Source organism: Pseudomonas sp. 32_A, assembly GCF_017490905.1.
Taxonomy (GTDB): domain Bacteria; phylum Pseudomonadota; class Gammaproteobacteria; order Pseudomonadales; family Pseudomonadaceae; genus Aquipseudomonas; species Aquipseudomonas inefficax.
Genome location: NZ_JAFGYI010000004.1, coordinates 1 through 55842 on the forward strand (window position 1 = coordinate 1; position 55842 = coordinate 55842).

A 55842-nucleotide genomic window follows, 5' to 3' on the forward strand; every position below is an offset into this window, starting at 1 on the left:
ATCGGAGCCACCTTCGGCAACGCGGCCACTACGTTCGATCAGGCGATCGGAGCCACCTTCGGCAACGCGGCCACTACGTTCGATCAGGCGATCGGAGCCGCCTTCGGCAACGCGGCCACTACGTTCGATCAGGCGATCGGAGCCACCTTCTGCAACGCGGCCAGTACGTTCGATCAGGCGATCGGAGCCACCTTCGGCAACGCGGCCACTACGTTCGATCAGGCGATCAGCACCGCCTTCGGCAACAGTTTTCAGCGGCTGGGCAATTTCAGCTGCGCTGGAGCGCGATTCGGCGCTCAAATGTTGCTCGTCGGCTGGCAGGGCAAAAGCGTTGGCAGCCAGGATGGACAGGGTCAGGGTCAACAGATGGCGTTTCATGATTCGGTGCTCCTCTCGGGGGCTGGAAAGTGGGTACGGAGCCAATGCTACGCCGGGTAACGCCAGAGAGAAGTTCATACGGGTAATGGTAACAATCGACCGTATTGATAGAGGTCAGAAGCTGCTCTAGATAGTGCTTTTCAGGTCATTTGATGGCAATTTGATAGACTCCTTTCCGAGTAACACGCCTGCTCTGGCGCGACGAATTGCTGAGCAAAAGGCCAGGAAAAACTTCGCTATCATGGCGCCATTGATAAAACCCCACGGGTTTTCATCAGTCCGAGATATTGAGCGCCACCGCTGCGCCTGTTCTGTGCCATACCGCAAGGAGAATCACGCAATGACGCGTCCCGCCAGAATCCTCGTCTGGACCTTCACCAGCCTGCTGACCCTGCTGGCGATCCTGGTGGTGGTGATCGCCACCTTCGACTGGAACCGCGTCAAGCCCCTGCTCAACGAGAAAGTCTCCGAGGCCCTGCAGCGGCCTTTCGCGATCAATGGTAACCTTGCCGTGGACTGGCGCACCGAACCAGAAGAAGGGGGCTGGCGTGCCTGGGTGCCTTGGCCGCACTTCATTGCCGAAGACCTGACCCTGGGCAACCCCGATTGGCTCAAGGAACCGAAGATGGTCGGCCTGGAGCGCGTGGCGTTCCGCCTGGCGCCGCTGCCCCTGCTGTTCCAGCAGATCAGCATCCCGCGCATCGACCTGACCAAGCCCACAGCCAGCCTCACCCGCCTGGCCGACGGCCGCGCCAACTGGACTTTCGACTTCGGTCCCAAGGATGAAAATGCGGAGCCTTCCAAATGGCAGCTGGATATTGGTGCCATCGGCTTCGACCAGGGCAATGTCAGCTTCGATGACCAAACCCTGAAAACCAGCATGAAGGTGCAGATCGACCCGCTGGGCAAGCCTGTCCCATTCAGCGACATCGTCGGCAAGGCCAGCGCCGAGAAGACTGGTGCTGCGCAGGACTATGCCTTCGGGCTCAAGGCCCAGGGCCGCTACAAAGGCCAGCCGGTGTCCGGCACTGGCAAGATCGGCGGCCTGCTGGCCCTGCAGGACGCCAGCCAGCCGTTCCCGCTGCAGGCTGACGTGCGTATCGCCGACACTCATGTGGTACTCGCCGGTACCCTGACCGACCCGCGCAACCTCGGCGCCCTCGACCTGCGCCTGCGCCTGTCCGGGGCCAGCCTGGGCAACCTCTACCCGTTGACCGGCGTAACCTTGCCCGATACCCCGGCCTATTCCACCGACGGCCACCTCAGCGCCAACCTGCACGCGGCGCAAGGGGCCACCTTTAACTACCAGGGTTTCAACGGCAAGATCGGTGACAGCGATATCCATGGCGACCTGGCCTTCGTTGCCAGCCAGCCACGGCCCAAGCTGTCCGGTAACCTGGTATCCAACCAGTTGCTGTTCAAGGACCTGGCGCCGCTGATCGGCGCCGACTCCAACGCCGAGCAGAAGGCCCGTGGTGGTGCCAGCAAGCAGCCGACGGGCAAGGTGCTGCCGGTGGAAGAGTTCCGCACCGAGCGCTGGCGCGCGATGGACGCTGACGTCACCTTCGCCGGCAAGCGCATCGTGCACAGCGCACAACTGCCGTTCAACGACCTTTCGGCCCACGTGATTCTGGAAGACGGCCTGCTGCGCCTGGAGCCCCTGCGTTTTGGCGTCGCTGGCGGCAACCTGGCTTCCAGGATCCGCCTGGATGGCCGCAACGTACCGCTACAGGGTCGTGCCCGGCTGACGGCGCGGGGCTTCAAGCTCAAGCAGTTGTTCCCCTCCTTTGCGCCAATGCAGACCAGCTTCGGTGAGTTGAACGGCGATGCCGATATCACCGGCCGGGGCAACTCGGTGGCCGCCTTGCTGGGCACCGCCAATGGCGACCTGCGCATGCTCATCAACGATGGCGCCATCAGCCGCAGCCTGATGGAGATTGCCGGGTTGAACGTGGGCAACTATGTGGTCGGCAAGCTGTTTGGCGATGAGGATGTGAAGATCAATTGCGCGGCGGCTGATGTTGGTATCAAGGATGGCCTGGCGACAACGCGCCTGTTCATCTTCGATACCGAGAACGCGATCATCTACATCAACGGCACGGCCAATTTCGCCACTGAGCAGCTGGACCTGAAAATTACCCCTGAATCGAAAGGGTTGCGGCTGTTCTCGCTGCGCTCGCCGCTGTATGTGCGCGGGCCGTTCGCCAAACCCAGTGCCGGGGTGCAGGCGGTGCCGTTGGCCTTGCGCGGCGCGGGGATGGTGGCGTTGGGCGTGGTGGCCGGGCCGGCTGCGGGGTTGCTGGCGCTGATTGCGCCTAGCAGCGGGGATGATCCCAACCAGTGCACGCCGCTGTTGCAGCAGATGAAAGCCGGCAAGGCGCCAGCGGTGGTGAAAGAGCGGAAATAGCAGGGGGGCCGCTTCGCGGCCCATCGCGACACAAGGCCGCTCCTACAGGTATTTCACAGCCCTCAAGACTTGTGGAGTACCTGTGGGAGCGGCCTTGTGTCGCGAAAGGGGCGCAAAGCGCCCCCAAGAATCACAAGCCTTGCAACAGGTCGGACATATCGTCCGCGTGCTCTTCTTCCTGCGCCAGGATGTCTTCAAAAATCCGCCGCGTAGTCGGATCTTTATCCCCAATGTACCGAATGATTTCACGATAGCTATCGATGGCGATCCGCTCCGCCACCAGGTCTTCCAGCACCATCTCTTTCAATGAAGTGCCCGCCACATACTGGGCATGAGACCGTTTGCTGAGGTTGTCCGGGTTGAAATCCGGCTCTCCACCTAACTGCACGATCCGTTCGGCAAGCTTGTCGGCGTGCTCGGCTTCCTGGTTGGCATGCTCGAGGAACTCATCGGCAGCCACGCTGGCCTTGATGCCGCTGGCCATGAAGTAGTGGCGTTTGTAGCGCAATGTGCAGACCAGCTCGGTGGCCAGGGCTTCGTTGAGCAGGCTGATGATTTGCTCGCGGTCAGCCTGGTAACCCTCGGTCACGGCCCCGTTCTCGACATGCTGGCGAGCTCGTTCGCGAAGCGTTTGCACATCAGTCAGTTCAGTCGCATTCATGTTCATCTCCGAAAGCATCAGGGTGGTCATGGCAGGTCCTGTGAAAGTTATGCGCCGTGGGCAGCGTCGCTGTCTTCCTGGCGTTGCTTGCAGGTCTTGAAGCCTTTGGCATCGACATGGCCAGTGGCGTCGAAGCGCACGTAGTAGGGCTGCTGGTGGCCGTCATGGTTGAGGATGTAGTCGTTGCAGGTGCCGCCATGGGGAAGGTCGATGACGTTGGACGGGCTGCCGCCGATGGCGATGACTTTCTGCATGGTCATGCCGTTTTCCACCTGCTTGACCAGCGGCTCGTCGCGGTAGGTGACGTAGTCCACCGGGTTTTCCGGGCGGCTGCCGCAGGCGGCGAGGGTGGCGCTTGCCAAAAGGATTGCCAGGGTCTGCTTGTACATGGTCCCGCTCCTTGCAAAGGGTATGTGTGGTTTGGAACCGCAGCGCGCGCCGGGAGTTCGATTGCGATGGTCATCAAGGTCGCTGTAGTGTTGGCCGATCGTCCACGGAAAGGGGCTGGGGCAATGCAGCAGGAATTGGCCACGCGATACCCATTGGTTCTGGTGCCGGGCATGCTCGGTTTTGTCCGCGTCGTGCTCTACCCCTACTGGTTCGGCATCGTGCCGGCCCTGCGCAAGGGTGGGGCGCAGGTGTTCCCGGTGCAGGTTTCGCCGCTGCATTCCAGCGAGGTGCGCGGCGAGCAGTTGCTGGCGATCATCGAAGACATCTGCCAGCGCACCGGTGCGCAAAGGGTCAACCTCATAGGCCACAGTCAGGGCGCCTTGAGCGCGCGCTACGCGGCCGCCAGGCGGCCCGGGCGGGTGGCTTCGGTCACTTCGGTGGCGGGGCCCAACCATGGCTCGGAACTGGCCGACTACCTGGAGCGCACGGCACCGGGCGATTCCCCGCAGGGGCGTATCCTGAAGGCTGTGCTGCATGGCTTGGCCGTGCTGCTGGTGTGGCTGGAAACCGGCTGGCGCCGCGACCCGCTGCCGGTGGATGTACACGCCTCGCACCAGTCGTTGACCAGCGCCGGGGTGGCGCTGTTCAACCAGGCTTATCCACAGGGCTTGCCAGACACCTGGGGCGGGGAAGGGGCCTATGAGGTCGATGGCGTGCGCTATTACTCCTGGTCCGGCACCTTGCAGCCCGGCCTGACCGACCAGCGACGCAACCGTTTTGACGGCAGCAGCCACTTCTGCCGCCTGTTCGCGCGCAGTTTCGTCAAGGAAAAGGGCCATTGCGACGGTATGGTCGGGCGCTTCAGTTCGCACCTGGGGCAGGTGATCGGCGACGATTACCCGCTCGACCACCTGGATATCGTCAACCAGTCGCTTGGTGCGGTGGGCAAGGGTGCCGAACCGGTGCGGCTGTTCATCGAACATGCCGCCCGGCTCAAGGCGGCAGGGCTCTAGCGACGGATCGGCGTTGTCCAGCGCTCGGCCAGCACTACGCCCACCAGGGTCAGCAGGCCACCCACGAGGTGATAGCGGGCCAATTGCTCGTCGAGCACCACGGCGGCGATCAGTGCCGTGACCAGCGGCAGCAGGTTGAAGAACAGCGTGGTGCGGCTGGGCCCCAGGCGTTGCACGGCCTGCATCCACACCAGGGGCGCGATCATCGAGGCCAGCACGCAGGCGTACAGCACCAGGCCGATGTTGCGGCTGTTCAGGCCGGTCTTGTCCGACAGCAGGAACAGCGGCAGCAGCACGACGATGGCTACCAGCACCTGCAGGTACAGCAACTGCATCGGCGGCAGGCGTAGCTGCCATTTCTTCAGCAGGAAGCTGTACAGCGCGTAGGCCAGTGTGGCCACGAGCATCAGCAGGTCGCCGCTGTTCAGGCCTTGTTGCAGCAGGCTGGCGGGGTGGCCGGCGCTTACCACTTCAAGCACACCGAGAAATGACACCAGCGCGCCCAGCAGAGCGCCGTAGCTCAGGCGCTGCCCCAGCCAGGCGATGGACAGTGCCAGTGACATCAGTGGCATCAGCGAGAGGATGATGCCCATGTTGGTGGCGCTGGTGATGCCGGCGGCGAAGTAGGCCAGGCTCTGGTACAGCGCCATGCCCAGCACGCCCAGCACGAAGACCTTGCCCAGGTGCGGGCGGATGGCCGCGCGATTGCGCCACACGGCGGGCAGCAGGAACGGGGTGAACAGGAACGCGGCCAGCAGCCAGCGGTAGAAGCCGATCTCGGCGGGGTGGATGGCACCGGCGGACATCTTGGTGACCACGGTGTTGCCGGCCCAGATCAGGATGGCGGTCAGGGGGAACAGGTAGTTCATGTAGCGGTTTACTCGTTTTGGACTGATTGGGGCTGCTTTGCAGCCCATCGCGACACAAGGCCGCTCCTACAGGTATCGCACTGGCCCGGAAGGCAACGCGGGTCCCTGTAGGCGCGGCCTTGTGTCGCGATGGCCTGCGCAGCAGGCCCCGATGCCAGCCATTATCAACTGTCTGTCAACAAGCCTATACTTCTATCCAGACAACTCACCCCGCAAAGCAGACAGCATGCCGCGCAAATACCTCGACATTCCCCAGTTCAGCCAACTCCCGGCCCCGGTGTACTTCCGCCACGACGAGTTCGGTGCCGACACCCGCAGCGCCCTGCATCGCCACGCCTGGGGCCAGCTCAACTACACCGCCCACGGCGTGATGCACCTGGAGGTCGCCGGCCAGCACTTCCTGTCGCCACCGCAATACGCCGTGTGGGTGCCGCCCGACACCGAGCATGGCTGCTACAACCCACAGGCCATCGTCTACCGCTCGGTCTACCTGGAACGCAGCCTGTGCGCCGCACTGCCGCAGCAACCATGCAGCCTGATGATCAGCGACATCCTCAAGGCTATCCTCGCCGACTTCGCCCGACGCGAACTGCGGGTGGCCGAGGGCGAGCGCGACCAGCGCCTGGTGCAGGTGCTGGTCGACCAGCTGCTGCTGGCGCCCACCCAGGCCTGCTACCTGCCGTTTGCCCACAGCGAAGGCTTGCGCCAGGTGCTCGATGCCCTCGGTGCCGAGCCGGGCGACAACCGCCCGCTGGCCGGCTGGGCTGCCCAGGTGCATGTCAGCGAACGTACCTTGGCCCGCCAGTTTCTGCGCGAACTGGGTATCGGTTTTGGCGAATGGCGCCTGCGCCTGCGCTTTTTGCGCGCCATCGAAGCGCTTGAGGCCGGCCAGCCGATCCAGGCCATCGCCTTCGACCTGGGCTACAGCAGCGCCTCGGCGTTCATCGCCATGTTCCAGCGCCAGGCCCGGTGCACACCCGAGCATTACCGTCGCCAGGCACGGGCAGGGCGTTGAGAATCTTGGCTACACTCAGCTCGACCCCCGTGCATCGGGCGCGGAGCCAAGGAGACTACTCCATGAAAGTGCTGCAAATCCCCTTACTGGTATTGGCGGTGTTGTTCAGCGCCCAAGGCTTCGCCGCCAATACCGCGCAGCAGGAAAAGATGAAAACCTGCAACGCCGACGCCACCGCCAAGGCCCTCAAGGGCGATGAGCGCAAAGCCTTCATGAGCACCTGCCTGAAGAAGGATGTGCCACAAACCCAGCAAGAGAAGATGAAAACCTGCAACGCTGACGCCACCACCAAGGCACTGAAGGGTGACGAGCGCAAAGCGTTCATGAGCGACTGCCTGAAGAAGAAATGACCTGCGCCTATGCCTGCAGGCGTAAGGCTGGCAGACTGCGGGTCTTTCCCGTTGTCTGCCGTTGAGGCTGTATGACCTTCACCCCCCGCCAGGTCACCCTGGCCAGCTGGATCATCGTGTTTGCCGGCCTGTTGCTGGCGTTGCCCCTGAAGTTGCTGCCAAGCCTGCTGGCCGGCTTGCTGGTGTTCGAGCTGGTCAACATGCTGACGCCGCGGCTGCAGCCGCTGATCGCCGGGCAGCGTGCGCGGTGGCTGGCAGTGGCGCTGCTCGGCACGCTTGTGGTCAGTACCCTGACCCTGCTGTTTGCCGGTGCTTTCAGCTTCCTGCTGCACGAGGCGGAAAACCCCGGTGCCTCGCTGGACAAGTTCATGGCCCTGGTGGAACGTGCCCGCGGGCAGCTGCCGCCGTCCATCGAAAGCTACCTGCCGGCCAGTGCGGCGGAGTTCAAGGTGGCCATCGGTGACTGGATCAAGAGCCACCTGAGCGACCTGCAGCTGGTCGGCAAGGGCATGGCGCACATGTTCGTCACCCTGCTGATCGGCATGATCCTCGGCGCCATCGTCGCCTTGCAGCGCATCCCCGACATCTCCCGGCGCAAGCCGCTGGCGGCGGCGCTGTTCGAGCGCCTGAGCCTGCTGGTGCAGGCGTTTCGCAACATCGTCTTCGCGCAGATCAAGATTTCGTTGCTCAACACTACGTTCACCGGCATCTTCCTCGCCGTGGTGCTGCCGATGTTCGATGTGCACCTGCCGCTGACCAAGACGCTGATCGTGCTGACCTTCCTGCTGGGCCTGCTGCCGGTGATCGGCAACCTGATGTCCAATACCCTGATCACCATCGTCGGCCTGTCGCTGTCGATCTGGGTGGCGGCGGCGGCGCTGGGTTACCTGATCGTCATCCACAAGGTCGAGTATTTCCTCAACGCGCGGATCGTCGGCGGGCAGATCAGTGCCAAGTCGTGGGAATTGCTGCTGGCGATGCTGGTGTTCGAGGCGGCGTTCGGGCTGCCTGGGGTGGTGGCAGGGCCGATCTACTATGCCTACCTGAAGAGTGAGCTGAAGCGGGCCGAACTGGTCTGATTGTTTGTTGGCCTGTGCTGGCCCTTTCGCGGGTAAACCCGCTCCCACAGCGATCGCACAAACCTCAAGACTTGTGCAGTACCTGTGGGAGCGGGTTTACCCGCGAAAGGGCCGGCACAGGTTAGACAGTCGGCTCAGGCCAAGCCGTAACGCTTGCGCGCCTCGATGGCCAGCCCGCTACCAATGCTGCCAAAGATGTTGCCTTCCACATGCCGCGCATTCGGCAGCATCGCCGACACACTGTTGCGCAGCGCCGGAATCCCGCTGGAACCGCCGGTGAAGAACACCGTATCGACCTGGGCCTCGCTCACTCCCGCCTTGGCCAGCAGATCGCTCACGCTACCACGCACCCGCTCCAGCAACCCTTCGATCGCCTCTTCGAACAGCGCGCGGGTCAGTTCCGCAGTCAGCTCGGGCTCGACTCGCCCCAGGTCGATGCGGCGGCTGTCCTGCTCGGTCAGCTCGATCTTGCTGGCTTCCACTTCCATCGCCAGCCAGTGCCCGGCGCGCTGCTCGATCAGCTTGAACAGGCGGTCGATACCGAAGCTGTCCTCGATGTCATAGCGCATGCTGCCCAGCGCCAGCTGCGACTTCTGCGAATACAGGGCGTTGATGGTGTGCCAGGTGGCGAGGTTGAGGTGATAGCTGGTCGGCATCAGCGCGCCGCTCTTCATGCGGCTGCCGTAGCCGAACAGTGGCATCACACCCTGCAGGCTCAGTTGCTTGTCGAAGTCGGTACCGCCAATGTGTACACCGCCGGTGGCGAGGATGTCGCTTTGGCGCTCGGCGACCAGGTGGCGCTCGGGCGACAGGCGGATCAGGGTGAAGTCCGAGGTACCACCGCCGATGTCGACGATCAGCACCAGTTCTTCGCGGCTGATGCTTGACTCGTAGTCGAAGGCCGCGGCAATCGGCTCGTACTGGAACGACACATCCTTGAAGCCGATCTTGCGCGCCACTTCGGCCAGGGTGTCCTCGGCCTCCTGGTCGGCGGCCGGGTCTTCGTCGACGAAGAACACCGGGCGGCCAAGCACTACCTGCTCGAACTCACGCCCCGCAGCGGCCTCGGCGCGTTTTTTCAGCTCGCCGATGAACATGCCCAGCAGGTCCTTGAACGGCAGGGCGCTGCCCAGCACGCTGGTATCGTGCTTGATCAGCTTGGAACCCAGCAGGCTTTTCAGCGAACGCATCAGGCGGCCTTCGTAGCCTTCCAGGTACTCATGCAGTGCCAGGCGGCCATAGACCGGGCGACGCTCCTCGATGTTGAAGAACACCACCGAGGGCAAGGTGATCTTGCCGTCTTCCAGGGCAATCAGCGACTCGGCGCCGGGGCGGTGCCAGCCGACCGTCGAGTTGGAGGTGCCAAAGTCGATGCCCAGGGCGCGGGCCGGGGATACGTCAGACATGGGAAATGAGCTTCCGGAGGCAAAACGGCCGCGCAGTGTATGCCAGTTGGCTACAGAATCAAGACCGGTCGTCTGCCATGGAGCAAACCCAAGGCGGTCTTGAAAGGCTATGCTTGACCCCTATCTTCTCTTGCAACACGCACATTCACATTGGTGATCCATAGATGGACTTCAAAGACTATTACAAGATACTCGGCGTAGAGCCCACGGCGGACGACAAGGCGATCAAGGCCGCGTACCGCAAGCTGGCGCGCAAGTATCACCCCGATGTCAGCAAGGAGCGCGACGCCGAGGAGAAATTCAAGGAGGCCAACGAGGCCTACGAAGTGCTGGGCGACGCGCAGAAACGTGCCGAATTCGACGAAATCCGCAAGTATGGCGGCCAGCATGGCCGGCCGTTCCAGGCACCACCGGGCTGGGAAAGCCGCGGCGGTGGCGGTGGTTTCGAAGGCGGTGATTTTTCCGACTTCTTCAGTTCGATCTTTGGTAGCCGGGGGGGCAACCCGTTCGGTGGTGCCCGGCAGCAGCAACGCAGCGCCGGCAGGCGGGGGCAGGACGTGGAGCTAGAACTGGCGGTATTCCTTGAAGAGACCCTGAGCAAGGAGTCCAAGCAGATCAGTTTCCAGGTGCCGCAGACCAATGCCATGGGCCAGCGCACCGGCTTCACTACCAAGACCCTGAACGTGAAGATCCCGGCCGGGGTGACCGACGGCGAGCGCATCCGCCTCAAAGGCCAGGGCGCGCCGGGCATTGGCGGCGGGGCCAATGGCGACCTGTTCCTGACCATTCGCATGGCACCGCATCCGCTGTTCGATGTCGAAGGTCATGACCTGATCATCACCGTGCCGCTGGCACCGTGGGAGGCAGCACTGGGCGCCAAGGTGGCCGTGCCGACCCTGGACGGCAAGATCAACCTCACCATCCGCCCCGACAGCCAGAGTGGCCAGCGCCTGCGCGTACCGGGCAAGGGCCTGGCCAACAAGAGTGGCGAGCGCGGCAACCTTTACGCGCAACTGAAAGTGGTCATGCCGCCTGCATCCGACGAGTCTGCCCGCGAACTGTGGACCAAGCTTTCCGAGAAGGCTGCGTTCAACCCGAGGACACAATGGAGTAAGTGATCATGAGCAGCACCCTGATCGTTCAACTGGACATGCGTACCTTGTGTCAGGAGGCCGATATCACGGCTGACTGCGTGATCGAAATCGTCGAGCACGGCATTGTCGAACCTTCCGGCCGAACGCCGGAAGACTGGTTGTTCGACGATCAGGCGCCGTTGCTGGCCAAACGTGCGGCGAAGCTGCATCAGGAGCTGGAACTGGAGTGGGAAGGGGTGGCTTTGGCGCTGGAGCTGCTGCAGGAAGTGCAGCAGTTGCGCAGCGAGAACAACATGCTGAGGCAGCGGTTGGGCAGGTTTACCCAGATGTGAGGTTTGCAGGCCCGGCCTCTTCGCGGGTGAACCCGCTCCCACAGGAATCGCACGATTCCTGAGATGTGTGCAGTACCTGTGGGAGCGGGTTTACCCGCGAAGAGGCCAGTACAGGCAAAATCAAATTCAGCTTGGTTCTGCCCCCGGATTCAGCACCAGCTGCATGAAGGTCAGATCCAGCCACCGGCCAAACTTCACCCCCACCTGCGGCATCTGCCCGGTCACCACGAAGCCCAGGCGTTCGTGCAGGCGCACCGACGCTGCATTGCCGCTCTCGATAGCCGCCACCATCACATGCTTGCCACACTCGCGCGCGCGCTCGACCAGCGCCGCCATAAGCACCGGCCCCAGCCCCTTGCCACGCTGGTCGCCACGGATATACACCGAATGCTCGACGGTAAGGCGAAAGCCCTCGAATGGCCGCCAGTCGCCAAACGACGCATAGCCCAGCACCCCACTCTCATCCACCGCCACCAGGATCGGGTAGCCCTGCTGTGCCCTTGCATCGAACCAGGCCTTGCGGTTGGCCAGGTCCACCGGTGTTTCGTTCCAGATCGCCGTGGTGTTGCGCACCGCGTCGTTGTAGATGTCGAGGATGCCCGGCACATCGGAAAGCAGGGCGTCGCGGATTTCATGACTCATGACAGCGTCTCGCAGGGTCGTTGCTTGCAGATTAAATGGTTACCAGCCCGCGCACACCTTCGGCCTGCATGTTTTCACCGCGCCCCCGCTGGATGATCTCGCCACGGGCCATCACCAGGTACTGGTCGGCCAGCTCCTCGGCGAAGTCGTAGAACTGCTCCACCAGCAAGATGGCCATGTCGCCGCGCTCGGCCAGGCGACGGATGACTGCGCCGATTTCCTTGATCACCGAAGGCTGGATGCCCTCGGTGGGCTCGTCGAGGATAAGCAGGCGCGGGCGGCTGGCCAGGGCGCGGCCGATGGCCAGCTGTTGCTGCTGGCCGCCGGACAGGTCACCGCCACGGCGTTGTTTCATCTGTTCCAGCACGGGGAACAGTTCGTAGATGAAGGGCGGTACCTCCCGCGCTTCACGGGCGGGGAAGCGCGAAAGGCCCATCAGCAGGTTTTCCTCGACAGTGAGGCGCGGGAAGATCTCGCGGCCCTGGGGGACGTAGGCGATGCCTGCGTGGACCCGTTGCTGGGGCTTGAGGCTGGTGATCGGCTTGCCTTCCCATTCGATGTTGCCGTCGCGCGCCGGGACCAGGCCCATCAGGCAGCGCAGCAGGGTGGTCTTGCCCACGCCGTTGCGGCCCAGCAGGCAGGTGACTTCGCCGACCTTGGCTTCGAAGGACAGGCCCCGGAGGATGTGGCTGCCGCCGTAGTACTGGTGCAGGGTGTCGATCTTGAGCATGTGTATATTCCTGAAATTGTTGCTGTGCCTGTGCCGGCTCTTTCGCGGGTAAACCCGCTCCCACAAGGACCACGCAGCTCTTCAGGCCTGTGTGGGAGCGGGTTTACCCGCGAAGAGGCCGACACAGGTTTCAATGTCTACCGGCCCAGATACACCTCGACCACCCGCTCATCCGCCTGCACCTGCTCCAGCGACCCTTCCGCCAGCACGCTGCCCTGGTGCAGCACGGTCACATGGTCGGCAATGCTGCCGACAAACCCCATGTCATGCTCCACCACCATCAGCGAATGCTTGCCAGCCAACCCCTTGAACAGTTCGGCGGTGAACTCGGTCTCGGCATCGGTCATGCCCGCCACTGGCTCGTCCAGCAACAGCAATTGCGGCTCCTGCACCAGCAGCATGCCGATCTCCAGAAACTGCTTCTGCCCATGTGACAGCAAGCCTGCCTGGCGCTGGGCCAGCGGCAGCAGGCGCAAGGTACCCAGCACCTCCTCGATGCGCTGGCGCTGCTCACCGCCCAGGCGCGCTGCCAGGCTGGCCCACACCGACTTGTCGGTCTTCAGTGCCAGTTCCAGGTTTTCGAACACCGTCAGCGCCTCGAACACCGTGGGCTTCTGGAACTTGCGGCCTATGCCGGCCTGGGCGATCTGGTATTCGCTCATGCGGGTCAGGTCGAGGGTGTCACCGAAATACGCCGTGCCACTGTCGGGCCTGGTCTTGCCGGTGATCACATCCATCATCGTGGTCTTGCCGGCACCGTTGGGGCCGATGATGCAACGCAGCTCGCCCACGCCGATGTACAGGTTCAGCGCGTTCAGCGCCTTGAAGCCATCAAAGCTGACGCTGATGTCTTCCAGGCTCAGCACCGTACCGTGGCGGGTGTCGAGGCCGGCCTTGCGGCTTTGGCCCAGGCCGATGGCGTCGCGGCCGGCACCGAGGTTGTCGAACACCGGTTCGAGCATGAATTCCGGATGTACCGGGGGCACGCCTCTCATGGCTGGCTCCTTTTCTTCAACAGGCCGACCACGCCCTGAGGCAGGTACAGGGTGACGAGAATGAACAATGCGCCGAGGAAGAACAGCCAGAACTCCGGGAAGGCCACGGTGAACCAGCTTTTCATGCCATTGACCAGGCCGGCGCCGAGCAGGGGGCCGATCAAGGTGCCGCGCCCACCCAGGGCCACCCACACGGCGGCTTCGATGGAGTTGGTCGGTGACATCTCGCCGGGGTTGATGATGCCCACTTGCGGCACATACAGCGCACCGGCCAGGCCGCACAGCACGGCACTGAGCACCCACACCAGCAACTTGAAGCCGCGCGGGTCGTAGCCGCAGAACATCAGGCGGTTCTCGGCGTCGCGCACGGCGGTGAGCAAACGGCCGAACTTGCTGCGGGTCAGGCACCAGCACAGGTACAGGCTGGCCAGGAGCAGGCCGACGGTGAGCAGGAACAGCACCGCGCGGGTGCCTTGGGCGGCAATGTCGAAGCCGAGGATGGTGCGGAAGCTGGTGAAGCCGTTGTTGCCGCCAAAACCGGTTTCGTTGCGGAAGAACAGCAGCATGCCGGCGAAGGTCAGGGCCTGGGTCATGATCGAGAAGTACACGCCCTTGATCCGCGAGCGGAAGGCGAACCAGCCGAACACCAGCGCCAGCAGCCCGGGCGCCAGTACTACCAGGCACAGGGCCCAGGCGAAATGCTGGGTACCAGCCCAATACCAGGGCAGCTCGCTCCACGACAGGAAGGTCATGAACCCTGGCAGGCCGTCACCGGCGGCCTGGCGCATCAGGTACATGCCCATGGCGTAGCCACCGAGGGCGAAGAACAGCCCGTGGCCCAGTGACAACAGCCCGGCGTAGCCCCAGACCAGGTCCAGGGCCAGGGCGACGATGGCGTAGCAAAGGATTTTGCCGACCAGGGTCAGGGTGTAGGCCGACACTTGCAGGGCATGGCCCGCCGGCAGCAGCGACAGCAGTGGCAGGGCCACCAGCAGCAGGACGACGACGGCGCCGATGGCCAGGGTCAGGCGTGGCCCGGCCTTTTGCGTAGCGGTGACAAGCAGTGGCTGGTTCATCAGTCGATTACCCGTCCCTTGAGGGCGAACAGGCCTTGCGGGCGTTTCTGGATGAACAGAATGATCAACGCAAGGATGAGGATCTTGCCGAGCACGGCGCCGATCTGCGGCTCCAGCAGCTTGTTGGCGATGCCAAGGCCGAAGGCTGCCCAGAGGCTGCCGGCCAACTGGCCGACGCCGCCGAGCACCACCACCAGGAACGAGTCGATGATGTAGCTCTGGCCCAGGTCCGGGCCAACGTTGCCGACCTGGCTCAGGGCCACGCCGCCGAGCCCGGCGATGCCCGAGCCGAGGCCGAAGGCGAGCATGTCGACACGCCCGGTAGACACGCCGCAGCAGGCGGCCATGTTGCGGTTCTGGGTGACCGCGCGCACGTTCAGGCCCAGCCGTGTGCGGTTGAGCAGCAGCCAGGTGAGCAGAACCACGGCCAGGGCGAAGCCGATGATCACCAGGCGGTTGTACGGCAGCACCAGGTTGGGCAGCAGCTGTATGCCCCCCGAAAGCCAGGCCGGGTTGCTGACTTCGACGTTCTGCGCGCCGAACAGCAGGCGGATGGCCTGGATCAGGATCAGGCTGATGCCCCAGGTCGCCAGCAGGGTTTCCAGTGGGCGGCCATATAGGTGGCGGATTACCGTGCGCTCCAGCGCCATGCCGACCCCGGCACTGACGGTGAAAGCCACCGGCAGGGCGATCAGCGGGTAGAACTCGATGGCGCCGGGGGCGTAGCGCTGCAGCAGTATCTGGACCATGTAGGTGCTGTAGGCGCCGAGCATCAGCATTTCGCCGTGGGCCATGTTGATCACCCCGAGCAGGCCGAAGGTGATGGCCAGGCCAAGGGCTGCCAGCAGCAGGATCGAACCTAGCGACAGGCCGCTGAAGGCCTGGCCGAGCAGTTCGCCCACCAGCAGCTTGCGCTGCACCTGGGCCAGGCTGGTTTCGGCAGCGGTGCGCACGCCCGGGTCGGTTTCCGCGTTGGGTTGCAGCAATGCCTCGAGGCGGGTGCGGGCCAGCGGGTCACCGGTTTCGCCGAGCAGGCGAACGGCTGCCAAACGTACTGCCGGTTCGCTGGCATCCAGTTGCAGGTTGGCCAGGGCCAGGCCGATGGCGGCGTGCACGGCGGGGTCCACTTCGAGGGCAAAGCGCCGGTCGAGGAAGGCCATCTGCGCCGGTTGCGCGCTCTTTTGCAGTTGCTGGGCGGCGGCCAGGCGGGTGGCGCTGTTGTCGCTGAGCAACTGGTGGCTGGCCAGGGCGTTGTCGATCAGGCCGCGCAGGCGGTTGTTCAGGCGCACCTTGCGGGTGTCATTGGCGGTGATGCGGCCTTGGCGCAGGTTGTCCAGCAGCGGCAGGCGTGCGGTATCGGGTTGCGCCGCCCAGCTTTCGAGCAGGCGGGCTTGCTCGGCGGGCTTGGCGGTGAGGAAGAGTTCGCCCTCGCTGGCCTGGGTTGCCAGGGGGATCAGCAGGAGCAGGGTGAGCAGCAGTCTGAGCATGCGAGTAATCCTGAAAATCGGCGGTGGATTCTTCGCGGGTGAACCCGCTCCCACAGGGACCGCGCCGGTTTCAGACCTTGCACCGTACCTGTGGGAGCGGTTTTACCCGCGAATGGGCCGCATAGCGGCCCCATGCACTCAGTTACCTTTCACTGCGTAATCGGGGCGCTTGTCGTTGCCCGGAATGAACGGGCTCCACGGCTGCGCCCGTAGCGGTTGCTCGGTTTCCCACACTACGCTGAACTGCCCGTCATCCTGGATCTCGCCGATCATCACTGGCTTGTGCAGGTGGTGGTTGGTCTTGTCCATGGTCAGGGTGAACCCGGACGGCGCCTCGAAGCTTTGCCCGGCCAGTGCTTCACGCACCTTGTCGACATCGGTGGACTTGGCTTTCTCCACCGCCTGCGCCCACATGTGGATGCCTACGTAGGTAGCCTCCATCGGGTCGTTGGTCACCGCCTTGTCGGCGCCTGGCAGGCCCTTGGCCTTGGCATAGGCCTTCCAGTCGGCAACGAACTTCTGGTTGACCGGGTTATCCACCGACTCGAAGTAGTTCCACGCCGCCAGGTGGCCCACCAGCGGCTTCGTGTCGATGCCGCGCAGTTCTTCTTCGCCCACCGAGAACGCCACCACCGGCACGTCGGTGGCCTTCAGGCCCTGGTTGGCCAGCTCCTTGTAGAACGGCACGTTGGAGTCGCCGTTGACCGTGGAGATCACTGCAGTCTTGCCGCCGGCGGAGAACTTCTTGATGTTGGCGACGATGGTCTGGTAATCGCTGTGGCCGAACGGCGTATACACCTCTTCGATGTCCTTGTCGGCCACGCCCTTGCTGTGCAGGAAGGCACGCAGGATCTTGTTGGTGGTGCGCGGGTAGACGTAGTCGGTGCCCAGCAGGAAGAAGCGCCTGGCGCTGCCGCCGTCCTCGCTCATCAGGTACTCCACGGCCGGGATCGCCTGCTGGTTGGGCGCGGCGCCGGTGTAGAACACGTTCGGCGACATCTCCTCACCCTCGTACTGCACCGGGTAGAACAGCAGGCCGTTGAGCTCTTCGAACACCGGCAGTACCGACTTGCGCGACACCGAGGTCCAGCAGCCGAACACTACTGCCACCTTGTCCTGGGTCAGCAGCTGGCGGCTCTTTTCAGCGAACAGCGGCCAGTTGGAGGCCGGGTCGACCACCACCGGTTCGAGCAGCTTGCCGTTCACGCCGCCCTTGGCGTTGATCTGCTCGATGGTCATCAGCGCCATGTCCTTGAGCGAAGTCTCGGAAATGGCCATGGTCCCCGACAGCGAATGCAGGATGCCGACCTTGATGGTTTCGGCGGCCTGGATGCTCCAGCTCAGGCCCATTGCGGCAATCGATGCGCTAAGGGTGAAGGCCTTGATCAGACTGCGTCGCTTCATGTGCTCTCTCCGCTGAGTTGTTATGTGTTGGGCAAGCGGGGAGGGGTGTTGCAAGGGGTGTGCCTAACGGTGGAAGGTGCGCAATAGAGGGGTTGTGCGAGGTGTTGGGGCGTTGGTCGGATCCAGGTTGGTGCCTGATGGATTTGTGTGCACAGGATTGGGGCCGCTGTGCGGCCCATCGCGACAGATAGGACGGCGTACACCGTGCCTTTTGGGAGCGGCCTTGTGTCGCGAAAGGGCTGCAGAGCAGCCCCCTGGGCCATCAGCCGTTACGCACAGCCGTGCGCGGATGACGCTTGCTGCGCACCCCCTGATAAGTCACCGCCAGCAGCACGAACCAGATCGGCGTCACCAGCAACGCCGCGCGGGTATCGTCCTCCAGGCTCAGCAACACCAGGATGAAGGCAAAGAACACCAGGCACACGTAGCACATGAAGCGCCCGCCCGGCATCTTGTACTTTGAAGCCTGGTGCAGCGCCGAGCGGTGCTTGCGGTACTTCAGGTACGACAGCAGGATCAGCGTCCAGACGAACATGAACAACACCGCCGACACTGTGGTGACCAGGGTGAACGCCTCGACCACGTTCGGCACCAGGTAGATCAGCACTGCGCCCAGCAGCAGGCAGATGCAGGAGAAGTACAGGCCGTTGGCAGGCACCGAGCGGCTCGACAGTTTCTCGAATGCCTTGGGTGCGTCACCTTCCTGCGACAGGCCGTACAGCATGCGGCTGGTGGAGAACACGCCGCTGTTGGCCGACGAGGCCGCCGAGGTCAGCACCACGAAGTTGATGATGCTCGCCGCCGCCGGCAGGCCGGCCAGCACGAACAGCTCCACGAACGGGCTCTTGCCCGGTACCACGTCGCGCCATGGGGTCACGGCCATGATCGCGATCAGTGCCAGCACGTAGAACACGATGATCCGCACCGGGATCGAATTGATCGCCCGTGGCAGGGTGCGTTCCGGGTTCTTCGCTTCGGCGGCGGTGGTGCCTACCAACTCGATGCCGACGAAGGCGAACACGGCGATCTGGAAGCCGGCGAAGAAGCCCATCAGGCCGTTGGGGAACATGCCGCCGTCATTCCACAGGTTGGCCAGTTGCGCGGTACGCCCGCTGGGCGAGGTGAAGCCGCTGATGACCATGTACAGACCGGTCGCGACCAGGCCCAGGATGGCGACGATCTTGATCAGGGCGAACCAGAACTCCATTTCACCGAACATCTTCACCGTCACCAGGTTCAGCGACAGCAGCAGCCCTACGCAGGTTAGCGCGGGTATCCACTGCGGCAGTTCGGGGAACCAGAACTGCGTATATGCCGCGATGGCGACCACGTCGGCGATGCCGGTGACCACCCAGCAGAACCAGTAGGTCCAACCGGTGAAGTAGCCCGCCCAGGGGCCGAGCAGGTCGGCGGAAAAATCGATGAACGACTTGTAGTTGAGGTTCGACAGCAACAGTTCGCCCATGGCGCGCATGACGAAAAACAGCATGAAGCCGATGATCATGTAGACGAAGATGATCGACGGCCCGGCCAGGCTGATGGTTTTGCCCGAGCCCATGAACAGGCCGGTACCTATCGCGCCGCCAATGGCGATCAGCTGGATGTGGCGGTTGGTCAGGTTGCGCTGCAGATGCTGTTCATCTGGCGCTGCGGGTGAGGTTTGCGTCATAGGCTGCATTCCCTTGGAAGGTCGGTCGTCTTGTCAGAGGTAGCCGGCTAGGCTAACACGCGCGTTCCAGGTTGGGGCGCGACAGATCGACTCGACTTTTGGGGAGCAGTGTTGTGCCTGTGCCGGCCTCTTCGCGGGTGAGCCCGCTCCCACAGGATTCACAGATTTCGAAAACTGTGATGTACCTGTGGAAGCGGGTTTACCCGCGAAAGGGCCGGCACAGACGAAGCAATGCTCAAGCGCTGGCCAGCACCCGGCCGCGCCTGACCACCAGGCTATCCACCAGCCACATCACCACCATCGACACCCCCACCAGTGGGAACATCAACCCCAGCATCAGCATCACCCCCACCGCCGCCTTCCAGCGTGGCAGGTCATGGCGCAGCGGCGGCACACCCAGCCCGCCGGCCGGCCTGCGCTTCCACCACATCACCAGCCCGCTCACCGAGCCCAGCAAGATCATCAGGCAAACCAGCAGGATGATGATCTGGTTGAACACCCCGAACATCTTGCCTTCATGCAGCATCACGCCCAACTCGGTGGCACGGGCGACCGGGTTGTAGTCCTGCCAACGCACATCGGCCAGGACCTTGCCGGTGTACTGGTCGACATGCAGGGTGGCGTCGTTGCGCGGGTCGTCGGCGAATACGGCAATGGTGAACACACCATCGGCCGTGGTCGGCGCGGTGATGCTGTAACCCGGTTCGACCTGGCGCGCGTTAGCGATGTCTTCGACCTGCTGCAGGCTTATCCGTGGCGCTGCCGGCGCGCTCGACATCGTGTGATGCCCTGCATGTTCGGCGTGTGCGCCGGACTGCGGCATTGGCGTGTTTTCCAGCGCCCAGGGCACGGTCTGGCGGTGCGCGCTGTTGAGTTCACCCGCCTGCTGGTCCGACTTGGGCACGTCGTTCCACATGGCCGCCGGAAAGCGGTTCCACAAGTCGGCGTACTGCTTGCCCCACAGGCCGGTCCAGGTCATGCCGCTGACCAGCATCAGCAACAACAAGGCCGAGCCCCAGAAGCCGGTCACCGCATGCAGGTCGCGCCAGAGCAGTCGGCCGCGGGCAGACAGCCGTGGCCACAGCACGCCAGCGCCATTGCGCCCGCGTGGCCACCACAAGTACAGGCCCGACACCACCAGTACGATGCCCCAGCCCGCAGCCAGTTCCACCAGGCGGTCGCCGACCGTGCCAACCATCAGTTCGCCATGCAGGGCGCGGGCGATGGCCTGCAGGTTCTGCTTGCCATCCTGTTCGCCAAGAACCTTGCCGCTGTAGGGGTCGACGAACACGTTCAGTTCGCGCCCGGCGTCATGCACCACGAACTGCGCGCTGCGTTCGGCATCCAGCGGTGGCAGGTACTGGCCAACGTGGCCCTCGGGATAGGCCTTGCGCACCTCGGCCAGCATCGTGTCCGCGCCCTGTCGGTGGTGGCCGGCTTCGACCACCATCAGCTCGCGGTACAGCAGCGGGTCGAGCTGCGGCTTGAACAGGTAGATGATCCCGGTGATCGCCAGCAGGATCATGAACGGGGCCACGAACAGCCCCGCATAGAAGTGCCAACGCCAGGCCAGGTTGTAGAAGTTGATGCGTGTTCCTCTCATGGGAACCTCCTGTTTGACCAGCAGATGGGCGCGACCTGCGCCGCGCCCGTTGTTGTTGTCAGAAGCTGAAGTCGACCTTGGTCCAGAAGGTCCTGCCTGGCTCGTTGACCGGCTGTGGATCGGTAGCCGGGTAGCCGAACCCGGCGTTCCCGGCCAGGTTCAAGTGCTCGGCGTAGGTCTTGTCGAACAGGTTGTCGACCCCCGCGCTGAGCTTGAGGTGGTTGCTCACCTTGTAGGCGCCATTGAGCGAGAACACGCCGAAGCCGGCACTCTTGTCGTAGTCCTTGCCGACCACGTTGCCCTGGTTCTCGGCGATGCGGTTCTGCGCCGCCACCAGCCGCCACAGTGCGCCGACGCTCCACACATCGCGGCTGTAGGTCAGGCCCAGGCGGCTTTCCAGCGGCGGCATTTGCGGTAGTGCTGTGCCGTCACTGCTGTTCTTGCCCCAGGCGTAGGCCAGCGTTGCGTCGGCCTTCCAGTTTTCCGTCAGCTGGTAGGCCGCGCCCAGTTCGCCGCCCATGATGCGGGCATCGATGTTCTGCGCCTGCGAGGTGCTCATGCCCATCATGCCGGTGCGGTAGTCGAACAGGATGTAATCCCGGATCTGCCCGACATAGCCCGAGGCCCAGGCTTCCAGGCGCTCGGTGCGGTACTGGATGCCGAAGTCCAGCTGGGTGGTCTTCTCTGGCTTGATGCCGTCGAAGGCGTTGGCCGCACCGGGTGGCGCCAGCTTGGGCGAGAACAGCTCCCAGTAGTCGGGGAAACGTTGGGCATGGCCGAGGCCGATATAGGTGGTGGCCGGAATGGCCGCCAGGTCGTGCTCGTAGCGGATGAAGCCGCTGGGCAGAGTGTCGGCGCGGGTGTCGCCTTCGGTGGCGCTGCCCTGGCGGAAGTCACGGGCCGAAGCACGGTCCAGCCGGGCACCGCTGATCAACCGGTCCTCGCCGCTGACGTACCAGGTCAGCTCGCCAAAGGCACCATAGTTGTGGAAGTCGGCATCCTTGGTCCAGGCCTTGCCCTTGTGCGCGTCCACGCCCATGCCGCCGCGCTTGCGATGTTCGTTGGTCTGCGCGTCGATGCCACTGATCAGTTGCACATCGGCCCAGCGCCAGGTGGCCTTGATGCGGGCGCCCATGGTGCGGCGGTCGACGTTGCTGACCATCGGCATGCCCATCATGCCGCTGCCCGAAGGCGTGCGCAGGCTGTAGTTGTCCATCACGTGGTCGGCGTAGTTGTAGTAGACCTGCGCCTCGACCTTGTCGAGCACCTCGCCAAGGTTGGACTTTTCGAAGCGCAGGCCCAGGCTTTCGCGCTTGAACTGCGAGCCATCCATGCCGCGCCCGGCATAGCGGGCCTCGCCATCGCCCTTGCCGGCGGTGAGCTCGAGCAAGGTGTCCTGGTCCGGGGTCCAACCGAGGGCGACATCGCCGTTCCATTTGTCCCAGCGTGACGGCACGGTGTTGTCATCGCCGTCGTGGTAGTCGTCCGAGCGCGACTGGTTGCCGACGAAGCGGGCGTAGGCCTGGTCGTTGCCGGCGGCGGTGTCCAGCACCTTGTCGAAGCGGCCGTTGGAGCCGGCCAGCAGGCTGGCATTGACCCGGCTGCCGAGGGTGCCGAACTTCTCCGGCTCGCGCTCGAAGAGGATGGTGCCTGCCGAGCCGCCCGGGCCCCAGATCACGCTTTGCGGGCCTTTGATGACGGTCAGGCGGTCATAGGTTTCTGGCGAAATGTACGAGGTGGGGGCGTCCATGCGGTTGGGGCAGGCGCCCAGCATCAGGCCGCCATTGGTGAGAATGTTCAGGCGCGAGCCGAACATGCCGCGCAGTACCGGGTCGCCGTTGGTGCCGCCGGCGCGGATGGCCGAGAAGCCGGGGATGGTCTTCAGGTAGTCGGCGCCGTCGCTGGCCGGCACCGGCTGGCGCGGGTCCTTCGGGTTGGTGACCACGGTCAGCGGCGAGCTCGGGGCCACGGCGGTGATCACCGTCGGGCTCAGCTCGGGGGCGTCGTGTGCATGGCCTTCATGGCCAGGGCCGGCGGCCAGGGCCACGGGCGCAAGCAGCGAGCCGCACACGGCGGCGATGGTCCCACGCAGGGACAAGGCAAAAACAGGGGTGCAGCCGTACATAATGATTCCAGTCGATCAGTCATGAGTCAGCGCGAAGCCTCCTGGCTTCGTGCGCAAAAAATGTAGGTTCAGACGTTGATCGAGGAAGGTGGGGCGCGGCTGCGCGCACCAGGGAATACAGCCTGCCGGGCATGGCCCTGGTGCGTGGGTGCGAACAGGTGAGTGGTGGGTACGACGCTGCCTGCGCTGAGCGGGCTGAGGGCCTGAGGCAGGGCCGGGCAGTTGAACAACAGGCTGCAGTAACCGCACTTTTCCCACATCACATGCAGCTGGCCATCGCCAGCCTGGCCGTGATGGGTGTCGCCGCCATGCTGATGTGCGGTCGCCATCGGCATGTCCATCGGCATGCTCATGCCGGCGTGGTGGTCCATCGGCATCGACTGGGAAATCAGCGGGCCGATGAAGATCATCCACATGGCGAACAGGCTCAGCCATCCGCCACCGGCGCGCCTGCGGTCAGGGCGGGTGGTACGGCTGATGCTGTTGCGTGGCAGGCTCATGACGAGTGCCTTTCAGCGGGTGATCAGTGCGCGTGTTCGTGGGCTTGCGGCTGGTCCGTTGGCGCCTGCTTCTGCACGGCCACATCGACGGTGATATCGCCGGCCTTTTCGAAGTGCAGGGTCAACGGGAAGCGCTTGCCGTCGCTGAGCAGGCTGCGGTCCTTGGGCTGCATCAGCATCACATGGTAGGCGCTGGGGGCGAAGGTCAGGTCCTTGCCTGCGGGCACCAGCACGCTGGGCACCTGCTGCATCTTCATGGCACCGCTGGCGCCCATGGCATGCTCGTGCAGTTGTGCGTCATCGCTGATGGGGCTGTCGACACCGAGCAGGCGGTCGTCGGCCTGGCCATTGTTGTGCACCACGAAATACGCCGCGACGTTGGGGGCATTGGGGGGCAGCTGCAGTGACCAGGGGTGGGCGATGTGCAGGTCACCCACGCTGTATTCGTGGGCATTGGCAAAGGCGCCGGGCAGCAGCAGGGCGGCCATGACGAGGGCGTGCTTGAGCATGGTGAATCTCCGTTTCTGTTCAGGTTCAGGCAGACAGCGTGATGAACTCAGGCCAGCGGAGAGGCACGGGGGTTGAGCGCCGGCCAGAGTTGGCGAGGCGTGGCGTGGTAGTCGGCGGGTGGCGGCAGCAGCCCGGCGAGCAGTATCGGCGGGTTGTGCAGCTGCGGCGGGTAGCCGGGCAGGGCCAGCAGTGGCGCGGCACCGGTGCAGCACCAGCAATTCATCATGCTGGCGCTGTCGTCGCTTTGCGGGCCGAGGTCGATCTTGGCCAGGGCCTGGACGTCGACCTTGGCCTTGTTGGCCATGCTGGAACAGAAGGCCCCCCACAGCAGCTGCTCGGCCGGGCCCTTGGGCGCGGCAGAAGACAGCGGCATGGCCAGCAGGTTGAACAGCACTGCAAGGCAGGCTATCCAGGCGATGTGCCGACGTGGGGGCATGGAGAGATCCGGTCAGGAATCGTGGTGGGTATTGTAAGGCGGAGTATAGGTAAAAATGGCGGGGTGCGGTGAAGTGACGCAGGCCAGGTGGCTTCGGGGTCTGCTGTGCAGCCCATCGCGACACAAGGCCGCTCCTACAAGGGATCGCATCATGGCCAGACATGCACGGTTCTTGTAGGAGCGGCCTTGTGTCGCGATGGGGCGCAAAGCGCCCCCAGCATTATCAAGCCTTGCCACGCCCCATCAGCCCGCGGACGGTCTCCTGCAGGTCCGCCGGCAGCACCACCACCTTGGCATTGCTGCTGCCCGCCAGGTTCTCCATCGCCCCCACATAGCGCTCGCCCAGCAGGTACATCGCCGGCACGGTCTCGTTGCCTACCGCGTCCTTTACCAGCGAAATCGCCCGTGCCGAGGCCTCGGCCAGGCTGATCTGCGCTTCGGCATCCAGCCTGGCAGCCTGCAAGCGTGCTTCTGCTTCCAGGATTGCCGCCTGCTTGGCCCCTTCGGCACGGGTCACGTCGGCCTTGCGCTCGCGCTCGGCAGCCGCCTGGCGCTCCATGGCCAGTTGCATGTTCTCCGAGGGCTTGATGTCCTGGATCTCCACCGAGCGCACGGTCACGCCCCAGTCTTCGGTCTGCTCGGACATCGCCTCGCGCAGGCGCGCCTTGATCTGCTCGCGGCTGGACAGCGCTTCGTCCAGGTCCATGGCCCCGACAATGGCGCGCAGCGAGGTCATGGTCAGGCTGGTGACGGCGAACGAGAAGTCCTGTACGCCATAGGCGGCCTTCTGCGGGTCGACCACCTTGGCGAAGCACAAGGCATTGGCGACGATTACCGCGTTGTCCCTGGTGATGATTTCCTGCTGCTGCACATCGAGGATGATGTCCTTGGTCGGCAGGCGGTAGGCGACCACATCCATGTAGGGGATGACGATGTTCAGGCCGGGCTTGAGCGTGCTCTGGTAGCGGCCCAGGCGCTCGACGACCCATTCCTCGCCCTGGGGCACGATGCGCACCCCCTTGAACACGGTGATCAGGACGAACAGGGCGATGGCGATGACGACGATGAGGCTGGTCATGATGCGAAATTCCTTTTAGTGCGGATTCAGGCCCGAATGACCCGGGCAGTGTTCCCTTCGATGGCGGTCAGGCGTACCCGCTCGCCGGCAGCGATCTCGCTGTTGGCGATGCAGACCCATTCCTCGTTGCCGAGGATCGGCTTCTGGAAGCGCACGCGGCCTTTCTGGAACTCCGATACACCAGCAGTCAGCAGCCCCACTTCGCCGATCACGCTTTCGGCGGTCCAGCGCACGTCTGGTTGCTTGCGCCGGAACAGCTTGAACCACAGTGCAGTGGTGACTGACGACATCAGCACCCACAGCAGTACCTGCATATCCAGTTGCAGGCTGGGGGCGGCCAGCGAAATGAGTGATACCAGCACGGCGCCGATGCCGAACCAGAGGATGAAGAACGTCGGCAGGACCAGTTCGAGCAGCATCAGCGCGATGCCGAACACCAGCCAGATCCACCATTGCATTTCCATATGTATAGCGCCTTCCGGGGGGAGTGCCGAGTTTAAGGTAGCAGGGCGGCACAGGGCCACTTCATGGTTTGAAAGAAAAGTCCGAAATGGCTGTAGGAGCAGCTCCCTTGCGCAAATGTATGAAAATTGCCGCGTTCCCTGTGGGAGCGGGTTCACCCGCGAACACCGGCGAAGCCGGTGCCATGCACCGCGTTGATTCTTCGCGGGTGAACCCGCTCCCACCTTACTCGCGCAGGTCGAGCGCTGCAGTCAGATCAGGCAGTGAGTCGAAAGCCCGGTCCACCTCCGGCAACGGCGGGCGCTTGAGGATCAGCACCGGCACGCCCAGCTCCCGCGCCACCTCCAGCTTCGGTTCGGTCGCCACGCTGCCACTGTTCTTGCTTATCAGCACATCGATCTTGCGGCGCAGGAACAATGCCCGCTCATCCTCTATATGGAATGGCCCCCGCGCACCAATCACTTCGCAGCGATCGTTGCCAGGGCACGCCTCCAGCGCCCGCAAGGTCCAGAATTGCTCTGGCGGTATCTCGTCCAGATGTTGCAGCGGTTCACGCCCCAGCGTGAACAATGGCCTGCGAAACGGCTTGAGTGCCCCGATCAAACCTGCCCAGTCCTCGACCTCGCGCCAGTCGTCCCCGGCTTGTGCCTGCCAGGCCGGGCGGCGCAAGGCCCAGCACGGGATACCGGCCATGCGCGCGGCGTTGGCAGCATTGCTGCTGATTTGCGCGGCATAGGGATGGGTGGCATCGATAAGCAACGTGATGCCAGCCTCGCGCAGGTAGTTGGCCAACCCTTCGGCGCCACCAAAGCCGCCGACCCGAACCTGGCATTGCAGGTCCTGCGGCACCCGGCCGATGCCCGCCAGGCTGTAGACGTGCTGCGGGCCCAGACGGCGAGCGATGGCCAGGGCTTCAGTGACGCCGCCCAGCAGCAGGATGCGCCCGTTCATTGCACACCCGCCCGGCCGACGATGCCGCCCTGGCGGTCGATGGCGAACACCTCCACCTGTACCTGCGCCGGCACCACGCTGCGAGCGAAGGCCAGGGCGTGGGCGCACACCGCGTCACCCAAGTGGATACCGGCGGCATGGGCCAGTGCCAGGGCCTGCTGGCTGGTGTTGGCGGCAATGATCGATGCCTGCAGCGCCTCGTCGGCGCCGATGTCCGCCGCCCAGTCGGCCAGTTGTGGCAGGTCGATGCTGGAGTGGCGGCTGTGCAGGTCCATGTGTCCGGCAGCCAGTTTGCTGATCTTGCCGAAGCCGCCGCAAAGGGTCAGGCGTGGCACCGGCACCTTGCGCAGGTGCTTGAGCACTGCACCGACGAAGTCGCCCATTTCGATCAGGGCTATCTCCGGCAGGCCATAGACGCGGCGCATGGTGTCTTCGCTGGCGTTGCCGGTACAGGCGGCGATATGTGTGTAGCCGTTGGTGTGGGCGACGTCGATGCCTTGGTGGATCGAGGCGATGTAGGCCGCGCAGGAAAACGGCCGCACGATGCCGCTGGTGCCGAGGATCGACAGCCCGCCGAGGATGCCCAGGCGCGGGTTCATGGTCTTCAGGGCCAGTTGCTCGCCGCCCTGCACATTGACCGTGACCTCGAAGCCGCCGGGGTAGCTGCATTCGTCCGCCAGGCGTTGCAGGTGTTCACTGATCATGCGCCGCGGCACCGGGTTGATGGCTGGCTCACCCACCGCCAGCACCAGCCCCGGGCGGGTCACGGTGCCGACGCCAGTACCGGCGACAAAACGGATGCCCGGTTCGGCCAACAGGCGCACCTGGCTGTAGAGCAGGGCGCCGTGGGTCACGTCCGGGTCGTCGCCGGCGTCCTTGAGCGTGCCCGCTTCGGCACCTTGGTTGGTGAGACGGCAGAACTCCAGGCGCATCTGCACCACCTTGCCCTTGGGCAGGGTGATGCTGACGGCATCGCTGCTCTCGCCGAGCAGCAGCAAGCGTGCTGCCGCCAGGCTGGTGGCAGTGGCGCAACTGCCGGTGGTCAGGCCGCTGCGCAATGGGGCGGGCTGTTCGCGGGTTTCTTCACGCATGGGCGGGTTTCACCACATCCAGCAAGGTAATCGGCAGCGCCTGGCGCCAAGTGTCGAACGCGCCCAGTGGCTGGGCATGGGCGACATGGATGCGAGTCAGCTCGCCGCCGTGGCGCTCACGGAAATGGGCCAGGGCCAGCTCGCTTTGCAGGGTCACGGCGTTGGCTACCAGCCGGCCACCCGGGCGCAGGTTTGCCCAGCACAGGTCGAGCACACCTTCGCGGGTGACGCCGCCACCGATGAAGACAGCATCCGGTTGCTCCAGGCCTTCCAGCGCTGCCGGGGCCTTGCCGCGGACCAGTTGCAGGCCGGGTACACCCAGCGCATCGCGGTTGTGTTCGATGAAACCCTGGCGGCCTTCGTCGGCCTCGATGGCCAGGGCGCGGCAGGCCGGATGGGCGCGCATCCATTCGATGCCGATCGAGCCGCAGCCGGCGCCCACATCCCACAGCAGCTCGCCGGGCTGCGGTGCCAGGCGGGCCAGGGTGATGGCACGGACATCGCGTTTGGTCAGCTGGCCGTCATGCCGGAAGGCGCTGTCCGGCAGCCCGGCCAGCCGGTGCAGGCGCGGGGCCTCGGGCGTGGCCAGGCACTCGATGGCTACCAGGTTGAGCGCGGCGACGTCGCTGTGCGGCCAGTCCTGGGCGGTGCCGGCCAACTCACGTTCGTCCACGCCACCCAAGTGTTCGAAGACCCGCAGGCGGCTTGGCCCGAAGCCCCGCTCGCGCAGTTGCGTGGCAATTGCTGCCGGGCTGTCGCCGTCGTTGCTCAGCACCAGCAGGCGCAAGCCGCTGTGCAGGTGGGCATTGAGCGCTGCCAGGGGCCGAGCGACCAGCGATACCACCTGCACATCCTGCAGCGACCAGCCCAGGCGGGCGGCAGCCAGGGCACAGGAGGAGGGCATCGACAGCACGCGCATTTCAGCGGCGGGCAGTTGGCGCGCCAGGCTGGCGCCCACGCCGTAGAACATCGGGTCGCCGCTGGCCAGTACGCACACCGGCTCGCCGCGCAGGGCCAGTACCGGGGCCAGCGAGAACGGGCTTGGCCAGCCCAGCCGTTCGCCGGCCACGCAGCGTGGCAGCAAGGCCAGCTGGCGCGGGCTGCCGAAGATCCGCGCAGCGCCCAGCAGCGCGCGCCGGGCCTGCTTGCCCAGGCCGCTGAAGCCGTCTTCGCCGATACCTACTACTGTCAGCCAGGGTGCCATGTATTTCATTCCGCCATTTTTGGGGCCGCTGCGCGCCCCTTCGCGGGCTCGCCCGCTCCCACCGGTGCAGCGCAGCCGTTGAGGGCAGCGGCGGTCCTGTGGGAGCGGGCATGCCCGCGAAGAAGGCGCCGCGGTCCTGGATTTCCACTCGATCGTCGATGATGCTCGACCACCGGCTTTTCATGCCGCCGGACAAAGCAGGCATAATACCGCGCCTTCTACACTCAAGCGCATTTTCACAGATTGCCGGACGCCCCATTGACCCAGGCCAATGCCCCCCATGTATCGCCCCGCCCCTCGGCCTGCCCGGGGTTGTGGCGTATCGTCAGTGCCCGTGATGGCGGCATCTGCCGCATCAAGCTGCCGGGCGGCCTGCTGCTGGCCGACCAGGCCGATGCGGTGGCGGCGGCTGCCGAGCGTTTCGCCGGTGGCGTGATCGAAGCCACCAACCGCGGCAACCTGCAGATTCGCGGCATCGGCAGCGAGCATCGCGGCCTGGTCGAGACACTGCTCGCTGCTGGCCTGGGGCCACGTGATGCCGCCGGGGACGATGTGCGCAACCTGATGCTCAGCCCGCTGGCCGGGCATGACCCGGCGATGCTGCTGGACGCTCGGCCGCTGGCAGGGCAGATCCTCGACCTGCTGGAAGGCACCCCGCGTTTTCACCAGTTGTCGGCCAAGTTCGCCGTGCAGCTGGATGCCGGCGAAAACCTGGCCATGCTCGAACACCCCCATGACCTGTGGCTGTCGGCCCTGCGCCTGGAGCAGCAGACCTGGCTGGCGTTTGGCCTGGCGGGTTGCCCGGCAGACGGCAAGGTGCTCGGCGCGGTGCCGGCGGAACAAGGCCTTGCACTGGTGTGTGCGGTGCTGGAGCGTTTCCTCGACCTGGCGACCCCGGTACAGTCGCGCATGCGCCAGTTGCTCGAGGTGTGTTCGGCAACCGATTTCATCGACGGGCTTGGCCTGGCCGTCCGCCGCGATGCCGCCGTGCTCGCATGGCGGCGTGAACCGCGCAGCGTCTCGTGGCTGGGCGTTCTGCCGCAGGCGCAGGGCCTCGCCTTTGGCGTTGCCCCGCCGCAGGGGCGCCTGACCCCGGCCATGCTGCGTGGTGCTGCGCGCGTTGCCGGTGAACATGGCGATGGCAGCCTTCGCCTGAGCCCCTGGCAAAGCCTGGTGCTGACCAACCTGCAAGCGCAACACATCGACCACGCCCAGGCCGAGTTGTCCGCCTTGGGCCTGCTGTGCCACGACCATGAGCCGCTGGCACGCATAAGCGCCTGTACCGGCGCCAGTGGCTGTGCCAAGGCCCTGGGCGAGACCAAGGCCGACGCCGTCACCCTGGCGGCACTGCTCGGCCCTGGCTTGCCCGGCAGCGTGCACTTGTCCGGTTGCCCCCGATCCTGCGCCGTGGCCCATGTTGCCCCGGCCACCCTGCTGGCCCGCGCGCCGGGCCGTTACGACCTGTACCTGCGTGATGCACGCCAGCCGGGCTTCGGCGCCCTGCGCGCCACCGACCTTACCTTGAATGAAGCAGGCGCCATGCTCGACCTGCCGACGGAGCACCTTGATGATTGACTACATCCGCGATGGTCAGGAGATCTATCGCAACTCCTTCCGGATCATCCGCGAAGAAGCCCGACTCGAGCGGATCCCCGCAGACCTCGAAAAGCTCGCCGTGCGCGTGATCCACGCCTGTGGCATGGTTGACGCCATCGACGGCCTGCAGTTCTCCGAAGGTGCCGGCCGGGCCGGGCGCGAGGCGTTGCTGAACGGCGCGCCGATCCTGTGCGACGCGCACATGGTCGCCGAAGGCATCACCCGCGCCCGCCTGCCCGCCGACAACAAGGTCATCTGCACCCTGCGCGACCCGAGCGTACCGGGCCTGGCGAAAGACGCCGGCAACACCCGTTCCGCCGTGGCCCTGGAGCTGTGGCGACCGCATCTGGAAGGCAGTGTGGTGGTGATCGGCAACGCGCCTACCGCACTGTTCTACCTGCTGGAAATGCTCGACGCCGGCGCCCCCAAGCCGGCGTTGATCCTCGGCTTCCCGGTCGGTTTCGTCGGTGCCGCCGAGTCCAAGGCGATGCTCGCCGCCGACAGCCGTGGCGTGCCGTTCGTGATCATGCAGGGCCGCCTGGGCGGCAGCGCGATGGCCGCCGCCGCGGTCAACGCCCTGGCCACGGAGGTGGAATGATGGCGCCGCGTGGACGTCTGCTCGGCCTGGGCGTAGGCCCTGGCGACCCTGAACTGATTACCCTCAAGGCCCTGCGCCTGCTGCGTGAAGCGCCCGTGGTTGGCTACTTCGTGGCCAAGGGCAAGCGCGGTAACGCCTTCGGCATCATCGAGGCGCACCTGCAGCCCGAGCAGACCTTGCTGCCGCTGGTCTACCCGGTAACCACCGAAGCGCTGCCGGCGCCGCTGTCCTATGAGCAGGTAATCAGCGACTTCTACGACGAGGCCAGCGTGCAGGTAGCCGAGCACCTGGATGCCGGCCGCGACGTGGCGGTTATCTGCGAAGGCGACCCGTTCTTTTACGGTTCCTACATGTACCTGCACGACCGACTGGCGCAGCGCTACGAGGCCGAAGTGATCCCGGGCGTCTGCTCGATGCTCGGTGGCGCCTCGGTACTGGGCGCGCCGTTGGTATACCGCAACCAGAGCCTGTCGGTGCTGTCTGGCGTGTTGCCGGCCGAAGAGCTCAAGCGTCGCCTGGCCGACGCCGACGCGGCGGTGATCATGAAACTTGGCCGCAACTTCCCCAAGGTGCGCGAAGTGCTGGCCGAACTGAGCCTGGACGGGCGCGCGCTGTATGTGGAGCGGGCGACCATGGCCAACCAGAAGATCGTGCCGCTGGGCCAGGTCGACCCACAGTCCTCACCGTACTTCTCGCTGATCATCGTACCGGGTGAAAAATGGCAGGGCTGAACATGCACCAGGCACCGGCGATCGTCATTCTTGGCCAGGGCAGCCTGGCCACGGCGCAGCGTATCCAGCAGTGTTATCCACAAGCGTCGATCCATGGGCTGGAAGGCCGGGTCGAGGGTGCCGACCTTTGCTACACCGCATTCGGCGATACCCTGCGCGAGCTGTACCAGCAGAACACACCGATCATCGCCCTGTGCGCGGCGGGTATCGTCATCCGCAGCCTGGCCAGCCTGCTCAGCGAGAAAGGTGTCGAGCCACCGGTACTGGCCGTGGCCGAAGACGGCAGTGCCGTGGTGCCGTTGCTCGGTGGCCTTGGCGGTGTGAACGTGATCGCGCGCCAGATCGCTGAAGCATTGGGTGTTGCTGCGGCGATCACCACCAGCGGCGAGCTGCGTTTCGGCACCTGTCTGCTGAACCCGCCGCAAGGCTATGCGTTGGGGGATATCGAACAAGGCAAGCGCTTCGTCTCCGACCTGCTGGCTGGCGAGGCGGTGCGCATCGAAGGTGACGCGCCGTGGCTGCAGCAGGCGCAGTTGCCTGCCAGCGAGGCTGCCCGGCGTACCATCCATGTGGGGCACCAGGCCCGCCCGGCCAGTCGCGACGAGCTGCTGATCCACCCGCGTTCGGTGGTAGTGGGTGTTGCCGGCGGCAGCCTGGCCAGTATCCGTGCGGCATTGCAGCAGGCCGGCATCGCCGAGCCCGCAGTGGCCTGCCTGCTGGCCGACGAGCAAGCCATGGCCGATGGCGCCCTGCACGAAGCGGCACAGGCCCTGGGTGTCCCCTTGCGCTTTGCCGGCAAGATGCATGATGTGGCGGGCATGGTTGCTGCGGCATTGCCCGCTGCGCAACTGATCGAGGTGGCAGATATAGTCATCGCGGTGGCGCCTGCCCCGGTCGAGGTGATGCAGGTTGGCCGTCGTCGGGGTCGCCTGGCGGTCATTGGCCTGGGGCCGGGTGCAGCCGAGCTGATGGTGCCGGCGGTCAAGGCCGAACTGGCGCGGGCCGAGGATGTGCTCGGTTACGAAACCTACGTGCGCATGGCCGGTCCGTTCCGTGACGACCAGGTGCTGCACTGCACCGATAACCGTGAAGAGATGCAGCGTGCCCGGCACGCTTTCGAACTGGCGGCCCAAGGGCGTTCGGTGGTGGTGGTTTCGTCTGGCGACCCAGGCGTGTTCGCCATGGCTGCTGCGGTGCTCGAAGCGTTGCACGAGTCGAGCGACCCCGCTTGGCATCGCGTCGATCTCGAGATACTGCCGGGGGTGTCGGCTTCGCTCGCGACGGCCGCGCAGGCAGGCGCGCCGCTGGGGCATGACTTCTGCGTGATGTCGCTGTCGGACAACCTCAAGCCTTGGTCGATCATTGAAAAGCGCCTGGACCTGGCGGCCCAGGCCGACCTGGTGCTGGCGTTCTACAACCCGATTTCCAAGGCCAGGCCACACCAGCTTGGGGTGGCGCTGGAGGTCGTGCGTCGGCACCGCGAGGGGAACACGCCTGTAGTCCTTGGCCGAGATATCGGTAGGCCGGGGCAGACGCTGAATGTCGTCACATTGGCCGAGCTGCTGCCGGAAATGGTCGACATGCGCACCATGGTGCTGGTGGGCTCCTCGACAACCTGCGTGTTTCCTCGCCTGTCGGGTGGAGTGTGGGCCTACACGCCACGTTGGTATCCCTCGGCCTCCTGAATACGTCGGAAACCCTTCAGCGCGTTGCGTATCGCCCGCGCTGGCTAAGGTGGCTGCCCCTGACTCATGGGGCAACCACCAAGGAGTTTCCAGATGTCCGAAGCAACCCAAGGCACCACCACCAACGACTCCGCCATCCTGGTCGAAGGCAACCTGCTCGCCTGCGGCGCTGGCATGTCTGCGCAAAACCGTCACGATGTGAAAAATGCCTTCCACTTTGCCACGCTGGTGGCCGACAAAGCCTTTGACGCCGAAAAACAGAGCAGGCAGTGGTACGACAAATTCGTCGATGTCATGCGTGATCTCGGCTTTACCATCCCGCGTCGCAGCTTCGAGCTGGAAACTTCGGCCGAGCTGTCTGTCACCGTAGGCGCCGTCGCTATCCGTGCGATAGGGGCTGCCGGCAATGCCATGCTGGGTGGCACGGTGCTGGCTGACCTGGCGAAGAGCGCTTTCGACAAACTGAGCACCGTCAAGAACGACGCCAAGGTGCTCGACCACAAGCGCAAGAACAAGGCCAGGGGCATGGTCGGGCTGGCCGCGTGCATCGAAACCGCAAACAACGATGTGGTGATGGTGGTGAGCTGCATTCAGGCCGGCGCTCCGAAACTGGATGACGATTTGCTGGGCATCCAATGGAAGCTGGACAAGACGCAGTATTACGCCGGTACGGCGGTGCTCACGCTCAATACCTTCGTCTACGACAAAATCCGCGAAACCGTGGAAAACAAACTCGGCGTGCGCAGCGTCGAGAACGTTCTCCAGTACGACATCTGAGTGCAAGGCGGCGTTGGCGCAACGCCGCCTTTTCGACTCCTTGTGACGAGGCAACGCAATGGATAAAAAAGTTGAACAACTGATGTTGATTGGCGGAACGGCGTTGCTGTATCCCGCGGGAACCGGCCCGATTCAACGTCAGGCCGCCTTCGACTCGATACTTTACGCGCAGTTGTTGGCCAACAAGAACGCTGGGTCACGCTTTGAAAACTACGAAGGCTGGTACGCCGCCTACCGAGATGCATACCGCCAACTGGGCTGGATCAAGCTGGCCAGCACGCATGATCTCAAACAGTTGGGGCAACCCGCGCGTAGCGCGCAGGCTCAGCCACTTGAGGCGTGGCTGAAAATACGCTCGATCCGCCACGAGGCCGTGCTGGCCGCGGTAAAGGCGGGCCTGGAACGATCAGCAGCAGGTTGTTGCCATTTGCTGAAATTCAGCGCGCAGGACCAGGCGCAGCGTTCGCAGTTGGTGATCGAGCTTGGCCTGCTCAAGCCAGGACCGGCCCTCGAGCTTTGCAGCATTACCTTGCAAATCGACAAGCCGATGTCGGGCGTCTCGCTGGATGGATTGCTAAGCGAACAATTGCTTCAGGGGGAAGCCGAGTTCAATGCAGTTTCTATGTTGCTGGATAACGGGCGCTTCCAACACCAGCGTGACGAACTGCAGGCATTGATGAAACTGAAGGATGCCCAGGGTGACTACCGATTCGATCCTCATGCGCCAGCAACAGGAGCACATCATGAGTGACGCCACGTCTGCCGTGATCGGTGCAGGAATTGTCTCGTTCCTGCCGGGTATTTCCGCAGCGCAGAAAACCAAGGTGAAACTGGCCCTGGCGATGGCCGAGCGCGCGACCGAGACGGCGTGCAGGGAAGGGCTGGTCAAGGACTGGTTTGCCTATTACCGCAACCAGCTCAAGTACATGGGCTGGGACGCCGTGTCTGCCGAGCAGCTTCATTGGCCCGACCAGCGCCGCGCCCGGCAGGCCGATCAGGTACTGGAAACCATTGCGGTAACCGCCGGCGAACATTTTGCCTCGGCCATTGGCATCTCCATGCAGAAGCTGCTGGCCAACCCGTCGGTTCTGCAGGAGCTTGAGCGGCGCGCCTATGAACGCCAGCACTTCCAGTTGTTGCCGTGTGCGCCGGCCGGTGCCAATCGTGTGGATATGGTGCTTTACCATGAGACCGACACGCGCTCGGCCTTCGGCGCGGGCTTCATCAGCCACAAGCGCAGCTACCGGAACGTGCGTGCGGAGTTGATACGTTTCAACCTGCTGGCTTTCGAGCACAGCTTCTTGCCCAAGGTGCAGGACCGGGTGGTGCAGGTGTCCATGCAGCGTGTTCTGGATTACGCCCTCTAGGAGGTCAGGTAGCCCTTGATTCCGGTGAAGATGATCTGCGCCGCCAGGGCGCAGACGAACAGCCCCATCAGGCGGCTGACGATCTGCAGGCCCTGGTCGCCTAGGATGCGCTCGATACGGTGTGACAGGTACAGCACCAGGCCGACGGTGAAGCTGGCCAGGGCTATGCTGATGATGGCCAACAGCTTGTCGTCCCAATGCGGGTGGCCGACGCCCATTACCAGCAGTGCACCGATGGTGCCGGGGCCAACGGTGAGCGGGATGGTCAGCGGTACGATGGTGACGTCCTGCTGCACGTTGTCGGCCTGTACTGCGGACTTGCCTTGAGCCATGCCCAGTGCCGAAATGAACAGCACGCTGCCCGCGCCGATGCGGAAAGCGTCGGCGGTGATGCCGAAGATGCCGAAGATCGCCCGCCCGAACAGGTACAGCAGGACACTGGCGACGAGCGCGGCAATAGCCACCTTCCATGCCAGCTGCTTGCGCTCTTTGCTGGAGTGGCCGCGGGTCAGGCTGATGAAGCACGACAGCACGAAGAACGGGCTGTAGAGCACGAGCATTTTCAGGTAGACGCTGAACAACTCATGGAGCATGGGGGCTGGTCCAGGCAGTTATGGCTGGGCAGAGTTTATCAGCAGATTCTGTTAATAGCCTGTGCCGGCCTCTTCGCGGGTGAACCCGCTCCCACAGGTACTGCACAAGGCCTGAAGGCAATGCTATCCCTGTGGGAGCGGGTTTACCCGCGAAGAGGACGGCACAGGCGCCTGAGATCAGGAACTATGCACCGGATCCACCTTGGCTTCCCGCTGATTGGCCCAGTACTGGATCAGCTCTCGCAACTGTGACAATTCCACCGGCTTGGCCATGTGCCCGTCCATGCCCGCCAGGCGGGCGCGTTCCTTGTGTTCAGCAAGTATGTGCGCGGTCAGCGCCACCACCGGGGTGCGCTGGCGCTGGTTGGCGGCTTCCCAGGCGCGCAGTTGCTGGGTGGCCGAGAAACCGTCCAGTATCGGCATCTCGCAGTCCATCAGCACCAGGTCATAGTGCTGCGCCTTCATCGCCTGCAAGGCCTCTTCGCCATTGCTGGCGGTGTCGGGCTCAAGGTTGAGCTTGCCGAGCATGCCGCGGATCACCTTGGTCGAAATGCTGTTGTCCTCGGCGACCAGCACGCGGAAGTCGCCGGGCAGGTCCAGTGCCTGGGGGCTGCCGGGCAAACTGGGCGGTACGGCTTGCTCGCGGCCGCGTTGGGCCAGCTCTTCGGCCAGGGTGGTTTTCAGCGTGTAGCCGGCCACCGGCTTGGCGAGGATCCGCTTGACCCCGGCGTTGCGCGCAATGACCTTGCTCGGCGCATTGCTGATGCCGGTAAGCATCACCACCAGGATGTCGTGGTTCAGGCTCGGGTCTTCCTTGATCTTGGCGGCCAGCTGCATGCCGGTCATGCCTGGCATGTTCTGGTCCAGCAGCACGGCATCGAAGTAGTCGCGCAGATGAGCCTTGGTGCGCAGCAGGGCCAAGGCTTCCTTGCCCGACGGGACTGCGCTGACGTTCATGCCCCAGGCGCTGCACTGCTGTACCAGCACCTTGCGGCAGGTGTCGTTGTCGTCCACCACCAGCACGCGGGCATCGCGCAGCGGGCTGTCGAGGTCTGCCGGTGGCTGTTCCAGGCGCGAAGGGTCCAGTGGCAGGGTCAGCCACAGGGTGTTGCCCATGCCGGTGCTGCTCTTGATACCGAACTCACCCTGCATCAGGCCGATCAACTGCTTGGCGATGACCAGCCCCAGGTGGCCGCCCAGCTTGTTGCTGGAGAGGAAGTGATGGCTGTGCAACTCGGCCTGCAGCAGGGCTTCGCGGTCAGCGGCAGGCAACGGTTCGCCGCTGTCCTGCACGGCGATGCGCAGGCGCGGTACCTCGCCGCGCTGGTCCAACGCCACTACCAGCAGGATCTCGCCCTGGCTGGTGTTTTTCAGGGCATTCTCCAGCAGGCTCGACAAGGCCTGGCGCAGGCGCGTCGGGTCGCCGCTGATCACCCGTGGTACCTGCGGCTGGGTGAAGCTGATCAGTTCGATGTTCTGTTGTTCGGCCTTGGCGCGGAAGATGTTCAGGCAATCCTCGATCAGGGCGTTGAGGTCGAACTGCACATCATCGAGTTCGATCTGCCGGGATTCCAGCTTGGAAATGTCGAGAATCTCGTTGATCAGCGTGAGCAGTTCGTTGCCGGCGCTGTGAATGGTCTGCACGTAGTCGCGCTGCTTGACCGACAGCGGCGTGCCAAGCAGCAGTTCGGTCATGCCCAGCACACCGTTCATGGGGGTGCGGATTTCGTGGCTGATCTTGGCCAGGAACTCGGCCTTGGCGTTGATCTCGGCATCGCTGGCGGCCAGGGCGCGGCTGGCGCTGAAGCGCTCCTCGCTCATGCGTCGCAGGCGTTCGCTGACTGCCAGGTTGAGCAGCAGGCCGCTGGCCACGGTCAGGCCCAGCAGGATGCACAGCAGCCAGGGTGTCGAGGTACGAGTCAGGCCCAGCAGCGCCGGCAGCAGCACCAGGCCACCGAGGTTGAACACCACCATGGCCAGGCTGAACAGGCGTGCTGGCGCATAGCCCTTGTACCAGTGGTAGCTGCTGACCAGCAGCATGCTCACGCTGCCCAGGGCCATCAGGGCGTAGGTCATCAGGTTGAGCGGCAGGGTGTCGACGAACAGCAGCACCAATCCGCTCACCCCGGCCACCAGCATCTCGCCCTGCAGCAGGCGGTTGAGCCGTGGCGAGTTGCATGGCGAGAAGAAATGCTGGGTGAAACACAGCCCGGCCAGGCCGGCCAGGACCAGCGTCAGGTATGCGGCGGGTGTTTGCGCGCTATGCCACACGTGCCACCAGGGGCCGCTGAGGTTCAGCAGGATCAGGCCGCTGAGCAGCATCAGGCCATGGTACAGCGCCAGTATCAGGGTGGTGTTGGAGCGGCTGTAGAGGAAGCGGATCAGGTTGTGCAGGATCAGCATCACCAGCCCGCCGAACAGCATGCCGAACAGCAGTGGCTGGCGCTGGTCGGAGGCTGCCACGGCCGCAGGCTCCAGGCTGATGGCCGGGCGTAGCTGGTGTTCGGAAACCAGGCGCAGGTAGATATCCAGGGGTTGCTTGCTGTTGGGCAGGGGCAATACATGGTCGCTGCCGCGCAGGGTCGGGCTGGCATTGCCGGCCTGGCGCCCATGGTGCAGCTGACGCAGAAGCTGGTCGCCCTCGAGGGCGTAGAGGTCCAGGCCGGAAAGGTCTGGGGCGAAAACCCGCAGCAGTTGTTCCTGCTCGCCGGGCTCCAGGCGGTAGTGCAGCCACAGGGCCTGTTCCGCAGGTGCGGCATCCAGTTCGGCAAGTACCAGCGGGCTGAACTGGTTGCGGTAACGCTCGGAACGCACATCGCTCAGTTGCAGGTTGGCCTGTTCGTCGAGCAGAACGGCCCAGCCTCCGTCATGTTCGGCCGCAGCCGGGAACATGCAGAGCAAGGTCAGCAAGCTGACGATCAGAGCTGAGGCAATCCGAAGCCGACGCACTACGAAATCCCTTCTTAGCCAAGGTGCCGGGTATTAACTATGCGCGGCGCGCCAAGTCGAAGGCAAGGCCCCTCGGGGCCCTGTCGACGAGCCGGATGCCGCAGGCGCAAGGTGCTGGGCGCGCTGCGGCAGTCCGGTACCACTTACTGCTGGTGCTCACCGCGTTCGCGGGCGATGGCCCGGTAGCCGATGTCGGTGCGGTAGAAGCTGCCGTTCCAGCTTACTTCCTTGGCCAGGCGGTAAGCCTGCTGCTGCGCGTCGGCAACAGTGCTGCCCATGGCGGTGGCACACAGCACACGCCCACCGTTGGTGGTCACCTTGCCATCCTTGAGTGCGGTACCGGCATGGAACACCTTGCCTTCAATCTTCGCGGCAGCGTCCAGGCCGTTGATCACGTCACCCTTGGCGTAGTCGCCTGGGTAACCGCCGGCAGCCAGCACAACGCCCAGGCTCGGGCGCGGGTCCCACTGTGCTTCGACCTTGTCCAGTGCCTTGGCGAAGGCTGCTTCGACCAGCAGCACCAGGCTCGATTCCAGGCGCAGCATGACCGGCTGGGTCTCCGGGTCGCCGAAGCGGCAGTTGAACTCGATGACCTTGGGGTTGCCCGCCTTGTCGATCATCAGGCCGGCGTAGAGGAAGCCGGTATAGACGTTGCCTTCCTCGGCCATGCCGCGCACGGTCGGCCAGATCACCTGGTCCATCACGCGCTGGTGCACTTCGGCGGTGACTACCGGGGCAGGGGAGTAGGCACCCATGCCGCCGGTGTTCGGGCCGGTATCCTGGTCGCCGACGCGCTTGTGGTCCTGGCTGGTGGCCATGGGCAGCACGTTCTGGCCGTCGACCATGACGATGAAGCTGGCTTCCTCGCCGTCGAGGAACTCCTCGATGACCACGCGGGAGCCCGCATCGCCGAAGGCGTTGCCGGCCAGCATGTCACGCACGGCGGCTTCGGCTTCTTCCAGGGTCATGGCGACGATCACGCCCTTGCCCGCGGCCAGGCCGTCGGCCTTGATCACGATCGGCGCGCCTTTTTCCTGCAGGTAGGCCAGCGCCGGCTCGATTTCGGTGAAGTTCTGGTAGTCGGCGGTCGGGATCTTGTGACGCGCCAGGAAGTCCTTGGTGAAGGCCTTGGAGCCTTCCAGCTGGGCCGCGCCCTTGGTCGGACCGAAGCAGTCCAGGCCGCGGCTGCGGAACAGGTCGACCACGCCGATGACCAGGGGGGCTTCCGGGCCGACGATGGTCAGGTCGACGTTCTTCTCGGCGAAGTCAGCCAGTTGCTCCAGGGCGCAAACGTCGATGGCAACGTTTTCGCACTTGGCTTCAATGGCGGTGCCGGCGTTGCCCGGTGCAACGAAGACTTTCTCGACGCGTGGGTCCTGGGCGACTTTCCAGGCCAGGGCGTGCTCACGGCCGCCGCTGCCGATGATCAAAACTTTCATGTCAAAACCTCTGTTTGGCGGCAGACCTCGTACCCTGTGGGAGCGGGTTCACCCGCGAATACGGCGGTGAACCCAGCATCGCATTCGCGGGTGAACCCGCTCCCACAGGGGCCGAGGGTCGGCCGGCCATCTTGATTAGTGGCGGAAGTGGCGCATGCCGGTGAAGACCATCGCGATACCTGCCTCGTCGGCAGCGGCGATGACTTCAGCATCACGCATCGAACCACCCGGCTGGATCACGGCGCTGATACCTACTTTAGCCGCATTGTCGATGCCATCACGGAACGGGAAGAACGCATCCGACGCCATGACTGCGCCCTGCACTTGCAGGCCGGCATGCTCGGCCTTGATTGCAGCAATGCGCGCGGAGTTGACGCGGCTCATCTGGCCGGCGCCGACGCCGATGGTCTGGCGCTGCTTGGCGTAGACAATGGCGTTGGACTTGACGAACTTGGCCACTTTCCAGGCAAACACCAGGTCGTGGATCTCTTGCTCGGTCGGCGCACGCTTGGTGACGATCTTCAGGTCACCGGCAGTGATCATGCCGATATCGCGGCTTTGGACCAGCAGGCCACCGTTGACACGCTTGAAGTCCCAACCGGCTGCGCGCTCGGCTGGCCACTCGCCGCACTCCAGCAGGCGTACGTTCTGCTTGGCGGCAACCACGTCGCGCGCGGCCTGGGAGATTTTCGGGGCGATGATCACTTCGACGAACTGGCGGTCGACGATGGCCTTGGCGGTTTCGCCGTCCAGTTCGCGGTTGAAGGCGATGATGCCGCCGAACGCCGACTCGGTGTCGGTGGCGTAGGCCAGGTCGTAGGCCTTGCGAATGCCGCCTTCGTCCTCAGGTACCACGGCCACGCCGCATGGGTTGGCGTGCTTGACGATGACGCAGGCCGGCTTGACGAAGCTCTTCACGCACTCCAGTGCGGCGTCGGTGTCGGCAACGTTGTTGAACGACAGTTCCTTGCCCTGCAACTGGATGGCGGTGGAAACGCTGGCCTCGCCTTTCTTCGCTTCTACGTAGAACGCCGCGCTCTGGTGCGGGTTCTCGCCGTAGCGCATTTCCTGGGCCTTGACGAACTGGCTGTTGAAGGTGCGCGGGAACTCGCTGCGGCCTTCGGTGCTCAGGGTTTCTTTGGCCTGGTCGATGGTGCCCATGTAGTTGGCGATCATGCCGTCGTAGGCAGCGGTGTGTTCGAACGCCTTGAGCATCAGGTCGAAGCGCTGGGCGTAGGTCAGGCCACCGGCCTTGAGGCCTTCGACGATGCCGGCGTAGTCGCTGGCGTTGACCACGATGGCCACGTCCTTGTGGTTCTTGGCAGCCGAACGGACCATGGTCGGGCCGCCGATGTCGATGTTCTCGATGGCGGTCGGCAGGTCACAGCCAGGCTTGGAAATGGTCGCTTCGAACGGGTACAGGTTGACCGCTACCAGGTCGATCGGCTTGATGCCGTGCTCGTTCATGATGGCATCGTCGGTGCCGCGACGGCCGAGGATGCCACCGTGGATTTTCGGGTGCAGGGTCTTGACCCGGCCATCCATCATTTCGGCGAAGCCGGTGTAGTCGGCCACTTCCACCGCGTTGACGCCGTTGTCCTTGAGCAGCTTGTAGGTGCCGCCGGTGGACAGGATCTCGACACCGAGCTGCTGCAGCTCACGGGCGAATTCGAGGATACCGGTCTTGTCGGAGACGCTGATCAGGGCGCGGCGGACTGGCAGGCGGGTAGTCTGGTCGGTCATTTCGGGTTCCAATAACGCGGTGGAGTCAGCAAAAAAGGCGCCTCTGTTCAGGGAGCCGCCTTTTCTGGTTGGGATTCTGGCTTACAACAAGTCGTACTGCTTGAGCTTCTTGCGCAGGGTACCTCGGTTCAGCCCGAGCATCTCGCTGGCCTTGGTCTGGTTGCCCTTCACGTAGTTCATCACGCATTCGAGCAGGGGCGCCTCGACTTCGGAGAGCACCAGGTTGTACACGTCCGTCACGGTCGCGCCTTCCAGGTGGGCGAAGTAGTTGTGCAGCGCCTTCTCGACGCTGTCGCGAAGGGTCTGGCCCTCTTCGCTCGGCGTGTTGAGGTGCTGTTTCAGGTTGGCGTTGTCGCTCACGGGCGTTGTTCCACTCACAAATGTCTCGGTCATCATCGTCATGCGGCCACCCCTTGTCCGTCCTCTGTCTCAAGGCTCTGTCGACGTTCGCTGAAAAACGCGCGAACGTTGGCGCACTGCGCTTGTGTGTCTTCCAAAGCGTTGAACCGGGAGCGAAACTCCTTGCCGCCGGGTCGTGTTGCCAGGTACCAGCCAACGTGCTTGCGGGCGATACGTACGCCCATCACATCGCCATAGAAGGCATGCAGCGCGGCCAGGTGCTCCAGCAGGATGCGTTCCACTTCGTCCAGCTGCGGCGCTGGCAGGTGTTCGCCAGTGCGCAGGTAATGCTCGATCTCGCGAAAGATCCATGGCCGCCCCTGGGCGGCACGGCCGATCAACAGGCCATCGACCCCGGTGGCGTCCAGCACCGCCCGGGCCTTTTCTGGCGAGGTGATATCGCCGTTGGCGAAAACCGGGATCGACACCGCCTGCTTGATCGCAGCGATGGTGTCGTATTCGGCTTCGCCGGTGTACAGGTCGGCGCGTGTGCGGCCATGCACCGCCAGCGCCTGGATGCCGGCCTGCTCGGCGATCCTCGCCACGTTCAGGCCGTTCTTGTTCGCCCGGTCCCAACCGGTGCGGATCTTCAGGGTCACCGGAACGTCCACGGCGCCGACCACGGCGTGGAGAATCTCGCTGACCAAGGCTTCATCTCTCAATAAAGCAGAGCCTGCGGCTTTGTTGCAGACTTTTTTTGCCGGGCAGCCCATGTTGATATCAATGATCTGGGCACCCGCTTCGACGTTGGCCTTTGCCGCCGCTGCCATCATCTGCGCATCACCGCCGGCGATCTGCACCGAGCGGGGCTCGGGATCACCTTCATGGATGCGGCGCAGGCTCGACTTGCGGCTGTTCCACAGGCTCATGTCGCTGGAGACCATTTCCGACACCACCATGCCGGCGCCCAGGCGCTGACAAAGCGTACGGAAAGGCTGGTCCGTGACCCCGGCCATGGGCGCGAGGATCAGGTTGTTACGTAGTGTGTATGGGCCGATGCGTACCGCCGACATAGGTGATCCCTGTTGTGGGGCCGAATCTTGGAGTTCGAAAAAGGGTTGGCATGATACCCGCTCTCGATGACCGGATAAAGATGGATTTGGATAAAATCTGAACAGTTGTCGGCTTATGACTTTTGGTACGGACGAGGCCCCAGGACCTTGCGCGGCCCCTGTGGGAGCGGGCGTGCCCGCGAAGCAGGCGGCGCAATGGGTGGCACGGGCTTCGCCCGTGTTCGCGGGCACGCCCGCTCCCACAGGGTCGGTGGCTATTCCGGCGAGCGGAAGCTCAGGCTGTAGTTCACTGCCTTCGGCCCTGGGTCGAGGATGTCCAGGGCGATATGGATTGGGGTCTGGCTGGGCATTTCGCCACGCCCGGCCAGTTCGCCCGACAGGTACTCGCTGGGCTTGAAGCGCCGGCTGGCGATCAGCTGGCCATTGAGATCGGCGAAGCGCAGCTCCAGCAGCGGGAAAGGCTGGGCGAACGGTGCGCGGTTGTAGATGATCGCATCGACGATCAGCGCGCCCTTGAAGTCCGGGTGGCTGCGGACCACCAGGTTGCTGCTCTTGATTCGGGCGATATCGACGCGGGTCGGCACCTCGCAGCCGACCAATGGGCAGACTTGCTGGAAAAGCGGCCGATATTGGTCCTGGCGGGCCATTTCGTCGAAATGGAACCACACGTACTGGAACGCCAGCAAGCCAGCGGCCAGCAGGGTCAGGAAGCCCCACAACAGGCGCTTGCCCCAGTTGGGTGCGGGCTTTTCCCAGCCCAGCTGCAGCGGGTCGTCGACCACATCGACCAGCGGCTCCTTGCGCGCCGGGCGCTCGGCTTTGCCGGCAAGGCCTGGCTCCAGGCGTTCGCCGGGTAGCGGCTCGACAGGCTCGTCATCGCGCGCTGACAGGCGCAGCTCCAGCGGCTCGTCATCGCGGGCGCTCAGGCCCAGTATGGGGGCTTCATCATCGCTGGCTCTCAGCGGGTCGTCGAATTCGGGGTGATCATCGATTTCGGCGGCAGGGTGGACCGGTGGCTCGTCGTCGATGTCCAGGTCCAGATTGCCGCTTAATGTCGGCTCGGTCCGCTCGCCAGGGGCGGGTTGCAGATTCAGCTCCAGGGGCTCCGGCTCCCGCAGCACGGGCGCGGGTTCAATTTCCGGTTGCGGTTCGAACGGCTCATCGGTAGCCGTACCGAACAGGTCGTCGGCATGTTCGTCCGGGTGCAGTTCGTCACGCCGCGCCTGCAGGCCGTCATCCTGGCTTGCCGGGCGAGCCGTGGCCGGTTGGCCGCGGCGTTCCAGGCGCTCCAGCTCCATGTCGAGGTCGAGCGCTTCCAGCGCCTGGGAGGTAAGTGCCCAGTCCTCGTCCGCGGTGATGCCCGGCGCGCTGGCGACAGGCTCGGGTTCGATCGCCGGTTCGATCGCCTCGACCGGCGGCTCGGCAGGGGCAGCTGGCATCGGCGCCGGCACCGCAGGGGCGCTGGCTCCGCTGGCGCGGTTCTGCTCCAGCAGCTGCCTGGCGGCGTTGAACACCTGCAGGCAGTGGCCGCAGCGCACCACGCCGCGGGCCACACTCAACTGATGATGGGTGACGCGAAAGCTGGTCTGGCAATGCGGGCACTGGGTGACGAAACTGTCGGTCATGCGGCGATCCGGGAGCTATGCAGAAAAGTATTCTAGGCCCGCTTAGCGGCGGCGACCACTGATGCGCACCCAGCCGTCGCGCACGACGATCGGGTCCAGCTCGAAGTCGGCGGCATACGCGGTGGCAACTTCCTCACCTTGCTCGGCGAGGATACCCGACAGTGCCAGCAGGCCACCTGGGCGGACCAGGCCGGACAGTTGCGGTGCCAGCGACACCAGCGGGCCGGCGAGGATGTTGGCGACCAGTACATCGGCCTGCATGGCCGGCATGTTCTCGGGCAGGTACAGCGCCAGCTTCTCGTCGGCGATGCCGTTGCGCTGGGCGTTGTCGCGCGAAGCCTCGATCGCCTGCACGTCGATGTCGGTACCGACTGCCTCACGGGCGCCGAGCAGCAGCGCGGCGATGGCCAGGATGCCCGAGCCGCAGCCGAAGTCCAGCACCTGGGTGCCTTCGAGCTGCTGGCCGTCGAGCCATTCCAGGCACAGGGCAGTGGTGGGGTGCGTGCCGGTACCGAACGCCAGGCCTGGGTCGAGCAGCAGGTTCACCGCGTCCTGTTCCGGGGCCTCGTGCCAGCTGGGCACGATCCACAGGCGGCGGCCGAAGCGCATCGGCTGGAAGTTGTCCATCCAGCTGCGTTCCCAGTCCTGGTCCTCGATCACCTCGGCCTGGTGCTCGGGCAGCTCGGCGCCAGTCAGCAGGCGCAGGTGGGAGAACACCTGCTCGGGCTCGGCATCGGCCTCGAACAGGGCCAGCAGGTGGGTATGCGACCACAGCGGAGTGGTGTTGAGGTCTGGTTCGAAGATCGGTTGATCCTCGGCATCCATGAACGTGACCGAGACGGCGCCCACTTCGAGCAGGGCATCTTCGTAGGTTTCGGCTTGTTCCGGGCTGATGGCCAGGCGTACTTGCAGCCAGGGCATGGCGGGCACCTTTGGTAAATCGACAGGGGCAGCCCAAGGCTGCGCGAAGGCTGGCAGTTTACGCGAGTGCGGTGGGTTTGTAGAGGAGGCCTGGCGCAGACCCTGTGAGGGCTACTGCCTTGCGCAATATTGAAATCCTGGCATGAGCCCTGTGGGAGCGGGCGCGCCCGCGAACACGGGCAAAGCCCGTGCCATCCACCGCGGTGCCTGCTTCGCGGGCATGCCCGCTCCCACAGAATGGGGTGCTTCAGATAAAGCAGAGGGAAAGCGACTCAGCTATATAAGCAGGCTTCTCTTCCCCATCGATCTCCAGCGTGGCAATCGCCTTGAGCAACCACTGCCCCGGCCTTTTTTCCGTCACCTCGGCCAGGTCCACCTTCAGCCGCACCTGGCTGTCGACCTTGACCGGCTGGATGAACCGTACGCTGTCCAGGCCATAGTTCACCACCATCTTCAGCCCTTCGGGAAGGACCAGGATGTCCTCGATCAGCTTGGGAATCAGCGACAACGTCAGGAAACCGTGGGCGATCGTGCTGCCGAACGGGGTTTTCGCCGCCTTTTCCGGGTCGACATGGATGAACTGGAAGTCGCCCGTGGCCTCGGCGAACAGGTTGATGCGCTGCTGGTCGATCTTCAGCCAGGCCGAGTGGCCCAGTTCCTTACCAACGTACTGCGAAAGCTCTGTAACCGGTACATGGGGCATCGCGGACTCTCCGAGTTGTAAGTTGGCACGAAAGTGCAAGATCAGCACGACGAACCGTATCAGTCAAGTTGCGCGCTTTTCGACGAATATCGGTATGTGGCGGCACGTGCTTATAATGACGGCCATGCTCGAGGGAGATGCTTATGCTGTTGCGTGGTTTGACCTGGCTGGTGCTGTTCCAGCTGCTGGGGACGGCGATCAACCACCTGTTGGTGTCGTTTCTGCCGGGGCCGATCATCGGCCTGTTGCTGCTGTTGTTCTTCCTCATGGCCCGTGGAGAGGTGGGCAAGCCGCTGAACGAGGCCGCCAGCAGCCTGCTGCGTTACCTGCCGCTGTTGCTGGTGCCGCCGGCGGTGGGGGTAATGGTGTATGCCAAGGATATTGCCGCCGACTTCTGGGCCATTGCCGGTGCCTTGCTGATCTCCTGCCTTGTCACCCTAGTGTTCGTCGGCGTATTGATGCAAAAGCTCATCCACCGCCAGGGCCGACGCGAGGAGCAGCCATGATGCTCGACTGGCAAGGCGCACTGGATGCGGTCGTTCATCATCCGTTGTTCGGTATTGGCATCACGCTTGGGGCCTACCAGGTGGTACTGGCGGCCTACGAGAAGACCCGCTGGATCTTCCTGCAGCCGGTACTGGTGTCGATGCTGCTGGTGATCGGCGTGTTGCTGGTGTGTGGCATCGACTACAGCGAATACCGCAAGAGCACCGAAATCATGAACATCTTGCTGGGGCCTGCCACCGTGGCCCTGGCCGTGCCGCTCTACCTCAACCTGCGGCGTATCCGGCAGCTGTTCTGGCCCACATTTACTACGCTGGTAGTCGGAGGCCTGTTCGCCACGCTGTGCTGCCTGTTGCTGGGCTGGTGGTTCGGTGCCGAGCACATGATCCTCATGACCATGGCGCCGAAGTCGGTGACCTCGCCGATCGCCATGCTGGTGGCCGAGCAGATTGGCGGCGTGGCGGCCCTGGCTGCGGTGTTCGTGTTGATTACCGGGGTGATCGGAGCAATCTTCGGCCCGGCGCTGCTGAGCCGTTTTGGCGTGCATAGCCCCGAGGCGCGCGGCATGTCGCTGGGCGTAACGGCACACGCGGTGGGCACTTCGGTGGCCCTGCAGGAAAGTGACGAATGCGGCGCCTTTGCCGCGCTGGCGATGAGCCTGATGGGGGTGGCCACGGCGGTGTTCCTGCCGCTGGCGGTCAGCCTGGTGGCTTGAGGACTTGTGATGACGCTACCGCTGTTTCCCCTCAATACCGTGCTGTTTCCTGGTTGTTTCCTCGATTTGCAGATTTTCGAGGCGCGCTACCTGGACATGATCGGGCGCTGCATGAAGCGGGGCGAAGGTTTTGGCGTGGTATGCATCCTGGAAGGCGAGCAGGTTGGCAAGGCGCCGCCAGTGGTCGCCTCGATCGGCTGCGAGGCAGTGATCCGTGACTTCGTGCAGCAGGATAACGGCTTGCTGGGTATCCGCGTGGAAGGTGTGCGACGCTTCAATCTGGACAGCACCGAGGTGCAGAAGGATCAGTTGCTGGTAGGGCAGGTGCAATGGTTGCCGGAGCAGGTGGACAGCCCGTTGCTCGAGGTGGACGAAGACCTGCTGGCGTTGCTGGTGGCCCTGGGCGAGCACCCGATGGTCGAAGCCCTGGACATGCCGCGCCCGGTGGGCGGGCGCCAGGCGTTGGCCAACCAGCTGGCGTATCTGCTGCCGTTCATGGAAGAGGACAAGCTGGATCTGCTCAGCCTCGACTCGCCACAGGAGCGGTTGGGCGAGATCCAGAAGCTGCTGGAGAGGATTCAGGGAGAGCTGTTTGCCTGATAGTGATGTGTTGCCAGTACCGGCCTCTTCGCGGGTAAACCCGCTCCCACAGGTACTGCATCAAGCCTGAGAACGGCGCTATCTCTGGGAGCGGGTTTACCCGCGAAGAGGCCATATCAATACTGATACCGCAGCAAAGCCTGCGGCAGCGCATGCATGGCAAAGAAAGCCAGCAATGCGACACATGCCGGCAACACCAGCCACCACACCCGCAGTGGCAATGCCGGCAGGGTCTGGTGACGCTGCGCCAGTGCCAGGCTGAGCGCGCACACACAGCATGCCAGCAAGGCCCCGGCGAGGATATCAGTCGGCCAGTGCGCGCCCAGATACACCCGTGACAGGGCAATCGCCAGCGCCGGAATGCAGCCCAGCATTACCCAGGTCAGGCGCATCCGCGGCGGCTGCCCGCGCCCGGCCAGCACCGCCATTACCAGGAAGAACGCAAACGACGCCGAGCTGTGTCCGCTGGGCATGCTGTAGCTGGTCAGCGGGTCACTCAGCACTTCCGGGCGGGCCCGCGCGAACAGCCATTTCAGCGTGCCATTGGCAAATGCCGTACCCATCAGCGTGCCCGCGGCGAACATCGCATGCCGCCACTGCCGGGCAAGCAGCAGCAGGCCCGTCAGCAGGCCGCCTAGGAATAACTGGGTGCGGAAGTCGCCCAGCCGGGTCACCAGCACCACGGCGCCGTCGATGGCCTGGCTGCGGTGCTCCTGCACCAGTGTCATCACGCCCTGGTCGAACTCGTGCAGGTAGGGCCAGCCGAGGAATACCCCGGCCAAGGCAAGGAAACTCATGCCGGCGATCAGCCGGGTGCCGTGGCGTTGATCGCGAATGCTGGTGTTCAGGCTCAGCCCGATGATGACTGCCAGGGTGCCGGCGATGATCCCGGCGTCCAGCCAGAAGCCTTCCGGCAAGGGTAGGCGCATGGCTGCGCCGGTAGCCCAGCCGGGCAGCAAATAAGCCACCGCCCAGCCGGCACCGGCCACCAGGCTGACGGCGATGAAGCGCGGCAGCGGCATGTCAAACATGCCGGCGACCATCGGCAGCATCGGCCGCAACGGCCCGATGAAACGCCCTACCAGCAGGCTGGCGATGCCGTAGCGCTGGAAGTAGGCCTCGGCGCTGCCTATCCATTCCGGATGGTGGCGCAGCAGGGGCAGGCGGCGAATGTTCTGATGGAAGTACTTGCCCACCGTGTACGACAAGGCATCGCCAACCAGGCCGCCGAGAAAGCCCAGCAGGAGGGTTTCGCCCAGGCTGAAGGTGCCGCTGCCGGCCAGTACCGCTACCGCGAACAGTAGTACGGTGCCTGGCACGATGATGCCGGCAATGGCCAGGCATTCGATGCAGGCCACCAGGAATATTGCCAGGCCAAGCCACTGCGGGTTGGCGCTGAGCCAGCCAGTCAGGCTGTCGAGCCATTGGCCCATGGTTCAGCTTCCTTGTTCGAGAATGAAGAAGTCGCGGCCTTCGACTTGGCCACGACGTAACGGGTTCCGCGTGCAGAAACGGGCGTACTCGGCATCGACGAAACGGTAGGGCAGGTGCTCGTCGCGGCCATGCGGGATGCCCAGGCGGGCAGCCTGGATCACCCGTGGCACGGCGTTGCCGCAATCCTCCACGTACAGGCGCTCGGCATCGAAACGCTGGGCATCCCAATGCGGCACCTTCAGGCCCAGCGCCCGGCACAGCAAGGTCTGGCCGGCGCACAGGCGCTCGACGGGGCGCAGATTGCCGCTGGCATCGGGGTTGTTCAGTTGCATCTGCGCCAGGCTGTTCGGCCCTGAACGGGCGTCCTGCCAAGGATAGGCCGACTTGATCAGCACGGCGTTGCCTGGCCCGTGGGCGCTGAAGTTCAGCGAGTCGCCGCCGCGTGCGTAGTACATATAGATATGCCCGCCATCGAGGAACAATGCCTTGCGTTTCTCGGTGTAGCCGAGCGAGGCGTGGCTGCCCTTGTCGGTGAGGTAGTAGGCCTCGGTCTCGATGATGCGCGCGGCCAACCACAGGTCGCCGTGGCGATGGCGGATGACCTTGCCCAGCAAGGCCTTGGCCAGGGTTTGGGCATCGCGGTCGAAAAAGCTGTCGGGCAAGGCTGGCATGCGGGCGGTTCGCGGCTGGGAAGGCGGGGATGATAGCAATGAATGGCTTAATCGAGGCTGAATCAAGAGTGATGTTGGCAGGGTCGGCCTCTTCGCGGGTAAACCCGCTCCCACAGGAAACTTACAAGAATCGAGTCATGCAACCCCCTGTGGGAGCGGGTTTACCCGCGAATAGGCCGCAGTAGGAGAAAGAAATTTCGTTAAGCCCAGTTACATCTTTCCTACACAATGCCCCCAGCCATTTTCTACCATCCGCCACCCGCCGCTGGGCGTACACCTGCGCGCCAGTTATAATCAGCCGATTTCCCCTTCGCCAAGACACCGAACCCATGACTGAGTCCGTTCTTGACTATATGACCCGCCTGGGTCGCGCTGCCCGAGAGGCTTCCCGGGTGATCGGTCGTGCCAGCACCGCGCAGAAGAACCGCGCCCTGCAAGCTGCCGCCGACGCACTGGACGCCGCTCGTGCCGAGCTGACTGCTGCCAACGAGCTGGACCTGGCCGCCGGCCGCGCCAACGGCCTGGAGCCTGCGCTGCTCGATCGCCTGGCGCTGACCCCGGCGCGTATCGACGGCATGATCACCGGCCTGCGCCAGGTGGCCAGCCTGCCGGACCCGGTCGGTGCCATCCGCGACATGAGCTACCGCCCATCGGGTATTCAGGTCGGCAAGATGCGCACGCCGCTGGGGGTGATCGGGATCATCTACGAATCGCGCCCGAACGTGACCATCGATGCCGCCAGCCTGTGCCTGAAGTCTGGTAACGCGACCATCCTGCGTGGCGGCTCCGAAGCCATCCACTCCAACCGCGCCATCGCCACCTGCATCCAGCGTGGCCTGGCAGCTGCCGGCCTGCCGGCAGCCGTGGTGCAGGTGGTCGAGACTACCGACCGCGAAGCCGTGGGCGCGCTGATCAGCATGCCGGAATTCGTCGACGTCATCGTGCCGCGCGGTGGCCGTGGCCTGATCGAACGCATCAGCCGCGATGCCCGAGTGCCAGTGATCAAGCACCTGGACGGTATCTGCCATGTCTACGTCAGCCAGCACGCCGACCTGGACAAGGCCTGGCGCGTGGCGTTCAACGCCAAGACGTACCGCTACGGCATCTGTGGCGCCATGGAAACGCTGCTGGTCGACCAGCAGGTGGCCGAGCGCTTCCTGCCGGAAATGGCCCGCCGCTTCCTGGAGAAGGGCGTCGAACTGCGTGGCTGCGAGCGCACCCGGGCGATCATCGACGCCAAGCCGGCTACCGAGGCCGACTGGCACACCGAATACCTGGACGCGATCCTGTCGATCCGCGTGGTCGACGGCCTGGATCAGGCGATCGAGCACATCAACCACTATGGTTCGCACCACACCGATTCGATCATCAGCGAACACCAGGGCGAAGCCCGCCAGTTCATGGCCGAGGTCGACTCGGCGTCGGTCATGCTCAACACCCCGACCTGCTTTGCCGACGGCTTCGAGTACGGCCTGGGTGCGGAAATCGGCATTTCCACCGACAAGCTGCATGCCCGTGGCCCGGTCGGCCTGGAAGGCCTGACTTGCGAGAAGTACGTAGTGATCGGCGATGGCCAGCTGCGCGGCCAGGAGTCCTGCTGAGTTGAGCAAGGCCCAGGCAGTCCGGCGCATCGGCATTCTTGGCGGCACCTTCGACCCCGTGCATATCGGCCACCTGCGCAGCGCGCTGGAAGTGGCGGAGTTCATGGGGCTGGACGAGCTGCGTCTGCTGCCCAACGCCCGGCCGCCGCACCGTGACACCCCGCAGGTGGCCGCGCAGGACCGCCTGGCCATGGTGCAAGGCGCCGTGCAGGGCGTGCCCTGCCTGAGCGTGGATGCTCGCGAGCTGGCGCGCGACAAGCCGTCGTACACCATCGACACGCTGGAGTCGATCCGCGCCGAACTGGCCGCCGACGACCAGCTGTTCCTGGTGCTGGGCTGGGATGCCTTCTGTGGCCTGCCCGGCTGGCACCGCTGGGAAGAATTGCTGCAACACTGTCACATCCTGGTGCTGCAGCGCCCGGATGCCGACGTAGAACCCCCTGACGAGCTGCGCAACCTGCTGGCTGCGCGCTCGGAGAGCGATCCCACCGCCATGTCCGGCCCGGCGGGAAACATTTCGTTCGTCTGGCAGACGCCGCTTGCGGTGTCGGCTACACAGATCCGACAGCTGCTGGCCAGCGGCAAATCGGTGAGGTTCCTGGTGCCGGACGCCGTACTGGCCTATATCGAGGCGCACGAACTGTATCGTGCGCCCAACTGACGGTGCCTCCTGGCGCCTCATCCAACGAGTTGAACGAGTTTTATATGACCAAGCAGAAAATTTACGGCGAAGAACTGGTCGCAGTGACCAAGGCCGCGCTGGAAGACGTCAAGGCCCAGGACATCCAGGTCATCGACGTGCGTGAAAAGCACAGCCTGACCGACTACATGATCATTGCCACCGGTACCTCCAACCGCCAGATCAACGCGATGGCCGAAAAGGTCCGCGAAGCGGTCAAGGCCAAGGGTGCCCAGCCACTGGGTGAAGAAGGCAAGGGCGACAGCGACTGGGTGCTGCTGGACCTGAACGACGTCATCGTGCACATGATGACCGCCGCTGCCCGCCAGTTCTACGACCTGGAGCGCCTGTGGCAGGGTGCCGAGCAAAGCCGTGCCGCCGATGGCAAGCACCACAGCCCGGACCATGCCCACGAGTACTCCGACAAGCTCAAAGACCGCGAATGAGGAAAGCGCTGTGCGTCTGCGCCTGATCGCGGTCGGCTCGCGCATGCCGAAGTGGGTCGAGGAAGGCTGGCATGAATATGCCAAGCGCCTGCCCGCCGAGCTGTCGCTGGAGCTGGTGGAAATCCCGCTGAACACCCGAGGCAAGAATGCCGACGTCGCCCGCTTGATCCGTCAGGAGGGCGAAGCCATGCTGAGCAAGGTTCAGCCTGGGGAGCGCATCGTTACCCTCGAGGTACATGGCAAGCCCTGGAGTACCGAACAGCTGGCGACCGAGCTGGACCGCTGGCGCCTGGATGCGCGCACGGTGAATTTGATGGTGGGTGGCCCGGAAGGCCTGGCACCCGAGGTCTGCGCGCGCGCCGAGCAACGCTGGTCGCTGTCGCCGCTGACCTTGCCGCACCCGTTGGTAAGGATACTCATCGGCGAGCAGATCTACCGCGCCTGGACCGTGCTGTCCGGGCATCCTTACCATAAATGAGCCTGTAAGCAGTCCGATGTCGCAGCCGATCCGTCTCAAGGACCACGAGAAAGACGCCCGCCTGGTGCGCAACCGCGTCGTGGTCGGCGCAGTGGCGATCATGCTGCTCATTTGCGTGTTGATTGCGCGGCTGTATTACCTGCAGGTCATCCAGCACGACTATCACTCGACGCTGTCGGAGAACAACCGGGTGCATGTGCAGCCGATCCCGCCGACCCGCGGGTTGATCTTCGACCGCAACGGGGTGATCGTCGCCGATAACCGGCCCAGCTTCAGCCTGTCGATGACCCGCGAACGTGCGGGTAACTGGCAGGAAGTGCTGGATACCATCGTCGAAGTGCTGGAACTGACGCCCGACGACCGCGCCCTGTTCGAGAAGCGCATGCGCCAGGGTCGCCGGCCGTTCGAGCCGGTGCCGATCCTGTTCGAACTCAACGAAGAGCAGATCGCCCGCGTGGCGGTGAACCAGTTCCGCCTGCCGGGCGTGGAAGTGGTGGCCCAGTTGGTACGCCATTACCCGCAGGGCGCGCACTTTGCCCATTCGGTGGGGTATGTGGGGCGGATCAACGAAAAAGAGCTGAAAACGCTGGACCCGGTGAACTACAGCGGCACCCACCACATCGGCAAGACTGGCATCGAACGCTTCTACGAGGCCGAATTGCATGGCCAGGTGGGCTACGAGGAAGTCGAGACCAACGCCCGCGGCCGTGTGCTGCGGGTGCTCAAGCGCACCGACCCGAAACCGGGCAAGGACATCGTGCTGAGTCTGGACATCAAGCTGCAGGAGGCTGCCGAGGCCGCCCTGGGTGGCCGGCGTGGTGCGGTGGTGGCGCTTGACCCGCGTACCGGCGAGGTGCTGGCGATGGTCAGCCAGCCCAGCTTCGACCCCAACCTGTTCGTCACCGGCATCGGCTTCAAGGCCTATGCCGAACTGCGCGACTCGATCGACCGACCGTTGTTCAACCGCGTGCTGCGCGGCCTGTACCCACCGGGCTCGACCATCAAGCCGGCAGTGGCCATCGCCGGCCTGGACAGCGGTGTGGTCAATGCCGGCAGCCGGGTGTTCGACCCGGGCTACTACCAGCTGCCCAACTACGATCACAAATACCGTAACTGGAACCGCTCGGGCGATGGCTGGGTCGATCTGGACGCCGCGATCATGCGTTCCAACGACACCTACTTCTACGACCTTGCCCACAAGATGGGCATCGATCGGCTGTCCAGCTACATGAACAAGTTCGGCATCGGCCAGCGGGTTTCCCTCGACATGTTCGAGGAATCCGCCGGGCTGATGCCGTCGCGCGAGTGGAAGCGCGCCACCCGTCGCCAGGCCTGGTTCCCCGGCGAAACCCTGATCCTCGGCATCGGCCAGGGCTACATGCAGGCCACGCCGCTGCAACTTGCCCAGGCCACTGCGCTGATCGCCAACAAGGGCGTGTGGAACCGCCCGCACCTGGCCAAGACCATCGAAGGCCAGCCGCCGGTGGACGACAACCCCATGGAAAACATCGTGCTGCGTGACAAGTCCGACTGGGCCAAGGTCACTCATGGCATGGAGCAGGTGATGCACAACGCTCGTGGTACCGCACGCAAGGCGGCCATCGGCTCGCAGTACCGC

At 64.4% G+C, this 55842-nt stretch carries 55 protein-coding genes (1 of these 55 only partly in view); 22 read left to right on the top strand and 33 right to left on the bottom strand.

Going from position 1 to position 55842, the window contains the following annotated elements; all coding sequences use genetic code 11:
* The coding region (locus J5M58_RS03605) for a phage infection protein (protein WP_207877172.1) at nt 1–378 on the bottom strand (378 nt) is incomplete at its 3' end.
* 340 nt (nt 379–718) lie between these two features.
* Here J5M58_RS03605 and J5M58_RS03610 point away from each other — a divergent pair.
* Entirely contained in the window at nt 719–2785 is a 2067-nt protein-coding gene (locus J5M58_RS03610) for an AsmA family protein (protein ID WP_112253664.1), read from the top strand.
* 130 nt (nt 2786–2915) lie between these two features.
* On the opposite strand, the gene J5M58_RS03615 is transcribed toward J5M58_RS03610, so the two are convergent.
* Complete coding sequence (locus tag J5M58_RS03615; protein ID WP_112253794.1) at nt 2916–3446, bottom strand: bacterioferritin; 531 nt, start codon at nt 3444–3446, stop codon at nt 2916–2918.
* 47 nt (nt 3447–3493) lie between these two features.
* Nucleotides 3494–3835 (bottom strand): osmotically-inducible lipoprotein OsmE, encoded by a 342-nt coding sequence (gene osmE, locus J5M58_RS03620; protein WP_112253663.1) that lies wholly within the window; start codon nt 3833–3835, stop codon nt 3494–3496.
* 123 nt (nt 3836–3958) lie between these two features.
* Here osmE and J5M58_RS03625 point away from each other — a divergent pair, with 123 nt between their 5' ends.
* Nucleotides 3959–4849 (top strand): triacylglycerol lipase, encoded by an 891-nt coding sequence (locus J5M58_RS03625; protein ID WP_112253662.1) that lies wholly within the window; start codon nt 3959–3961, stop codon nt 4847–4849.
* On the opposite strand, the gene J5M58_RS03630 is transcribed toward J5M58_RS03625, so the two are convergent.
* Nucleotides 4846–5718 (bottom strand): DMT family transporter, encoded by an 873-nt coding sequence (locus tag J5M58_RS03630; RefSeq protein WP_112253661.1) that lies wholly within the window; start codon nt 5716–5718, stop codon nt 4846–4848. The genes J5M58_RS03625 and J5M58_RS03630 overlap by 4 nt on opposite strands.
* A 226-nt stretch (nt 5719–5944) precedes the next feature.
* Between J5M58_RS03630 and J5M58_RS03635 the strand changes: the two genes are divergently transcribed.
* The 3 genes from J5M58_RS03635 (at nt 5945) to J5M58_RS03645 (ending at nt 8162) form a co-directional block, all read left to right on the top strand.
* Nucleotides 5945–6733, top strand: a complete 789-nt coding sequence (locus J5M58_RS03635) for a helix-turn-helix transcriptional regulator (protein ID WP_207877174.1) — start codon at nt 5945–5947, stop codon at nt 6731–6733.
* Nucleotides 6734–6795: 62 nt separating this feature from the next.
* On the top strand, nt 6796–7083 hold the full coding sequence (locus J5M58_RS03640; protein WP_003258250.1) for a PsiF family protein: 288 nt from the start codon (nt 6796–6798) through the stop codon (nt 7081–7083).
* Between the two features lie 71 nt (nt 7084–7154).
* Nucleotides 7155–8162, top strand: coding sequence for an AI-2E family transporter (locus J5M58_RS03645; RefSeq protein ID WP_112253659.1), 1008 nt, complete (start codon nt 7155–7157; stop codon nt 8160–8162).
* Between the two features lie 134 nt (nt 8163–8296).
* Here the strand turns inward: J5M58_RS03645 and J5M58_RS03650 are convergent, their stop codons facing one another.
* The gene (locus J5M58_RS03650; protein ID WP_207877177.1) at nt 8297–9568 is read right to left on the bottom strand and encodes an Hsp70 family protein; all 1272 of its coding nucleotides are present in this window, start codon (nt 9566–9568) and stop codon (nt 8297–8299) included.
* 164 nt (nt 9569–9732) lie between these two features.
* Here J5M58_RS03650 and cbpA point away from each other — a divergent pair, with 164 nt between their 5' ends.
* Together cbpA and J5M58_RS03660 are read left to right on the top strand one after the other, a co-directional pair.
* A complete protein-coding gene (cbpA, locus tag J5M58_RS03655) occupies nt 9733–10686 on the top strand; it encodes a curved DNA-binding protein (RefSeq protein ID WP_207877179.1) in 954 nt (317 codons plus the stop codon).
* Between the two features lie 2 nt (nt 10687–10688).
* The gene (locus J5M58_RS03660) at nt 10689–10994 is read left to right on the top strand and encodes a chaperone modulator CbpM (RefSeq protein WP_025340803.1); all 306 of its coding nucleotides are present in this window, start codon (nt 10689–10691) and stop codon (nt 10992–10994) included.
* A gap of 126 nt (nt 10995–11120) precedes the next feature.
* Here J5M58_RS03660 and J5M58_RS03665 read toward each other — a convergent pair whose 3' ends face one another.
* The 17 genes from J5M58_RS03665 to cbiE all read right to left on the bottom strand — a co-directional run bounded on the left by J5M58_RS03665 (nt 11121) and on the right by cbiE (nt 28957).
* Nucleotides 11121–11636: a GNAT family N-acetyltransferase gene (locus J5M58_RS03665; protein ID WP_112253656.1), complete on the bottom strand. Its 516-nt coding sequence runs from the start codon at nt 11634–11636 to the stop codon at nt 11121–11123.
* Nucleotides 11637–11667: 31 nt separating this feature from the next.
* Complete coding sequence (urtE, locus tag J5M58_RS03670) at nt 11668–12366, bottom strand: urea ABC transporter ATP-binding subunit UrtE (RefSeq protein WP_085587952.1); 699 nt, start codon at nt 12364–12366, stop codon at nt 11668–11670.
* Between the two features lie 137 nt (nt 12367–12503).
* Nucleotides 12504–13361: an urea ABC transporter ATP-binding protein UrtD gene (urtD, locus tag J5M58_RS03675; RefSeq protein ID WP_177421382.1), complete on the bottom strand. Its 858-nt coding sequence runs from the start codon at nt 13359–13361 to the stop codon at nt 12504–12506.
* Nucleotides 13358–14437: an urea ABC transporter permease subunit UrtC gene (urtC, locus tag J5M58_RS03680; protein ID WP_112253654.1), complete on the bottom strand. Its 1080-nt coding sequence runs from the start codon at nt 14435–14437 to the stop codon at nt 13358–13360. Before urtC ends, urtD begins: the two co-directional genes overlap by 4 nt.
* Nucleotides 14437–15924: an urea ABC transporter permease subunit UrtB gene (urtB, locus tag J5M58_RS03685; protein WP_207877181.1), complete on the bottom strand. Its 1488-nt coding sequence runs from the start codon at nt 15922–15924 to the stop codon at nt 14437–14439. The genes urtC and urtB overlap by 1 nt, the downstream gene beginning before the upstream one ends.
* A gap of 138 nt (nt 15925–16062) precedes the next feature.
* Nucleotides 16063–17328: an urea ABC transporter substrate-binding protein gene (urtA, locus tag J5M58_RS03690; RefSeq protein ID WP_207877183.1), complete on the bottom strand. Its 1266-nt coding sequence runs from the start codon at nt 17326–17328 to the stop codon at nt 16063–16065.
* A 262-nt stretch (nt 17329–17590) separates the two neighbouring features.
* Nucleotides 17591–18997 (bottom strand): D-serine/D-alanine/glycine transporter, encoded by a 1407-nt coding sequence (gene cycA, locus J5M58_RS03695; RefSeq protein ID WP_207877185.1) that lies wholly within the window; start codon nt 18995–18997, stop codon nt 17591–17593.
* A 235-nt stretch (nt 18998–19232) separates the two neighbouring features.
* A complete protein-coding gene (locus J5M58_RS03700; RefSeq protein WP_112253650.1) occupies nt 19233–20600 on the bottom strand; it encodes a PepSY domain-containing protein in 1368 nt (455 codons plus the stop codon).
* Between the two features lie 58 nt (nt 20601–20658).
* A complete protein-coding gene (locus J5M58_RS03705; protein ID WP_207877187.1) occupies nt 20659–22725 on the bottom strand; it encodes a TonB-dependent copper receptor in 2067 nt (688 codons plus the stop codon).
* 68 nt (nt 22726–22793) lie between these two features.
* Complete coding sequence (locus tag J5M58_RS03710; protein ID WP_112253648.1) at nt 22794–23225, bottom strand: DUF2946 domain-containing protein; 432 nt, start codon at nt 23223–23225, stop codon at nt 22794–22796.
* Nucleotides 23226–23248: 23 nt separating this feature from the next.
* Entirely contained in the window at nt 23249–23734 is a 486-nt protein-coding gene (locus J5M58_RS03715) for a copper chaperone PCu(A)C (protein WP_112253647.1), read from the bottom strand.
* A gap of 47 nt (nt 23735–23781) precedes the next feature.
* Nucleotides 23782–24171: a DUF2946 domain-containing protein gene (locus J5M58_RS03720; protein ID WP_207877189.1), complete on the bottom strand. Its 390-nt coding sequence runs from the start codon at nt 24169–24171 to the stop codon at nt 23782–23784.
* A 223-nt stretch (nt 24172–24394) separates the two neighbouring features.
* Complete coding sequence (locus J5M58_RS03725; RefSeq protein WP_112253646.1) at nt 24395–25249, bottom strand: SPFH domain-containing protein; 855 nt, start codon at nt 25247–25249, stop codon at nt 24395–24397.
* A 26-nt stretch (nt 25250–25275) separates the two neighbouring features.
* Nucleotides 25276–25713, bottom strand: coding sequence for an NfeD family protein (locus J5M58_RS03730; protein WP_112253645.1), 438 nt, complete (start codon nt 25711–25713; stop codon nt 25276–25278).
* 223 nt (nt 25714–25936) lie between these two features.
* The gene (locus J5M58_RS03735) at nt 25937–26662 is read right to left on the bottom strand and encodes a cobalt-precorrin-6A reductase (protein ID WP_207877191.1); all 726 of its coding nucleotides are present in this window, start codon (nt 26660–26662) and stop codon (nt 25937–25939) included.
* Nucleotides 26659–27753 carry a cobalt-precorrin-5B (C(1))-methyltransferase gene (locus J5M58_RS03740; protein ID WP_207877193.1) on the bottom strand — a complete coding sequence of 365 codons (1095 nt, stop codon included), beginning with the start codon at nt 27751–27753 and terminating at the stop codon, nt 26659–26661. The genes J5M58_RS03735 and J5M58_RS03740 overlap by 4 nt, the downstream gene beginning before the upstream one ends.
* Nucleotides 27746–28957: a precorrin-6y C5,15-methyltransferase (decarboxylating) subunit CbiE gene (cbiE, locus tag J5M58_RS03745; RefSeq protein ID WP_207877195.1), complete on the bottom strand. Its 1212-nt coding sequence runs from the start codon at nt 28955–28957 to the stop codon at nt 27746–27748. The genes J5M58_RS03740 and cbiE overlap by 8 nt, the downstream gene beginning before the upstream one ends.
* Nucleotides 28958–29200: 243 nt before the next feature.
* Here cbiE and cobG point away from each other — a divergent pair, with 243 nt between their 5' ends.
* The 7 genes from cobG (at nt 29201) to J5M58_RS03780 (ending at nt 35711) form a co-directional block, all read left to right on the top strand.
* The gene (gene cobG, locus J5M58_RS03750) at nt 29201–30532 is read left to right on the top strand and encodes a precorrin-3B synthase (protein ID WP_207877197.1); all 1332 of its coding nucleotides are present in this window, start codon (nt 29201–29203) and stop codon (nt 30530–30532) included.
* Nucleotides 30525–31151, top strand: a complete 627-nt coding sequence (locus J5M58_RS03755) for a precorrin-8X methylmutase (RefSeq protein WP_003257545.1) — start codon at nt 30525–30527, stop codon at nt 31149–31151. The genes cobG and J5M58_RS03755 overlap by 8 nt, the downstream gene beginning before the upstream one ends.
* A complete protein-coding gene (locus tag J5M58_RS03760) occupies nt 31148–31882 on the top strand; it encodes a precorrin-2 C(20)-methyltransferase (protein WP_207877199.1) in 735 nt (244 codons plus the stop codon). The genes J5M58_RS03755 and J5M58_RS03760 overlap by 4 nt, the downstream gene beginning before the upstream one ends.
* Nucleotides 31870–33567 carry a precorrin-3B C(17)-methyltransferase gene (cobJ, locus tag J5M58_RS03765; protein ID WP_207877201.1) on the top strand — a complete coding sequence of 566 codons (1698 nt, stop codon included), beginning with the start codon at nt 31870–31872 and terminating at the stop codon, nt 33565–33567. Before J5M58_RS03760 ends, cobJ begins: the two co-directional genes overlap by 13 nt.
* A gap of 93 nt (nt 33568–33660) precedes the next feature.
* Nucleotides 33661–34344 carry a hypothetical protein gene (locus tag J5M58_RS03770; RefSeq protein ID WP_112253638.1) on the top strand — a complete coding sequence of 228 codons (684 nt, stop codon included), beginning with the start codon at nt 33661–33663 and terminating at the stop codon, nt 34342–34344.
* 58 nt (nt 34345–34402) lie between these two features.
* The gene (locus tag J5M58_RS03775; protein WP_243432187.1) at nt 34403–35095 is read left to right on the top strand and encodes a hypothetical protein; all 693 of its coding nucleotides are present in this window, start codon (nt 34403–34405) and stop codon (nt 35093–35095) included.
* A complete protein-coding gene (locus J5M58_RS03780; RefSeq protein WP_112253637.1) occupies nt 35088–35711 on the top strand; it encodes a hypothetical protein in 624 nt (207 codons plus the stop codon). The genes J5M58_RS03775 and J5M58_RS03780 overlap by 8 nt, the downstream gene beginning before the upstream one ends.
* On the opposite strand, the gene J5M58_RS03785 is transcribed toward J5M58_RS03780, so the two are convergent.
* The 9 genes from J5M58_RS03785 to J5M58_RS03825 all read right to left on the bottom strand — a co-directional run bounded on the left by J5M58_RS03785 (nt 35708) and on the right by J5M58_RS03825 (nt 47096).
* Nucleotides 35708–36304 carry a MarC family protein gene (locus J5M58_RS03785; protein WP_112253636.1) on the bottom strand — a complete coding sequence of 199 codons (597 nt, stop codon included), beginning with the start codon at nt 36302–36304 and terminating at the stop codon, nt 35708–35710. The two genes, J5M58_RS03780 and J5M58_RS03785, sit on opposite strands and share 4 nt — an antisense overlap.
* A 177-nt stretch (nt 36305–36481) precedes the next feature.
* A complete protein-coding gene (locus J5M58_RS03790) occupies nt 36482–39253 on the bottom strand; it encodes a hybrid sensor histidine kinase/response regulator (protein WP_112253635.1) in 2772 nt (923 codons plus the stop codon).
* Between the two features lie 143 nt (nt 39254–39396).
* Nucleotides 39397–40692, bottom strand: a complete 1296-nt coding sequence (gene purD / locus J5M58_RS03795) for a phosphoribosylamine--glycine ligase (protein WP_075046492.1) — start codon at nt 40690–40692, stop codon at nt 39397–39399.
* 135 nt (nt 40693–40827) lie between these two features.
* Nucleotides 40828–42435 carry a bifunctional phosphoribosylaminoimidazolecarboxamide formyltransferase/IMP cyclohydrolase gene (purH, locus tag J5M58_RS03800; protein WP_207877203.1) on the bottom strand — a complete coding sequence of 536 codons (1608 nt, stop codon included), beginning with the start codon at nt 42433–42435 and terminating at the stop codon, nt 40828–40830.
* An 81-nt stretch (nt 42436–42516) separates the two neighbouring features.
* Complete coding sequence (gene fis, locus J5M58_RS03805) at nt 42517–42837, bottom strand: DNA-binding transcriptional regulator Fis (protein WP_019099786.1); 321 nt, start codon at nt 42835–42837, stop codon at nt 42517–42519.
* The gene (gene dusB / locus J5M58_RS03810) at nt 42834–43847 is read right to left on the bottom strand and encodes a tRNA dihydrouridine synthase DusB (RefSeq protein ID WP_046613238.1); all 1014 of its coding nucleotides are present in this window, start codon (nt 43845–43847) and stop codon (nt 42834–42836) included. The genes fis and dusB overlap by 4 nt, the downstream gene beginning before the upstream one ends.
* Nucleotides 43848–44101: 254 nt before the next feature.
* On the bottom strand, nt 44102–45472 hold the full coding sequence (locus tag J5M58_RS03815; RefSeq protein WP_207877205.1) for a DUF3426 domain-containing protein: 1371 nt from the start codon (nt 45470–45472) through the stop codon (nt 44102–44104).
* Between the two features lie 42 nt (nt 45473–45514).
* Nucleotides 45515–46393: a 50S ribosomal protein L11 methyltransferase gene (gene prmA / locus J5M58_RS03820; RefSeq protein ID WP_207877207.1), complete on the bottom strand. Its 879-nt coding sequence runs from the start codon at nt 46391–46393 to the stop codon at nt 45515–45517.
* A 247-nt stretch (nt 46394–46640) separates the two neighbouring features.
* Nucleotides 46641–47096, bottom strand: a complete 456-nt coding sequence (locus J5M58_RS03825; protein WP_112253632.1) for a MaoC family dehydratase — start codon at nt 47094–47096, stop codon at nt 46641–46643.
* A gap of 143 nt (nt 47097–47239) precedes the next feature.
* On the opposite strand from J5M58_RS03825, the gene J5M58_RS03830 reads away from it, so the two are divergent.
* From J5M58_RS03830 to J5M58_RS03840, 3 genes are read left to right on the top strand one after another with little or no spacing between them, the layout of a single operon-like run.
* A complete protein-coding gene (locus J5M58_RS03830; protein ID WP_207877208.1) occupies nt 47240–47602 on the top strand; it encodes a CidA/LrgA family protein in 363 nt (120 codons plus the stop codon).
* The gene (locus J5M58_RS03835) at nt 47599–48315 is read left to right on the top strand and encodes an LrgB family protein (RefSeq protein WP_013974365.1); all 717 of its coding nucleotides are present in this window, start codon (nt 47599–47601) and stop codon (nt 48313–48315) included. The genes J5M58_RS03830 and J5M58_RS03835 overlap by 4 nt, the downstream gene beginning before the upstream one ends.
* A gap of 9 nt (nt 48316–48324) precedes the next feature.
* Complete coding sequence (locus J5M58_RS03840; protein WP_112253631.1) at nt 48325–48915, top strand: LON peptidase substrate-binding domain-containing protein; 591 nt, start codon at nt 48325–48327, stop codon at nt 48913–48915.
* Between the two features lie 116 nt (nt 48916–49031).
* On the opposite strand, the gene J5M58_RS03845 is transcribed toward J5M58_RS03840, so the two are convergent.
* Together J5M58_RS03845 and J5M58_RS03850 are read right to left on the bottom strand one after the other, a co-directional pair.
* Nucleotides 49032–50348 carry a bifunctional DedA family/phosphatase PAP2 family protein gene (locus J5M58_RS03845; RefSeq protein ID WP_112253630.1) on the bottom strand — a complete coding sequence of 439 codons (1317 nt, stop codon included), beginning with the start codon at nt 50346–50348 and terminating at the stop codon, nt 49032–49034.
* Between the two features lie 3 nt (nt 50349–50351).
* Nucleotides 50352–51020: a DNA-3-methyladenine glycosylase gene (locus tag J5M58_RS03850; RefSeq protein ID WP_112253629.1), complete on the bottom strand. Its 669-nt coding sequence runs from the start codon at nt 51018–51020 to the stop codon at nt 50352–50354.
* A 329-nt stretch (nt 51021–51349) separates the two neighbouring features.
* Here J5M58_RS03850 and J5M58_RS03855 point away from each other — a divergent pair, with 329 nt between their 5' ends.
* The 5 genes in view from J5M58_RS03855 to mrdA are tightly spaced (at most 44 nt apart) and all read left to right on the top strand, a layout consistent with a single transcriptional unit that may run on beyond the window.
* Nucleotides 51350–52621, top strand: a complete 1272-nt coding sequence (locus J5M58_RS03855; protein WP_112253627.1) for a glutamate-5-semialdehyde dehydrogenase — start codon at nt 51350–51352, stop codon at nt 52619–52621.
* On the top strand, nt 52590–53282 hold the full coding sequence (gene nadD / locus J5M58_RS03860; RefSeq protein WP_112253626.1) for a nicotinate-nucleotide adenylyltransferase: 693 nt from the start codon (nt 52590–52592) through the stop codon (nt 53280–53282). The genes J5M58_RS03855 and nadD overlap by 32 nt, the downstream gene beginning before the upstream one ends.
* Before the next feature lie 44 nt (nt 53283–53326).
* On the top strand, nt 53327–53746 hold the full coding sequence (rsfS, locus tag J5M58_RS03865) for a ribosome silencing factor (RefSeq protein ID WP_009685825.1): 420 nt from the start codon (nt 53327–53329) through the stop codon (nt 53744–53746).
* Between the two features lie 10 nt (nt 53747–53756).
* Nucleotides 53757–54224, top strand: coding sequence for a 23S rRNA (pseudouridine(1915)-N(3))-methyltransferase RlmH (gene rlmH / locus J5M58_RS03870; protein WP_003249722.1), 468 nt, complete (start codon nt 53757–53759; stop codon nt 54222–54224).
* A 16-nt stretch (nt 54225–54240) separates the two neighbouring features.
* Nucleotides 54241–55842, top strand: the 5' portion of a protein-coding gene (mrdA, locus tag J5M58_RS03875; protein WP_112253625.1) for a penicillin-binding protein 2. 288 nt of this gene lie beyond the right edge of the window; only the first 1602 of its 1890 coding nucleotides appear in the window; its start codon is at nt 54241–54243; its stop codon lies beyond the right edge, outside the window.

Bases quoted from the DNA above. Each gene is read 5' to 3' on its own strand.
- J5M58_RS03610 (WP_112253664.1), top strand. From the start codon at position 719: ATGACGCGTCCCGCCAGAATCCTCGTCTGGACCTTCACCAGCCTGCTG.
- J5M58_RS03615 (WP_112253794.1), bottom strand. From the start codon at position 3,446: ATGAATGCGACTGAACTGACTGATGTGCAAACGCTTCGCGAACGAGCT.
- osmE (WP_112253663.1), bottom strand. From the start codon at position 3,835: ATGTACAAGCAGACCCTGGCAATCCTTTTGGCAAGCGCCACCCTCGCC.
- J5M58_RS03625 (WP_112253662.1), top strand. From the start codon at position 3,959: ATGCAGCAGGAATTGGCCACGCGATACCCATTGGTTCTGGTGCCGGGC.
- J5M58_RS03630 (WP_112253661.1), bottom strand. From the start codon at position 5,718: ATGAACTACCTGTTCCCCCTGACCGCCATCCTGATCTGGGCCGGCAAC.
- J5M58_RS03635 (WP_207877174.1), top strand. From the start codon at position 5,945: ATGCCGCGCAAATACCTCGACATTCCCCAGTTCAGCCAACTCCCGGCC.
- J5M58_RS03640 (WP_003258250.1), top strand. From the start codon at position 6,796: ATGAAAGTGCTGCAAATCCCCTTACTGGTATTGGCGGTGTTGTTCAGC.
- J5M58_RS03645 (WP_112253659.1), top strand. From the start codon at position 7,155: ATGACCTTCACCCCCCGCCAGGTCACCCTGGCCAGCTGGATCATCGTG.
- J5M58_RS03650 (WP_207877177.1), bottom strand. From the start codon at position 9,568: ATGTCTGACGTATCCCCGGCCCGCGCCCTGGGCATCGACTTTGGCACC.
- cbpA (WP_207877179.1), top strand. From the start codon at position 9,733: ATGGACTTCAAAGACTATTACAAGATACTCGGCGTAGAGCCCACGGCG.
- J5M58_RS03660 (WP_025340803.1), top strand. From the start codon at position 10,689: ATGAGCAGCACCCTGATCGTTCAACTGGACATGCGTACCTTGTGTCAG.
- J5M58_RS03665 (WP_112253656.1), bottom strand. From the start codon at position 11,636: ATGAGTCATGAAATCCGCGACGCCCTGCTTTCCGATGTGCCGGGCATC.
- urtE (WP_085587952.1), bottom strand. From the start codon at position 12,366: ATGCTCAAGATCGACACCCTGCACCAGTACTACGGCGGCAGCCACATC.
- urtD (WP_177421382.1), bottom strand. From the start codon at position 13,361: ATGAGAGGCGTGCCCCCGGTACATCCGGAATTCATGCTCGAACCGGTG.
- urtC (WP_112253654.1), bottom strand. From the start codon at position 14,437: ATGAACCAGCCACTGCTTGTCACCGCTACGCAAAAGGCCGGGCCACGC.
- urtB (WP_207877181.1), bottom strand. From the start codon at position 15,924: ATGCTCAGACTGCTGCTCACCCTGCTCCTGCTGATCCCCCTGGCAACC.
- urtA (WP_207877183.1), bottom strand. From the start codon at position 17,328: ATGAAGCGACGCAGTCTGATCAAGGCCTTCACCCTTAGCGCATCGATT.
- cycA (WP_207877185.1), bottom strand. From the start codon at position 18,997: ATGACGCAAACCTCACCCGCAGCGCCAGATGAACAGCATCTGCAGCGC.
- J5M58_RS03700 (WP_112253650.1), bottom strand. From the start codon at position 20,600: ATGAGAGGAACACGCATCAACTTCTACAACCTGGCCTGGCGTTGGCAC.
- J5M58_RS03705 (WP_207877187.1), bottom strand. From the start codon at position 22,725: ATGTACGGCTGCACCCCTGTTTTTGCCTTGTCCCTGCGTGGGACCATC.
- J5M58_RS03710 (WP_112253648.1), bottom strand. From the start codon at position 23,225: ATGAGCCTGCCACGCAACAGCATCAGCCGTACCACCCGCCCTGACCGC.
- J5M58_RS03715 (WP_112253647.1), bottom strand. From the start codon at position 23,734: ATGCTCAAGCACGCCCTCGTCATGGCCGCCCTGCTGCTGCCCGGCGCC.
- J5M58_RS03720 (WP_207877189.1), bottom strand. From the start codon at position 24,171: ATGCCCCCACGTCGGCACATCGCCTGGATAGCCTGCCTTGCAGTGCTG.
- J5M58_RS03725 (WP_112253646.1), bottom strand. From the start codon at position 25,249: ATGACCAGCCTCATCGTCGTCATCGCCATCGCCCTGTTCGTCCTGATC.
- J5M58_RS03730 (WP_112253645.1), bottom strand. From the start codon at position 25,713: ATGGAAATGCAATGGTGGATCTGGCTGGTGTTCGGCATCGCGCTGATG.
- J5M58_RS03735 (WP_207877191.1), bottom strand. From the start codon at position 26,662: ATGAACGGGCGCATCCTGCTGCTGGGCGGCGTCACTGAAGCCCTGGCC.
- J5M58_RS03740 (WP_207877193.1), bottom strand. From the start codon at position 27,753: ATGCGTGAAGAAACCCGCGAACAGCCCGCCCCATTGCGCAGCGGCCTG.
- cbiE (WP_207877195.1), bottom strand. From the start codon at position 28,957: ATGGCACCCTGGCTGACAGTAGTAGGTATCGGCGAAGACGGCTTCAGC.
- J5M58_RS03755 (WP_003257545.1), top strand. From the start codon at position 30,525: ATGATTGACTACATCCGCGATGGTCAGGAGATCTATCGCAACTCCTTC.
- J5M58_RS03760 (WP_207877199.1), top strand. From the start codon at position 31,148: ATGATGGCGCCGCGTGGACGTCTGCTCGGCCTGGGCGTAGGCCCTGGC.
- cobJ (WP_207877201.1), top strand. From the start codon at position 31,870: ATGGCAGGGCTGAACATGCACCAGGCACCGGCGATCGTCATTCTTGGC.
- J5M58_RS03770 (WP_112253638.1), top strand. From the start codon at position 33,661: ATGTCCGAAGCAACCCAAGGCACCACCACCAACGACTCCGCCATCCTG.
- J5M58_RS03775 (WP_243432187.1), top strand. From the start codon at position 34,403: ATGGATAAAAAAGTTGAACAACTGATGTTGATTGGCGGAACGGCGTTG.
- J5M58_RS03780 (WP_112253637.1), top strand. From the start codon at position 35,088: ATGAGTGACGCCACGTCTGCCGTGATCGGTGCAGGAATTGTCTCGTTC.
- J5M58_RS03785 (WP_112253636.1), bottom strand. From the start codon at position 36,304: ATGCTCCATGAGTTGTTCAGCGTCTACCTGAAAATGCTCGTGCTCTAC.
- purD (WP_075046492.1), bottom strand. From the start codon at position 40,692: ATGAAAGTTTTGATCATCGGCAGCGGCGGCCGTGAGCACGCCCTGGCC.
- purH (WP_207877203.1), bottom strand. From the start codon at position 42,435: ATGACCGACCAGACTACCCGCCTGCCAGTCCGCCGCGCCCTGATCAGC.
- fis (WP_019099786.1), bottom strand. From the start codon at position 42,837: ATGACGATGATGACCGAGACATTTGTGAGTGGAACAACGCCCGTGAGC.
- dusB (WP_046613238.1), bottom strand. From the start codon at position 43,847: ATGTCGGCGGTACGCATCGGCCCATACACACTACGTAACAACCTGATC.
- J5M58_RS03815 (WP_207877205.1), bottom strand. From the start codon at position 45,472: ATGACCGACAGTTTCGTCACCCAGTGCCCGCATTGCCAGACCAGCTTT.
- prmA (WP_207877207.1), bottom strand. From the start codon at position 46,393: ATGCCCTGGCTGCAAGTACGCCTGGCCATCAGCCCGGAACAAGCCGAA.
- J5M58_RS03825 (WP_112253632.1), bottom strand. From the start codon at position 47,096: ATGCCCCATGTACCGGTTACAGAGCTTTCGCAGTACGTTGGTAAGGAA.
- J5M58_RS03830 (WP_207877208.1), top strand. From the start codon at position 47,240: ATGCTGTTGCGTGGTTTGACCTGGCTGGTGCTGTTCCAGCTGCTGGGG.
- J5M58_RS03835 (WP_013974365.1), top strand. From the start codon at position 47,599: ATGATGCTCGACTGGCAAGGCGCACTGGATGCGGTCGTTCATCATCCG.
- J5M58_RS03840 (WP_112253631.1), top strand. From the start codon at position 48,325: ATGACGCTACCGCTGTTTCCCCTCAATACCGTGCTGTTTCCTGGTTGT.
- J5M58_RS03845 (WP_112253630.1), bottom strand. From the start codon at position 50,348: ATGGGCCAATGGCTCGACAGCCTGACTGGCTGGCTCAGCGCCAACCCG.
- J5M58_RS03850 (WP_112253629.1), bottom strand. From the start codon at position 51,020: ATGCCAGCCTTGCCCGACAGCTTTTTCGACCGCGATGCCCAAACCCTG.
- J5M58_RS03855 (WP_112253627.1), top strand. From the start codon at position 51,350: ATGACTGAGTCCGTTCTTGACTATATGACCCGCCTGGGTCGCGCTGCC.
- nadD (WP_112253626.1), top strand. From the start codon at position 52,590: ATGGCCAGCTGCGCGGCCAGGAGTCCTGCTGAGTTGAGCAAGGCCCAG.
- rsfS (WP_009685825.1), top strand. From the start codon at position 53,327: ATGACCAAGCAGAAAATTTACGGCGAAGAACTGGTCGCAGTGACCAAG.